Source organism: Caballeronia sp. LZ003, assembly GCF_031451465.1.
Lineage (GTDB): Bacteria > Pseudomonadota > Gammaproteobacteria > Burkholderiales > Burkholderiaceae > Caballeronia.
In genome coordinates this window covers 56,850-114,520 of the sequence record NZ_JARUXJ010000002.1, presented here as the reverse complement: position 1 = coordinate 114,520, position 57,671 = coordinate 56,850, and the positions used below count along the sequence as shown (strand labels likewise).

General features: G+C 63.1%; 52 protein-coding genes and 1 pseudogene (1 of these 53 only partly in view). 13 read left to right on the top strand and 40 right to left on the bottom strand.

Annotated elements, in window-relative coordinates; translation table 11 throughout:
• A protein-coding gene (locus QCE79_RS15185; RefSeq protein WP_309845565.1) for a TauD/TfdA family dioxygenase crosses the window boundary here: on the top strand, positions 1–169 show its end. Its footprint begins 656 nt before the window's first position; 169 of the gene's 825 nt are visible here — the last part of the coding sequence; its start codon lies beyond the left edge, outside the window; the stop codon is at positions 167–169.
• A 45-nt stretch (positions 170–214) separates the two neighbouring features.
• Here QCE79_RS15185 and QCE79_RS15180 read toward each other — a convergent pair whose 3' ends face one another.
• The 9 genes and pseudogenes from QCE79_RS15180 to QCE79_RS15140 form a co-directional block, all read right to left on the bottom strand.
• Positions 215–1,087: an SMP-30/gluconolactonase/LRE family protein gene (locus QCE79_RS15180; RefSeq protein WP_309845563.1), complete on the bottom strand. Its 873-nt coding sequence runs from the start codon at positions 1,085–1,087 to the stop codon at positions 215–217.
• A complete protein-coding gene (locus tag QCE79_RS15175; RefSeq protein WP_250468295.1) occupies positions 1,084–2,478 on the bottom strand; it encodes an MFS transporter in 1,395 nt (464 codons plus the stop codon). Before QCE79_RS15175 ends, QCE79_RS15180 begins: the two co-directional genes overlap by 4 nt.
• A 32-nt stretch (positions 2,479–2,510) precedes the next feature.
• The gene (locus QCE79_RS15170) at positions 2,511–3,959 is read right to left on the bottom strand and encodes an MFS transporter (RefSeq protein ID WP_309845560.1); all 1,449 of its coding nucleotides are present in this window, start codon (positions 3,957–3,959) and stop codon (positions 2,511–2,513) included.
• Positions 3,960–4,241: 282 nt separating this feature from the next.
• Positions 4,242–5,585, bottom strand: a complete 1,344-nt coding sequence (locus tag QCE79_RS15165) for a citrate synthase (RefSeq protein WP_250468293.1) — start codon at positions 5,583–5,585, stop codon at positions 4,242–4,244.
• A 165-nt stretch (positions 5,586–5,750) separates the two neighbouring features.
• Positions 5,751–6,683 (bottom strand): hydroxymethylglutaryl-CoA lyase, encoded by a 933-nt coding sequence (locus tag QCE79_RS15160; RefSeq protein ID WP_250494760.1) that lies wholly within the window; start codon positions 6,681–6,683, stop codon positions 5,751–5,753.
• A gap of 47 nt (positions 6,684–6,730) precedes the next feature.
• A pseudogene (locus tag QCE79_RS15155) lies at positions 6,731–7,824 on the bottom strand (CaiB/BaiF CoA transferase family protein).
• A 74-nt stretch (positions 7,825–7,898) separates the two neighbouring features.
• Complete coding sequence (locus QCE79_RS15150; RefSeq protein ID WP_309845556.1) at positions 7,899–9,182, bottom strand: CaiB/BaiF CoA-transferase family protein; 1,284 nt, start codon at positions 9,180–9,182, stop codon at positions 7,899–7,901.
• Positions 9,179–9,664, bottom strand: coding sequence for an acyl dehydratase (locus QCE79_RS15145; RefSeq protein ID WP_309845554.1), 486 nt, complete (start codon positions 9,662–9,664; stop codon positions 9,179–9,181). The genes QCE79_RS15150 and QCE79_RS15145 overlap by 4 nt, the downstream gene beginning before the upstream one ends.
• A gap of 12 nt (positions 9,665–9,676) precedes the next feature.
• Positions 9,677–10,201 (bottom strand): MaoC family dehydratase N-terminal domain-containing protein, encoded by a 525-nt coding sequence (locus QCE79_RS15140; RefSeq protein ID WP_309845552.1) that lies wholly within the window; start codon positions 10,199–10,201, stop codon positions 9,677–9,679.
• A 157-nt stretch (positions 10,202–10,358) separates the two neighbouring features.
• Between QCE79_RS15140 and QCE79_RS15135 the strand changes: the two genes are divergently transcribed.
• Both QCE79_RS15135 and QCE79_RS15130 read left to right on the top strand, forming a co-directional pair.
• Positions 10,359–11,432: an Ldh family oxidoreductase gene (locus tag QCE79_RS15135; RefSeq protein ID WP_309845550.1), complete on the top strand. Its 1,074-nt coding sequence runs from the start codon at positions 10,359–10,361 to the stop codon at positions 11,430–11,432.
• Between the two features lie 90 nt (positions 11,433–11,522).
• Positions 11,523–12,425, top strand: a complete 903-nt coding sequence (locus QCE79_RS15130; protein WP_244830394.1) for a LysR substrate-binding domain-containing protein — start codon at positions 11,523–11,525, stop codon at positions 12,423–12,425.
• Positions 12,426–12,443: 18 nt separating this feature from the next.
• On the opposite strand, the gene QCE79_RS15125 is transcribed toward QCE79_RS15130, so the two are convergent.
• The 10 genes from QCE79_RS15125 to QCE79_RS15080 all read right to left on the bottom strand — a co-directional run bounded on the left by QCE79_RS15125 (position 12,444) and on the right by QCE79_RS15080 (position 22,296).
• Positions 12,444–13,367, bottom strand: a complete 924-nt coding sequence (locus QCE79_RS15125; RefSeq protein WP_309845546.1) for an SMP-30/gluconolactonase/LRE family protein — start codon at positions 13,365–13,367, stop codon at positions 12,444–12,446.
• Positions 13,368–13,383: 16 nt separating this feature from the next.
• Positions 13,384–14,409, bottom strand: coding sequence for an ABC transporter substrate-binding protein (locus tag QCE79_RS15120; RefSeq protein ID WP_309845543.1), 1,026 nt, complete (start codon positions 14,407–14,409; stop codon positions 13,384–13,386).
• Between the two features lie 32 nt (positions 14,410–14,441).
• Positions 14,442–15,197, bottom strand: a complete 756-nt coding sequence (locus QCE79_RS15115; RefSeq protein WP_309845542.1) for an SDR family NAD(P)-dependent oxidoreductase — start codon at positions 15,195–15,197, stop codon at positions 14,442–14,444.
• Positions 15,198–15,235: 38 nt separating this feature from the next.
• Positions 15,236–16,042 carry an ABC transporter permease gene (locus QCE79_RS15110; protein WP_309845540.1) on the bottom strand — a complete coding sequence of 269 codons (807 nt, stop codon included), beginning with the start codon at positions 16,040–16,042 and terminating at the stop codon, positions 15,236–15,238.
• Complete coding sequence (locus QCE79_RS15105; RefSeq protein ID WP_309845538.1) at positions 16,023–16,895, bottom strand: ABC transporter ATP-binding protein; 873 nt, start codon at positions 16,893–16,895, stop codon at positions 16,023–16,025. Before QCE79_RS15105 ends, QCE79_RS15110 begins: the two co-directional genes overlap by 20 nt.
• On the bottom strand, positions 16,892–17,917 hold the full coding sequence (locus QCE79_RS15100) for an ABC transporter substrate-binding protein (protein ID WP_244830401.1): 1,026 nt from the start codon (positions 17,915–17,917) through the stop codon (positions 16,892–16,894). The genes QCE79_RS15105 and QCE79_RS15100 overlap by 4 nt, the downstream gene beginning before the upstream one ends.
• A 143-nt stretch (positions 17,918–18,060) precedes the next feature.
• Entirely contained in the window at positions 18,061–19,131 is a 1,071-nt protein-coding gene (leuB, locus tag QCE79_RS15095) for a 3-isopropylmalate dehydrogenase (RefSeq protein WP_309845536.1), read from the bottom strand.
• Positions 19,132–19,180: 49 nt separating this feature from the next.
• Positions 19,181–19,777: a 3-isopropylmalate dehydratase small subunit gene (gene leuD / locus QCE79_RS15090; protein ID WP_309845533.1), complete on the bottom strand. Its 597-nt coding sequence runs from the start codon at positions 19,775–19,777 to the stop codon at positions 19,181–19,183.
• A 2-nt stretch (positions 19,778–19,779) separates the two neighbouring features.
• Positions 19,780–21,210, bottom strand: a complete 1,431-nt coding sequence (gene leuC, locus QCE79_RS15085) for a 3-isopropylmalate dehydratase large subunit (protein WP_309845531.1) — start codon at positions 21,208–21,210, stop codon at positions 19,780–19,782.
• Positions 21,211–21,357: 147 nt separating this feature from the next.
• On the bottom strand, positions 21,358–22,296 hold the full coding sequence (locus QCE79_RS15080; RefSeq protein WP_309845530.1) for a LysR substrate-binding domain-containing protein: 939 nt from the start codon (positions 22,294–22,296) through the stop codon (positions 21,358–21,360).
• 209 nt (positions 22,297–22,505) lie between these two features.
• Between QCE79_RS15080 and QCE79_RS15075 the strand changes: the two genes are divergently transcribed.
• The 5 genes from QCE79_RS15075 to QCE79_RS15055 are packed head-to-tail and all read left to right on the top strand — an operon-like array spanning position 22,506 to position 27,717.
• Positions 22,506–23,183: an aspartate/glutamate racemase family protein gene (locus QCE79_RS15075; protein WP_244830408.1), complete on the top strand. Its 678-nt coding sequence runs from the start codon at positions 22,506–22,508 to the stop codon at positions 23,181–23,183.
• Positions 23,180–23,953 carry an amino acid racemase gene (locus QCE79_RS15070; RefSeq protein ID WP_309845527.1) on the top strand — a complete coding sequence of 258 codons (774 nt, stop codon included), beginning with the start codon at positions 23,180–23,182 and terminating at the stop codon, positions 23,951–23,953. The genes QCE79_RS15075 and QCE79_RS15070 overlap by 4 nt, the downstream gene beginning before the upstream one ends.
• Positions 23,935–25,461 (top strand): dihydropyrimidinase, encoded by a 1,527-nt coding sequence (gene hydA, locus QCE79_RS15065; RefSeq protein WP_309845524.1) that lies wholly within the window; start codon positions 23,935–23,937, stop codon positions 25,459–25,461. The genes QCE79_RS15070 and hydA overlap by 19 nt, the downstream gene beginning before the upstream one ends.
• Positions 25,458–26,414: an N-carbamoyl-D-amino-acid hydrolase gene (locus tag QCE79_RS15060; protein WP_309845521.1), complete on the top strand. Its 957-nt coding sequence runs from the start codon at positions 25,458–25,460 to the stop codon at positions 26,412–26,414. Before hydA ends, QCE79_RS15060 begins: the two co-directional genes overlap by 4 nt.
• Positions 26,415–26,436: 22 nt before the next feature.
• A complete protein-coding gene (locus tag QCE79_RS15055) occupies positions 26,437–27,717 on the top strand; it encodes an MFS transporter (RefSeq protein WP_309845518.1) in 1,281 nt (426 codons plus the stop codon).
• A 73-nt stretch (positions 27,718–27,790) separates the two neighbouring features.
• On the opposite strand, the gene QCE79_RS15050 is transcribed toward QCE79_RS15055, so the two are convergent.
• Both QCE79_RS15050 and QCE79_RS15045 read right to left on the bottom strand, forming a co-directional pair.
• Positions 27,791–29,200, bottom strand: coding sequence for a DEAD/DEAH box helicase (locus QCE79_RS15050; protein WP_309845515.1), 1,410 nt, complete (start codon positions 29,198–29,200; stop codon positions 27,791–27,793).
• Positions 29,201–29,365: 165 nt separating this feature from the next.
• Entirely contained in the window at positions 29,366–29,629 is a 264-nt protein-coding gene (locus QCE79_RS15045; RefSeq protein ID WP_284503499.1) for an NAD-binding protein, read from the bottom strand.
• A 437-nt stretch (positions 29,630–30,066) separates the two neighbouring features.
• Here QCE79_RS15045 and dacB point away from each other — a divergent pair, with 437 nt between their 5' ends.
• Complete coding sequence (gene dacB / locus QCE79_RS15040; protein ID WP_309845512.1) at positions 30,067–31,734, top strand: D-alanyl-D-alanine carboxypeptidase/D-alanyl-D-alanine-endopeptidase; 1,668 nt, start codon at positions 30,067–30,069, stop codon at positions 31,732–31,734.
• 65 nt (positions 31,735–31,799) lie between these two features.
• Here dacB and QCE79_RS15035 read toward each other — a convergent pair whose 3' ends face one another.
• The 3 genes from QCE79_RS15035 to QCE79_RS15025 are packed head-to-tail and all read right to left on the bottom strand — an operon-like array spanning position 31,800 to position 35,440.
• Positions 31,800–32,903 (bottom strand): porin, encoded by a 1,104-nt coding sequence (locus tag QCE79_RS15035; RefSeq protein ID WP_309845509.1) that lies wholly within the window; start codon positions 32,901–32,903, stop codon positions 31,800–31,802.
• A gap of 54 nt (positions 32,904–32,957) precedes the next feature.
• Positions 32,958–34,286: a uracil-xanthine permease family protein gene (locus QCE79_RS15030; RefSeq protein WP_309845506.1), complete on the bottom strand. Its 1,329-nt coding sequence runs from the start codon at positions 34,284–34,286 to the stop codon at positions 32,958–32,960.
• 38 nt (positions 34,287–34,324) lie between these two features.
• Positions 34,325–35,440: an aryl-sulfate sulfotransferase gene (locus QCE79_RS15025; RefSeq protein WP_309845505.1), complete on the bottom strand. Its 1,116-nt coding sequence runs from the start codon at positions 35,438–35,440 to the stop codon at positions 34,325–34,327.
• A gap of 103 nt (positions 35,441–35,543) precedes the next feature.
• Between QCE79_RS15025 and QCE79_RS15020 the strand changes: the two genes are divergently transcribed.
• Entirely contained in the window at positions 35,544–36,497 is a 954-nt protein-coding gene (locus QCE79_RS15020; RefSeq protein WP_244830425.1) for a LysR family transcriptional regulator, read from the top strand.
• An 11-nt stretch (positions 36,498–36,508) separates the two neighbouring features.
• Here QCE79_RS15020 and QCE79_RS15015 read toward each other — a convergent pair whose 3' ends face one another.
• From QCE79_RS15015 to QCE79_RS14960, 12 genes are all read right to left on the bottom strand, one after another.
• Positions 36,509–36,961, bottom strand: coding sequence for an RpiB/LacA/LacB family sugar-phosphate isomerase (locus QCE79_RS15015; RefSeq protein ID WP_309845503.1), 453 nt, complete (start codon positions 36,959–36,961; stop codon positions 36,509–36,511).
• A gap of 43 nt (positions 36,962–37,004) precedes the next feature.
• Entirely contained in the window at positions 37,005–37,766 is a 762-nt protein-coding gene (locus tag QCE79_RS15010; protein ID WP_309845501.1) for a triose-phosphate isomerase, read from the bottom strand.
• A 98-nt stretch (positions 37,767–37,864) separates the two neighbouring features.
• Entirely contained in the window at positions 37,865–38,818 is a 954-nt protein-coding gene (locus tag QCE79_RS15005; protein WP_244830431.1) for a D-ribose ABC transporter substrate-binding protein, read from the bottom strand.
• 69 nt (positions 38,819–38,887) lie between these two features.
• Entirely contained in the window at positions 38,888–39,982 is a 1,095-nt protein-coding gene (locus QCE79_RS15000) for an ABC transporter permease (protein WP_244830432.1), read from the bottom strand.
• 27 nt (positions 39,983–40,009) lie between these two features.
• Positions 40,010–41,566 carry a sugar ABC transporter ATP-binding protein gene (locus QCE79_RS14995; RefSeq protein WP_250468269.1) on the bottom strand — a complete coding sequence of 519 codons (1,557 nt, stop codon included), beginning with the start codon at positions 41,564–41,566 and terminating at the stop codon, positions 40,010–40,012.
• Positions 41,563–42,219 (bottom strand): DUF2291 family protein, encoded by a 657-nt coding sequence (locus tag QCE79_RS14990; RefSeq protein WP_250468268.1) that lies wholly within the window; start codon positions 42,217–42,219, stop codon positions 41,563–41,565. Before QCE79_RS14990 ends, QCE79_RS14995 begins: the two co-directional genes overlap by 4 nt.
• 27 nt (positions 42,220–42,246) lie before the next feature.
• Complete coding sequence (dhaL, locus tag QCE79_RS14985; RefSeq protein ID WP_309845495.1) at positions 42,247–42,900, bottom strand: dihydroxyacetone kinase subunit DhaL; 654 nt, start codon at positions 42,898–42,900, stop codon at positions 42,247–42,249.
• Positions 42,897–43,919, bottom strand: a complete 1,023-nt coding sequence (locus QCE79_RS14980) for a dihydroxyacetone kinase subunit DhaK (RefSeq protein ID WP_244830439.1) — start codon at positions 43,917–43,919, stop codon at positions 42,897–42,899. The genes dhaL and QCE79_RS14980 overlap by 4 nt, the downstream gene beginning before the upstream one ends.
• Before the next feature lie 10 nt (positions 43,920–43,929).
• Complete coding sequence (locus QCE79_RS14975) at positions 43,930–44,862, bottom strand: sugar phosphate isomerase/epimerase (RefSeq protein ID WP_250468266.1); 933 nt, start codon at positions 44,860–44,862, stop codon at positions 43,930–43,932.
• A 15-nt stretch (positions 44,863–44,877) separates the two neighbouring features.
• Positions 44,878–46,386: a glycerol-3-phosphate dehydrogenase gene (locus QCE79_RS14970; protein WP_309845490.1), complete on the bottom strand. Its 1,509-nt coding sequence runs from the start codon at positions 46,384–46,386 to the stop codon at positions 44,878–44,880.
• A gap of 21 nt (positions 46,387–46,407) precedes the next feature.
• Positions 46,408–48,012, bottom strand: a complete 1,605-nt coding sequence (locus tag QCE79_RS14965) for an FGGY-family carbohydrate kinase (RefSeq protein WP_250511219.1) — start codon at positions 48,010–48,012, stop codon at positions 46,408–46,410.
• Complete coding sequence (locus tag QCE79_RS14960) at positions 48,012–48,989, bottom strand: sugar-binding transcriptional regulator (RefSeq protein ID WP_244830446.1); 978 nt, start codon at positions 48,987–48,989, stop codon at positions 48,012–48,014. The genes QCE79_RS14965 and QCE79_RS14960 overlap by 1 nt, the downstream gene beginning before the upstream one ends.
• A 178-nt stretch (positions 48,990–49,167) precedes the next feature.
• Between QCE79_RS14960 and QCE79_RS14955 the strand changes: the two genes are divergently transcribed.
• From QCE79_RS14955 to QCE79_RS14945, 3 genes are all read left to right on the top strand, one after another.
• Positions 49,168–50,685 (top strand): FGGY-family carbohydrate kinase, encoded by a 1,518-nt coding sequence (locus QCE79_RS14955; protein ID WP_309845486.1) that lies wholly within the window; start codon positions 49,168–49,170, stop codon positions 50,683–50,685.
• Between the two features lie 15 nt (positions 50,686–50,700).
• The gene (locus tag QCE79_RS14950) at positions 50,701–52,428 is read left to right on the top strand and encodes a glycerol-3-phosphate dehydrogenase/oxidase (protein ID WP_309845483.1); all 1,728 of its coding nucleotides are present in this window, start codon (positions 50,701–50,703) and stop codon (positions 52,426–52,428) included.
• Between the two features lie 110 nt (positions 52,429–52,538).
• Positions 52,539–53,369, top strand: a complete 831-nt coding sequence (locus QCE79_RS14945; protein WP_250468261.1) for a MetQ/NlpA family ABC transporter substrate-binding protein — start codon at positions 52,539–52,541, stop codon at positions 53,367–53,369.
• Positions 53,370–53,537: 168 nt separating this feature from the next.
• Here QCE79_RS14945 and QCE79_RS14940 read toward each other — a convergent pair whose 3' ends face one another.
• The 4 genes from QCE79_RS14940 to QCE79_RS14925 form a co-directional block, all read right to left on the bottom strand.
• A complete protein-coding gene (locus QCE79_RS14940; protein WP_250468260.1) occupies positions 53,538–53,930 on the bottom strand; it encodes an EAL domain-containing protein in 393 nt (130 codons plus the stop codon).
• 121 nt (positions 53,931–54,051) lie between these two features.
• Positions 54,052–55,698 (bottom strand): PHB depolymerase family esterase, encoded by a 1,647-nt coding sequence (locus QCE79_RS14935; RefSeq protein ID WP_309845478.1) that lies wholly within the window; start codon positions 55,696–55,698, stop codon positions 54,052–54,054.
• 276 nt (positions 55,699–55,974) lie between these two features.
• Positions 55,975–56,721: a dienelactone hydrolase family protein gene (locus QCE79_RS14930; protein WP_250511215.1), complete on the bottom strand. Its 747-nt coding sequence runs from the start codon at positions 56,719–56,721 to the stop codon at positions 55,975–55,977.
• Between the two features lie 67 nt (positions 56,722–56,788).
• Complete coding sequence (locus QCE79_RS14925) at positions 56,789–57,550, bottom strand: 3-oxoacyl-ACP reductase (protein WP_250494728.1); 762 nt, start codon at positions 57,548–57,550, stop codon at positions 56,789–56,791.
• Positions 57,551–57,671 lie beyond the last annotated feature (121 nt).

Genomic DNA, 57,671 nt, shown 5'->3' with positions numbered 1-57,671 from the left:
CCTGTTTCGACATCAGGTGAAACCGGAGTTCACGTGCCGGTTCGTCTGGTCGAACAACGCGATTGCTTTCTGGGACAATCGCGCGGCTCAGCATAATCCGGTGAACGATTATCACGGGTTTCGGCGGGTGATGCAGCGGATCACGCTCAAGGGGGACGTGCCGCGATGAGGGGGTGGGGGCGACGTGGGATTGGCTCGAGTTTGTAAGGCGCGCTCAGCCAACGTATGCTGCTTCAGCGCATCCTTCAATATCGGTGCGCAAACAAAACAACGCCCCTGCAAGCGGTTGCGTCTCGAGCGCTTCCACGGACAACTTACGCGTACCGCTCGTCACAAAAAGCGTACGCATATCCGGCCCGCCGAACGTGCAGCTTGCTGGCTGCGTCACCGGCATCGGCACGACGCGGTCGATGCGTCCATCGGGCGCGTATCGCTTGACGACACCGCCGCCATATTGCGCGCTCCACAGGTAGCCATGACGATCGACGGTTGCGCCATCGGGAATTCCCGTGTCGCGGTCGAGCCGCGCGAAGAGACGTCGCTCGCCCGGCATGCCCGTCGAAATATCGAATGGAAACGCCCAGATCACGGGCTCGATGCCGTCCGCAAAGTACATCGTCCCGCCGTCCGGCGAGAAGCACAGGCTGTTGGGCACGGCTACGCGTTCGATCACGCGCGTATAACGCCCCGCTTCGAAGCGATACAGCGCGCCCACCGGCGTGCGTCCAATGTCATCCATCGAGCCGACCCAGAATCGTCCCTGTCTATCGCACTTGCCATCGTTGAAGCGCATTTGTGGCTGGCTTGCGTGCGGCGCGTCGAAACGTTCAATGGCGCCGCTCGCCGGATCGAAGAACGCGATGGCCGAGCGTAGCGCCACGATTAATCCGAGCCGCGACGCGCATGGCGCGATCGAGCCTACGAGTTCGGGCATGGTCCAGGTTTGCGTGTGGTCGTCGCCCCATTTGCGGCGGCGAATCAGATGGCTGCGGATGTCGACCCAATACAGCGCCTGTTCTTCGACCGACCAGTACGCAGACTCCCCGAGTACATCGCGCGTATTGCCGACACATTCCAGCTCGCTCAATGGGCGATCTCCTCCAGCGCGCGGCCGGTGACACGCGGACCGAGCCACGCCACCGTCGTGGCGATGATCGCCATTGCACCGCCGATGAACGCAAACACGCCAGCCTGCCCGAATTCACGCAGAAAAAAGGCGATGAAGAAGCCTGCGAATATCGAACTCAAACGGCTCCACGAGAACACGAAGCCGACCGCGCGAGCGCGCATCCAGGTTGGAAACAGTTCCGACTGGTAGGCATGCACGATGGTGGACATCCAGTTGACGACAAGCGTCTGCAGGCATCCAACCATAATGAGCCAGCCCGGCGCGTTCAGCATGGCGAAGATCGTGCCGATGATCGCCACGGATATCACACTGCACACGAGCTGCCATTTGCGCTCGAAGCGGTCTATCACGAGCATGACGAGAAGCGGCGCGACCGGATAGGTCAACACGATGAGAAACGTGTATTCGAGACTTCGCGTGACAAGAATGCCCTTCGCTATCAGAAGCGTTGGAATCCAACTCACGAAGCCGTAATAGCCGATGGTCTGGCAGAAGTTCACGATCATCAACATGATGGTGCGCGTGCGATAAACCGGCCCGAACATTTCGGCGATACGCCCTTCCGGATGTACCGTGCCAACGGCCTTTTCAGGTTCGGGCAACGCTTGGCCGTACTCCTTTTGCACCTTCGCTTCGATAACCGAAAGCACGCGGTCGGCCTCGGCGAGCCGCCCATGTTGCGCGAGCCAGCGCGGCGACTCGGGCAAGCGGCGCCGCAAGAACAGCACGAGCACCGCGCCGAACGAGCCGAAAAGAATCACCCAGCGCCAGCCATCGAAGCCGAACGGTCTCGTCGGCACGAACATCCACGCTAGAAAGGCCACGAGCGGCGCGCTGATTTGCGCCAGCCCGTAGAACAACGCGAATGCTTTGCCGCGCGCACCGCGGGGCGCGAGTTCGGAGATGTAGGTGTCGATCGTGATCATCTCGACGCCGATGCCTATACCGCCTATCAGCCGCCATATCTCGAGACCGTGCACCGAGCCCTGAAACGCCAAAATGAACGTCGTGACGCTATACCAGATCATCGAGCCGAGAAAGACCACCCGCCGCCCGAAGCGATCGGCGATATAGCTGAAACAGATCGTACCGATGAACAGCCCGAGGAACAGCGACCCGAGAAAGGCTGCAAGACCGTTGAGATCGAAGAACGATGCAGTGGTCGAAGTCAGCAGCTTGCTCTGGAACAAACCCGGCGCGATATAACCCGTGAAATAGATATCGTATTGTTCGAAGAGACCGCCCGCTGCGATCAGCATCAAGAGCGTCCACATGTGCCGGGTCATCGGCAGCCGGTCGAGCCTGCCGTTGATGGTGCCGGATACGACCTTCGGGTCTACGGAATCCATTGGCTGCTCCGCAAGGGCGTCGATGCGCGTACTCACCGCGCGATGTCGTCGAGCGCCAGCCCCGTGGTGCGCGGCCCGAAGAGCGCCACCGCCACGACGACGATCGCCATCGCGGCGAAGATGAAGGCGAATACGCCCGGCACGCCGAACTCGCGCAAAAAGAACGCGATGAAAAAGCCCACGAAGATCGACGACAGCCGGCTCCACGAATACACGAAGCCCACCGCGCCCGCTCGCATGCGCGTCGGGAACAACTCGGCCTGGTAGGTATGCACGATAGTCGACAGCCAATTGACCACGAGCGTCTGCACGATCCCCACCGCGATGAGCCAGCCCGGCGCCTTGAGCATCGAGAAGATCACGCCGATCACGGCCACCGAGATCGCACTGCACACGAGCTGCCATTTGCGCTCGAAGCGGTCAGCCACCAGCATGACGATGAATGGTGCGATTGGATAAAGCAGCACGATCAGGAAAGTGTATTCGAGGCTGCGCGTCACCATGATGCCCTTGGCGATGAGCAGCGTCGGAATCCAGCTGAGGAAGCCGTAGTAACCAATCGTTTGAGAGAAGTTCACGACCACGAGCATCAGCGTGCGGCTGCGATAGCGCGGGCTGAATGCCTCGCGCAACGTGCCTTCCTGCTCCTCGGCTTCGGGCGCGTCGGCCGGTGGCGGCAGGTCCTTGCCGTAGTCACGGCGAACGCGGGTTTCGATCATCTGCATGACGCGTTCAGCCTCGTCGAGGCGACCTTTCTGCACGAGCCAGCGCGGCGATTCCGGCAGACGCAATTGCAGATACCACACGAGCAGCGCGCCCACCGATCCGAGCGCGATCACCCAGCGCCAGCCCTCGAAACCCAGCGGGGAAATCGGCACCAGCACCCACGCAAGGAACGCGATCAGCGGCGCGCAAATCTGCGCCACGCCATATACAAGCCCGAACGCCATGCCGCGTGCGTGTCGCGGCGTCAATTCGGAGACGTAGGAATCGATCGTCACGTACTGCACGCCGACGCCGATGCCGCAAATCACACGCCACACGTTCAGTCCTAGCGCCGTATCCTGAAACGCGATGAAGACCGTCGCAATGCAATACCACAGCATGGATGCGGCGAAGACGCGGCGCCGGCCGAATCGGTCAGCGAGACTGCCGAAGCAGATCGTGCCAATGAAAAGCCCGATGAACAGCGACGCCAGAAAGCCGGCGAGACCGTTCATCGCGAAGAAAGTGGGCGTGGTCGCCGTGAGGATGCCCGAGCGGAACAAGCCCGGCGCGATATAGCCCGCGAAGTACACATCGTAGAGTTCGAAGAAGCCGCCGAGTGCGACGAGGGTGAGGAGCTTCCACAGCGTGGCGGTCATTGGCAACCGGTCGAAGCGTGCGGTCACGCCGCCTGCCGTGATGACGCGCGCCGGATAATCCGCGCTGTCGAGCGACCCGGCGACATCGGCGCCGATGGCCCTGTTCGGGGTGTTCATCCTCTTCTCCTCCTGTGCAGCCGGCTGAATGCCTAAAGCGCATCGTACCGGTCGTGAATATCGGGGATACTAACTATTCGATGAGGACGGTGTGGAATTGCTGGCTTGGTTCGCATTGTCTGTCGCTAGCTTGTCCGGGCCGCTGTCTCCTTTCGATTAGCCCAGTCTAGTGACGCATGGAGCGGCCCACAATACTTGATCGTTGAATCAACTTGATCGCGGCGCCCAAGAAAAACGGCCCTCGCGAAGGGCCGTCGGCGTCATGTCGTGCGATGCGGAGATTCAGGGCGGCAGGATCGACGTCAGCAAGCGCGTCTCGTCCGAATCGTTCTGCGGGGCGTTCGCCTTGAGGTAGTCCGCGCGTGGACGTATCAAAGCGCCGGATTCGCGCTGCTCGATGATATGCGCCACCCACCCCGCCGACCGTCCGATGATGAACAGGCAAAACGCGCTGCGCGGCGGCAGCCCCAATGCCACGGTTAGCATGGTCAGCCCAACTTCCAGGCTCGGCAGACAGCCGTAGCCCGCTGCGATCTTGAGTGCCGCGAAGAGCGGATCGACCGCGGCGTGCCGCCCTTCGAGCCGCCGCGCGAGATCGATCAGGTAGCTCGCGCGCGGGTCGCCATCCGGATACAAGGGATGATTGAAGCCCGGCAGATTCCGGTGTGCCGCATAGTGCTCCGTGAAGAGCCGTTGCGCTTCTGCAACCGTGCGGCATGCGCGCAGCAGGTCCTCGGTGGCTTCGTACGATCGCGCGGACGTGAGCCCCGTCTGCGTGAGGATGGCCGCCGCCACGCATTCGCCGATATCCGCTCCCGCCGACGCCGCGATACGCGCCACGAAGGTCGCCTGCGCGAGTTCGTGATCCGCGCACAGCACGAGCGCGGCGTCGAGCGCGGCACGATGCGCGGCAGACGCCGAACCACCGAGCACGGTCAACAGCGTCGCGGCGAGACCGTCCGCGCGTTTGCGCGTGACGCCCGCCGCAGCGCCCGGCGTTGCGCGTCGCAAATGCGCAAGGCAATGCGCCATCGTTGCGATCATGCGGCTGCATTCGATGAACTGCGCGTCGCCGGCCTGCAACGCGCGCAGATGCTCGCCGCCGAAGCGCATTGCAATATCGGCGAAGAAGCGCACGAGTTCTCGACGTGGCTGGAGACCCGCCGTGCGCGACCAGGCATCGGCGAAACGTAACGTGCGACCGCACGGCTGCCACGAAAGGATCACGTCGTCGCGTGGATTCCAGAGCGCTTTCACGACCTGTTCGAAGGTCTTTCCCTTGCGCGCGAGTTCGAGCGCCGCGACGCCGCGATAACGCGGACCTTCGGCCGTGATTTCGGTGAGCGTGCTCGATATGATCGGCTCGCCCCAGCGCATGGCGGCCGCGGCGACGGGCGCGTGGCCACTGCGGGCATCGGCGCGCGATTTCATGCGTTCGACATCCTGGCGCGCATAAAGCCGGCGCCCCTTGTCGCCTTGCGGCACGCTGCGAATCAAGCCGCGGCTGACGTAGGCGTACAACGTTTGCAGCTTGATCTGCAGCAGCGCGAGCGTTTCAGCGCGTGTCAGGTAATCGCCGGGCGCGTCGGGCGGCGCGCTGGCGGCATCATGCGGGTTCGATTGCACCTCGGTCTCCTGTCGACCCAGGACGAGCGCCGAAGCGCCCGTCCTGGTCCCATGCGAAGCTGCCAGCGCAAAAGCGCCGGACGGGGCACAGTGAACCACAAGATAATCAAACGCGTGGATGCTCACAATCGGGTCATGCCAGTACCGCGGTCGAACACGCTCCGTCTATGCATGAAGTCCAGCCGTCCGGCGGAAAGTCTTGGGAATGCCGGCCTTTGGCACCTGCCCGTACATCGGCTCGCCAGGCAGCCCTTCGTGCAGCAGTTCGCGCGCGGCGATCAGCCGTTCCAGGTCTATTCCAGTATCGAAGCCCATGCTTTCCAGCATGAAGACGAGGTCTTCCGTGACGATGTTGCCCGACGCGCCCGGCGCGAACGGACAGCCGCCAAGGCCCGCGAGCGCGGAATCGAAGGAACGGATGCCTTCTTCGAGCCCCGCCAGCGCATTGGCGAGGCCGAGTCCCATCGTGTCGTGCAGATGCAGTTTGGTCAGCTTGTCGCCGATCTCCGCGCGCACGGCCTTGACCATCTTGCGTACCTGAACGGGATTGCCGTAGCCGACGGTATCTGCGAGCGCGACGGCATCGACGCCTGCTTCGGCTAGCGCGACGGCCGTTTCGATTACCTTTTGCAAGGGAATCTCGCCGTCGATGGCGCAGCCGAAGGCCGTCGCGCAACCCGGCTCGATCGCCATTGGCCGCTCCTGCTCGCGCACCCATTCGACGATTCGCCGTACTTCGTCTACCTGCTCCATGGTGCCCTTGCGCGTGTTCGAGCGGCTGTGTCCCTCGCTCACCGAAACCGGTATGCCGACGCCATGTGCACCCGCCGCATATGCCGCCTGCGCACCGCGCAGGTTGGGCACGAGTGCCATCACGCGCAAGCCGGGTTGTAGCAGCGCCGCCTTGACGATTGCCTCGGTGTCCGCCATTTGCGGCACGAGCTTTGGCGGAACGAAACTGCCGACCTCTATTTCGCCGATACCCGCTTGCGCGATTGCCGCGATCCAGCGCGTTTTCTGCTCGGTCGGCATGATCTCGTGAGCCATTTGCAGACCGTCACGCGGCCCGACTTCGCAAACCATCACTTTTTCTTTCATGGGTCCTGCTCCTTCAAAAATGAGTCTTTGCACGAACGCGCTCGTCATCAACGCAGCACGCCCGCTTCGGTCAAGGTTTCAATTTCGTGCGCATCGAGGCCGAGCAGCTCACCGAACACGTAGTCGTTGTGTTCGCCGAGGCGCGGCGGCGGCGTGAAATCGCCGCGAAAGCCGGCGTTATCGCGCCACGGAAGCGCAATGCTGCGTGAGCCGTCCGCGAGCAGCGGGAAGAGGCCGCCATCGGCGAAATACGGGTCTTCCATCACCACGCCAATGTGTCTCGAACGCGCGGCCGGCACGCCACGCGACTGCAGCGCATCAAGTGCTTGCGCGGGCGTCTGGTCGCGCAGCCACTCTGCCAGTAAATTGTCCGCCGCTGCGCGATGCGCGGCGCGGCCGAACGCATCGGAGAAGCGGGGATCGGTAGCAAGTTCGGGCTTGCGCATGGCGTCGCAGAGCGCTCGCCATTGCCGGTCGTTGCCAATGGAAACGGCGAGCCAGGCGTCGTCGCCTGAGCAGCGGAAGCATCCGGATGGTGCGGCGTCCCATTCGCGCGCGCCCGTGGCCGTTGGCGTCTTGCTGCCGAGCGCCTCGCGAAACAGCTGTTCGGGCAATAGCGCGACGGTGCTTTCTAGCATCGACAGATCGATGTACGCGCCCTCGCCGCTCACGCGCCGGTGCCGGATGGCCGCAAGCACCGCGCAGCTTTCCCAGAGCGCAGTGATCGGATCGGTCCACGCAGGCAGAATTCCCATGGCCTCCACGCGCTCGTTCGGCGTGCCCACCACGCTGGCGCGACCGCTGTACGCCTGCAATAACGAGCCGTAGGCAAGCGCATCGCGCTGCGGGCCTTCGCGACCCGTGCCCGACGCGGACACGAAAATCAGATCGGGGCGAATCTGCGCAAGCGTCGCGTAATCGAGGCCAACTTCGCCAGCACGCCGTTGGAGAAGTTTTCGACGACCATATCGCTCTGCGCGATCAGACGCCGGATCAGTTCCGGACCTTGCGGCCGGCTCAGATTGATCGTGCAGCTCTTCTTGCCGGCGTTCACCACTGCCCACCAGGGCGGACGCTGCGTATGTTCGGGCCGCGTCGCGGATTCGATCTTGATGATCTCCGCGCCCATGCCCGCGAGCATCTTGGTAGTCATGGGTCCGGCCAGCACCCAGCTGAAATCGACGACGCGCAAGCCCGCCAATGCTTTCTGTGTCATCACACGACTCCATGCCGGCGCAAGCTTTCGACTTCATCCGGCGACAGTCCGAGGCGCTCTTCGAACACCGCGCGGTTAGCGGAGCCAAGTGCGGGCGATACGACATCGCGCGCGCGTGGCAACTCTGCGCCCGAAGTCGTGCGCATGGCAAACGGCAGGCCGGGCATCGACAGTGGCGTGCCGCCCGCGCACTGCCAGCGATCGAAAAACCCGCGCGCATTCAGCTGCGCGTTATCCAGAAGATCGCGCGCACCGCTCACCGGAAAACACGCCACGCGCGCCGCCTGCGCGCGCTCGAAGACGTCGGCGCGGCTATGCTCGCGCGTCCACTTCGACATCTCGTCTTGCAGGATCATCCAGTTTTCGTTGCGCGCCGTGCGTTCGCCGCACAGCGTCTCATCGCGCGACCACGCCGGGTTTCCGAGCAATTCGACCCAGCGTTCCCATTGATGTTGTTCGCGCGGCGAAATCATCACGAAGCCGTCCTTGCACGGCAACAGCCAGATCAGCCCGCCCGCGACCTCGGTGCCCTGCAGTTCCTCGCGCAGCCGGCTGAAGCTGCGTTCGCCGCGCCCATGATCGGCGACGGGCTCGATCAGCAGATGCGCGATCACATCCAGCTCCGCGCATTCGATACTGCGTCCCTCGCCATTCATCTGCGCTTCGAGCAAGCCCCAGAGCGCGGCGTTCGCGGCGGCCGCACCCGTGGCCAGCGCCACTTCGCGGTCGGCACAGGCGACGGGCGCTTGCTGATCGGGTGCGTGAACGGGGCGCGCCTGATGAAATGCATAGCCCGCGTGATGCGTGAGGGTGAAGTCGGTGTACGCGAACGGCGCGTCGGGTCCCGCATGCGTAGCCCAGGGCGTGACGGAAAGCGTGACGAGCGCGGGCTGAATGTGCCTGAGCGTATCGCCGTCGAGTTGCAGTTCCGCAAGGCGGCTTGTATTGGACGTAATCAGCAGATCGGCGGATTCCACAAGACGCCGCAGCAACGCAGCTCCTTGACGATGCGACGGATCGAGCGTGGCGCTTTCCTTGCCGTGATTCAGATACGCGAAGAGCGCGGCATCTTCACCATAAGGAGCATTGGGTGCGAACGGGCCGGTTCGACGCAGCGTATCGCCAGTACCGGGCGGCTCCAGCTTGAGCACCTGCGCGCCGAGGTCGCGCAGCACGCGCGCACAGAAAGCGGCGGGCATGGCGTCGCTCCATTCGATCACGCGCACGCCGGCGAGCGGCGCGGCGACCACGCGCGCTGGGGATACGAAATCAGCGGCGCTCATGCGGCCTCTTCGAGAACGGCTGGATCGAAGGGATAAGGCACGGGCGCGCCGTTGCGCAAGGGCAGAACGACCGTTGCTCTGCCGGGCGTGCTTTCCCTGCCTTCCTGATTACGCAAGCCGATTTCCAGATGCGCGAGACCGAAGCCGCCGCGCCGTTCGGTTCCGGTCACGCGGCCCCACGCCGTGAGCAGATCGCCCGGCACGTTCATGCCGCGAAACTGGAACTGGAGCTTCCATGCCCAGCCGCTTTCACCGGCCCAGTCCGTCAGCAGTTGCAGCATGATGTGCTGTTTCCACGAGCCGTTGACCATTACGTCGGGTAACTTGTCGTGTTGCGTGGCGAAGCGCCAGTCGTAATGAATGCGATGCCAGTTCTCCATGGATGCCGACCAGCGCACGATATGCGCCGTGGTCATCGGTCCCTTGACGAGCGCCGGGATCTCCATGCCTGTTTCGACATCCTCAAAATACAGTGCAGCCATGATGACCCTCGCCTAGCGCATGATCTGGGTGTTCGTGACCTTCAAAAGCTTCTCGCCCTTCTCGTTCACGTAGGTCTCTTCGATGATGACGAGCACCATCGGTCCGCTTTTGCCGTCGCGCTGCACGATGTCCTTGTAGCGCGCCTGACGCAGCACCTTCTCGCCGACGCGCGCATAACGGTAGAGCTCGTATTCGTAGCCGCCGTTCAGATCGCGTGGCAACTCCACTTCGACGGCCGGCAGGCCGCTGAAACTGCGGCTCAGGCCATCGTAGTCAGGCTTGTTCATGTCATCCAGCGGGTCGGGCGATGACGGCGGTCTGCGAAAGGCATGCACCGGAAAACCCGGCGGCGCGACCAGTGCGCCATAACGACTTGTCGCGGCCCAGTCTTCGTCCCAGTAACGACGCGCGTCATCCATGGTTGCATGATGGAAGCGGCGCACTTCGCTTGCTTCGACGGCATGCGTCGACGTGGCCCACTCGGTCTCGGCGCCGATGATGGCTTTCACCTTGCCGGTGATGTATTCGTTGCTCACGGCTCTAGTCTCCTATCGCTACATCGACGAAGCCAGTCTAGGGTAGCCGCCCTTTAGCGCACAATACTTGATCGTTGAATCAACGTCTTCTCAGGGTCGCATCGATCGACTATCGTGCCTCACGTACCGCTCGACGCATGACACCACCAAGGGAGAGATGTCGATGAGAACGACCCGCTACGACGCGAACGCGCTCTTTGAATATGCAATGGAAGTGCTTTGCCGGGCGGGGCTCGCGAGCGCTCATGCGCGGGACGTGGCACGCACTCTCGTCGATGGCGACTTGATGGGACACGACACGCACGGACTCGCGCTGTTGCCAGGCTACGTGAAGCAGCTCGAACAAGGCGCCATGACACGCGACGGCGCGCCCGCAGTCATCTCTGATCGTCCTGCCGCGTTGCTGTGGGACGGACGGCGTCTGCCCGGACCCGCGCTCGTGCATGCCGGCATCGACGTCCTTGCCCCGCGCGCCCGCGAACTCGGCGCCGCCACGCTCGTGATCCGGCGCAGTCATCACATTGCATGTCTTGCCGCGTATCTCCTGCGCGCCACCGAAATGAACCTGGTGATGATGCTGGCGAGCTCCGATCCGAGCGTGCAAAGCGTCGCGCCGTTCGGCGGCACGCGGGCCTTGTTCACGCCGAACCCGATCGCGCTCGGCATACCGACATCGACGACTCCGATGCTGATCGACATCTCGTCCTCCGTGACGACCAACGCGATGAGCGCGCGCCGCCATCAGAACGGCCAATCGTTCGACGAACCCTGGATGATGGATGCACAAGGTAACGCGACGCATGATCCCGGCGTGCTGTTTGCCGATCCACCCGGATCGATCCTGCCGCTCGGTGGACTGGCCGCCGGTCACAAGGGATTCGGCATGGCGTTGATGATCGAGGCGCTGACAGGCGGACTGGCCGGCTTTGGCCGCGCCGATCCACACGAAGGCTGGGGCGCGACCGTGTTCATGTCGCTGCACGATCCGGCAGCATTCGGCGGTATCGAAGCATTCCAGAGGCAGATGGATTGGCTCGGCGACGCCTGCCGCACCAACCCGCCTCGCACGATCAACGACCCCGTGCGCCTTCCCGGCGAGCGCGCAATGGCAAGGCGGGCCGAGCAACTGAAGAATGGCGTGCATCTGCATGCCGATCTCGACACACCGCTCAAGGCTTGCGGAGAACGCTACGAGGTGCGCTTTCCGCAGCCCATACCGGAGGCAGCATGACGCCTAAACCTTTGCGCTCACCCCAGACCCGATGCATACTTTCTCTTCGGAAGCAGCGCTGCGGCGAAAAGACCGCACCCCGGAGACTCGATGCGATTCGACCTGCAATCGTTGAAACTGTTCATCGCCGTGTGCGAGCACGGCAGCATTGCCCGCGCGGCGGAAGCGGAAAACATTGCGCCTTCCGCGCTCAGCAAGCGCATGTCCCATCTTGAAGACACGCTCAAGAACGCGCTCTTCGTGCGCAGCAACAAGGGACTCGAACTGACGACCGCCGCTGCGGCACTCCTGCAGCACGCCCGCGTGCTGTTGCGAGACATCGCCCAAATGGAGAGCGAGTTACTGGACCACGCCGAAGGCGTGCGCGGTCAGATTCGCTTACATGCGAGCCTTTCGACCATCGTTCAGTACATCGCCAACGACATACGCGTTTTTCTGGAGATGCACCCCGGGCTGCGCATCGATCTTCAGGAAAGCCTGAGCCCCGCAGTGGTCCGCGCCGTGGCGGAAAACGCGGCGGATATCGGCGTGTTCGGCGGCACGACGGTTACCACCGGCCTGCAGGTCTTCCCTTATCGCAGCGACCGGCTGGTGGTCATCATGCCGCCCGATCATCCGCTCGGCCGCGCCGAACGGGTCACGTTCCGCGAAGTCGCCGAGTATCCGCTCGTGGGGCCGCAAGTGGGCAGCTATCTGAATTCGTTGGTGCTGCGCGCGGCGGCGGATCTCGATCACCCGCTCAAGCTGTCGATTCGCGTCAACGGTTTCGAACCGGTGCGCAGCATGGTGGAAGCACGGCTTGGCATCGGGCTCGTGCCGGAGCATCACGCCGAACGGTACGTCAGTTCCGCGCCGCTGATCGCCGTGCATCTGGATGAAGCCTGGGCGGAGCGCCACTGGAAAATCTGCGTACGCGAAGCCGAGTCGCTTCCCGTGCCGGTGCAACTGTTTCTCAAGCATCTGCTTGCAAGTCAGGATGCGGCACACCATTAGGCGCCGGCAATCGGTCAATCACGAATAAGCCAGCTTCAATCCTGCTTGCGGCCATTGCAGCCTGGCCAGGCGGCCCGTGCCGGAGAGCGTCACGTAGGCCGTCTTCATGTCGGCGCCGCCGAAGCAGATGTTGGTCACCATGCCATCGGGTACCGGCACCTGTCGCAGCACTTCACCGGATGGCGCGACGACCGTGATGCAACCGGTCACGAGCGTGGCCACGCAAATGTTGCCCTCGGCGTCCAGCGCCAGGCTGTCGAAGCGCTGATAACCCGGCAAGCCGCAAACCAGACGCCCGCCATGCGGCGACGGATAAGGATGCCTGCGCGCCCGGCCGGGCGCCTCCAGATCGAATGCCCAGAGCCGCGCGGTCTCGGTCTCCGCCACATAGACGATGCTGTCGTCGGGCGACAAACCGACGCCATTGGCCGTGGTGAGCGGATACGCCACCTCGACGATGGCCGAACCATCGGCGCGAGCGTAATAGAGGCCCGCGTGATCGCGCTCGCGCAGCCGGTTCTTTCCGAAGTCGGTGAAGTAGAAGCCGCCGTCGTGGTCGAACACGATGTCGTTCGGACCGCACAGCGAATGATCGCCGCAGTGGTCATACAGCGTCGTGAGCGAGCCCGACTGCGGGTCGAAGCGCTCGATACGCCCGCTCGTATAACGCGGATGCACGCCCGGTTTCGTGCGATTCAGTCCGGCAACGGTACGAAACAGAAAACCGCCGTTATTGCAGATGTAGAAGGCGCCATCCGGCCCAAGCGCCAGACCGTTGGGGCCGCCGTCCACCGCCGCCAGCACGCTCACTCTACCGTCGGGCGAAACGCGGCTGATGGTCTCCCGCTCGATCTCGACGAGCACCACGGAGCCGTCGGGCATCGCCACCGGCCCTTCCGGGAACTTCAAGCCTTCCGCCAGGATTTGTATTGGGCTTTCCATCGCTGTCGTCCTCCCTTCAGCGCTTGTCGGCATGCTCGACGAAACGATTGTCGTAAGTCGCCTTCAGATCGATGGACGCTTTGCCGATGTCGGGATCGAACGCGGCCAGCACGTCGTGCACGGTGTGGGCCGCCGCATCGGTCATCAGGCCATCGCGCGAAATGCAGTCATGCATGTTGGCGTAGGCTTGCGCGAAGACATCCTTGTCGGCTAAAGCGTATTGCGCCGGCACGGCGGCGGCGACTTGTTCGGGCGTCGCCTGCGCCATCCAGCGTTCGGCTTCCAGAATCGCATTGGTCACCGCCTGCACCGTGTTGGGATATTTGGCCGCGAACTCCCGCGTGGTGTAGATGGAGGCTTCCGGATAATCGCCGCCAAGCGTTGCTCGGGTGCCGGCCGGGTCGCGCATCACGGCAAGCGGAAAGAGATCGCCACTCGTCTGTAGCACGGTTGCGACCGGGTCGTTGCTCATCAAGGCGTCGATCTGCCCGCTGCGCGCGGCGGCAATCGCGCCTGCCGACGAGCCCACGCCGATGATCGAAACATCGCCCGGTTTCACGCCCGCCTTGTTCAGCAGATAGTTCGCGCCCATATGAAAGCTCGACCCCGGCGAACTCACGCCGATGCGCATGCCCTTCAGATCGGCGTATGTCTTGACCTTGGCGTGACTCGCTCGCGTCACGCCGAACACCCAGCCGGGGCACGAAGCCAGCGTGACGAACGACACGAGCTTCTGGCCTTTCGCGGCCATCGTGATGGTGTTCGAATACGCGCCCGCGACGATATCGGCGCTGCCGCCCATCATCGCCTGAAGCGCTTTCGCGCCGCCGCTGAAGACGCCGATTTCGACTTCCAGCCCGGCCTGTTTGAAGTATCCGCGGCTATCCGCAATGACGAACGGCAGATACGGAAAGCCCACGCCCGCCGCGGCCAGATGAAGCCTGGGCTTTTCCGGCACGGGAGCGGCGCTGCTCGCCGACTGGCTGACCAGTGCCGCACAGATGGCGAGCGCTGGCAACGACAGGCGCCTGAGCGTTCTCACGATGATGTCTCCCTCTTCCCAGGCTGACGTTGCTAGTAAGTGGCCCGACCGCCGGACAGATCGAAAACCGCTCCGGTGGTGAATGAGTTTTCCTCGCTGGCGAGCCACGCGATCATCGCGGCGGCTTCGTCGAGTTCGAGAAAACGGCCGCGCGGAATCTTGCCGAGCATGTAGCGGATATGCTCGGGCGATTGCTCCATCGCGCCGGGCGTTCGCGCCACGGCGGGTGTCACGCAGTTCACCGCGATATCGTGGCTTGCCAGTTCCTTGCCGAGCGACTTGGTCATGGCGATGACGGCCGCCTTCGCCGAGCTATACGCGGCCGCATTCGGATTGCCTTCCTTGCCGGCGACCGAGGACAGATTGACGATGCGCCCATAGTTCTGGTCGATCATCACCGGGGCCACGGCACGGCAGCAGTGGAAAGTGCCGTTGACATCGATAACCAGCACCTGCTTCCAAATATCGATCGGATACTCGATCAGCGTGGCGTTCGGGCCCACGATAGCCGCGTTGTTGATGAGAATATCGATGCGCCCCGCGGCCTTCAGCGTGCCCGCCACGGCGGCCTGCACGCTGGCGTAATCGGCAATGTCGACACGCTCGAAGTGGACATCGTGCTCGCCCAGTTGCTCGCGCGCCTCGTCCATGCCGGCGGGGTTGATATCCCAGATGGCAAGCCGCGCGCCGGAAGCAAGCAGCCTGCGGCCGACCGCGAAGCCGATCCCCTGCGCGCCGCCCGTCACCACGGCAACGCGGCCCCTCAAATCGATTGCATTGGTCTGCAAAACGGTCTCCTCTAGTGATCTTCGATTGCGCCGGGGGTTTAAGCGCTCGTGGCCACCGTCTGTCCGGCGACAGGACGCCAGCGCAGCAAATGATCCTCGACCATCGACACGGCGGTATCGAGTATCAAGGCGAACACGGTCAGCACCAGAATGCCGGCGATCACCGAGTTGATATCGAATACGCCTTCGGCCAGCAGGATCAGGTAACCCACGCCCTTTTCCGAGCCGAGATATTCGCCCACCACGCTGCACACGAAGGCGATGCCGATTGCGTTATGCAGGCTGGAAAAGACCCAGCTCGTCGCCGATGGCAAGTACACATGCCGCAACAATTGACGTGAGTTGGCGCCCAGCATCCGCGTGTTGGACAACACCGTCGGGCTGACCTCGCGCACGCCCTGAAAGACGTTGAAGAACACGACGAAGAAGACGAGCGTCACGCCCAGCGCCACCTTGGACCAGATGCCGAGTCCGAACCAGAGCGCGAAGATCGGCGCGAAGATCAGGCGCGGCATCGAGTTCATCGCCTTGATGAACGGATCGAAGACCGTGGCGAGGAACGGGCTGAGCGCAAGCCACAGGCCGCATGCCAACCCGAGGACCGTGCCGATCACGAACGCCAGCATGGTTTCGACGAGCGTCGTGTACAGATGACGGTAGATCGAGCCCGTCACGAACCAGTCGACGATACGCACCGCCACGCCGAGCGGATCGCCGAAGAAGAACGGCGACAGCCACTTCTGATGCGTGCCGAGCCACCACAGGAACAAGACACCGAACAGGATCAAAAGCCGCGTGACCAGGACGGTGAAGCGATTGTTTGAGTCAAACTCGATTGCGCGCATAGCTTTTCAAAACCTCGCCTCTGAGCACGTCCCAGATCTGGGTGTGCAGTTGCAGGAAACGCTGCGTCATGCGGATTTCCGACATCTCGCGTGGACGTTCGAGGTCGATCTTGAACTCGGCGATAGGCCGCGTTCCAGGCCCGGCCGAGAGCACGATGACGCGGTCCGACAACGAGATGGCCTCCTCCAGATCGTGCGTCACGAACATCACGGACTTGCGGTCGTGCGACCACAGTTGCAGCAACTCGTTTTCCATCAGGTGCCGCGTCTGGATATCCAGCGCGCTGAACGGCTCGTCCATCAGAATGATGCGAGGGTTGAGCGCGAGCGCCTGCGCGAGACCGGCACGCTTGCGCATGCCGCCGGACAACTGATGCGGATACTTCTTGCCGTGTCCTTGAAGTCCCACGCGATCGAGCCAGCCGCGCGCCACGCTGAGCGCCTGTTCGCGCGGCGTTCCCCGAAAGATCAGACCCATCGCGATGTTGTCTTCGGTCGTCTTCCAGGGCATGAGCGCATCGACCTGAAAAAGATAGGCCGCCTGCGTATTCAAGCCCTGCGTCAGCTTCTTGTCGAAGACGCTGATGCTGCCCGACGAGGGCCGCGTAAGCCCGGCAGCAACGTTGAGCAAGGTGGATTTGCCGCAGCCCGTGGGACCGACGATCGACACGAACTCGCCGTCGCCGATCGACAACGTGGCCTCCGAGACGGCGGTGTAGGTCTGCGCCCTCTTGCCGTTGCCGGCGAAGGTGCAGGTCACATTGTCGAAACGCAGGGCTTCGCGCACTTCGGTTTTTTCGCTGTCGAGGGGGACGCTCGGGGTGCCCTGGATTCCATACGTTGCCGTGCTCATGGCTGGATCTCCGCCGCTTTCCTGACGAACCGGTTGTCATACGTCGATGCAAGATCGATCTTCGCCGATGCCACTGCAGGGTCGAATGCCGCCAGCACCTCGCGCACCGTCTGCGCGCCCTTCGGCGTGATCTCGCCGTTCTGCGCAATGCAACGGCGGCTGTTCGTGAAGGCCTCCGCATAGAGCGCCTTGTTCTCGCCGATATATTGCGGGGGCACGTTGTCGGCGACTTCCTGCGGCGTCGCCTTGGCGATCCACTTCTCGGCGCGCACGATCGCATTGGCGACGGCCTGCACCGTCTTGGGATTCTTGCCGATGAACTCCTGCGTCGCGAAGAGGCTCGACTCGGGGTAATCGGAACCGAACACCTTGACGTTCCCTTCAGCCGTGCGCATGTTCTCCAGCGGCTTGAGGCTGCCATCCTTCATGAGGATAGTGGCGCTCGGGTCGTTGACGATCAGCGCATCGATCTGCCCGGCCCGCACGGCCGCCACCGCGCCGGCCGCTTGTCCCACGCCGATGATCGACACATCGGAAGACTGCAGCCCCGCCTTGTGCAGAATGAAATTGAGTGCCATGTGCGTGCTGGAACCCGGCGCGCTCACGCCGATTCGCATGCCCTTCAGGTCCTTGGCCGATTTCACTTCGCCCTCGCGTTTCTGCGACACCCCGAAGATCCATCCCGGACAGATGACTTGCGCCGCGACCACCACGAGATGCTGTCCCTTGGTGGCCATGGTGATGGTGTTCGAATACGCGCCCGCCACCATGTCGGAGCTGCCGCCGAGCAGCGCTTCCAGTGTCTTCGATCCGCCGGAGAATGCGGCGATGGTCACGTCGAGCCCTTCGTCCTTGAAATAGCCGCGCTGTTTGGCGACGAGCATGGGCAGGTAGGTGATGCCCACCGAAGCCGCCGCGATGTGCAGTTCGGGCTTCTCAGGCACATCCTTGGCTGCGGCCGTCAAGGAACCGCAGGCGAGCGCGAACGCGGCACACAGCGCGATGGCGAGTTTCAGCTTCATGGTTGTCTCCTCCCTTTTTAGGGATTTTTAGGTACTTCAGGGACGACAGAGTGTCAATTGCGGACCGGCTTATGAATATCCTGGCATCTCCCGCGACTGCTGATTATCGACATAGCGGAGCCGGTCCGCGCAACGCGATCTTCTTAGGCCGCCTGTTTGCGCAGCGCCTCGACCACGGCATCGCCCATGTCGCGGGTGCCGACGCGCTGCGTGCCTTCCTGCTGGATATCCGCGGTCCGGTAACCGGCCGCGAGCACCGTGCGCACGGCCTGCTCGACCCGGCGCGCGTCGTCTTCCATTTCGAAGCTCTCGCGCAGCATCATCGCGCACGACAGAATGGCGGCAAGCGGATTGGCCATGTCCTTTCCGGCAATATCCGGCGCCGACCCGTGGACCGGCTCGTACAAGCCCTTGCGGTTATAGCCGAGCGAGGCCGAAGGCAACATGCCGATCGAGCCGGTCAGCATGGCGGCCGCGTCCGACAGAATATCGCCGAAGAGATTGCCCGTGACGATCACATCGAATTGCTTGGGGCGCCGCATCAGCATCATCGCGGCGGCGTCCACGAAGAGATGGCTCAGTTCGACGTCCGGGTATTCCCGCCCGACGCGCGTGACGACCTCGCGCCACAGCTGACTTGCTTCCAGCACGTTGGCCTTGTCCACCGAGCAGAGCTTGTGATGACGGCGCTGCGCGGCCTTGAAGGCGGCATGCGCGACGCGCTCCACTTCCGACTCCGAGTAACGCATGGTGTTGAACCCCACACGCTCGCCCGCCTGATTGGTCTCGAAGCCGCGCGGCTGGCCGAAGTAGGCGTCGCCGTTCAGCTCGCGCACGATCACGATGTCGAGTCCATCCACCACTTCCGGACGCAACGTCGAAGCGCCGATCAGCTCCGGGAACATGAAGGCCGGGCGAAAGTTGGCATAGAGCGTCAGTGCCTCGCGCAATTGCAATAACCCGGTGCCGGGACGCTCCTCGCGCGGGATATCGGCTTCGTCGGCCACGCCTACCGCGCCGAAGAGAATCGCGTCGGCCTTGCGCGCCACTTCGAGCGTGGGCGGCGGCAGCGGCACGCCGTGCGCCTGAATGCCGGCATCGCCGATGGCAGCCTCCTGCGTCTCGGCGTGCGGCGCCACGATTCGCAGCACCTTGAGCGCCTCCGCGACAACTTCGGGGCCAATACCATCGCCGGGCATGACTGCAATCTTCATCTGTAATCTCCTTGGTCGTTATTGGAAACAGCGCGCCGTGTGCGCGCCGTCAAAAGGTTTCGGCACGGTCGCGCTCGAATGCCACGATGCGGTCCAGATGCGAAAGCGTGTAGTCGATCTCGTCCATGCCGCGCAACAGGCAATCCTTGGCGAAGGGCTCCAGCTCGAACGCGTGCGAGGACCCGTCGGGCAAGGTGACGGTCTGCGCGGGCAAGTCGATGGCGATACGGCTGCCCGGACTCTCCGACAACATATCGAGCAGCGGCAGCACCACGGCCTCGGGCAACACGATCGGCAGCAGTCCGTTCTTCAGGCAGTTGATGAAAAAGATGTCGCCGAAGCTCGGTGCAATCGCCGCGCGGATGCCGTAGTCATAGAGCGCCCAGACCGCATGCTCGCGCGACGAACCGCAACCGAAGTTATGGTTGGCCACGACGATGCGCGACTCCCGCAAAGGTGCCTGGTTGAGCAGGAAGTCGGGACGTTCCGCGCCATTTGCATCGAAGCGCAGCGCACGAAACAGGAACTGGCCGAAGTCGTCGGAGCGGGGTTTTTGCAGATAGCGCGCGGGCAGAATCTGGTCGGTATCGCAGTTGATCGCGACGATCGGCGCCGCGACTGCATCGAGGTACTCCAGTCGTTCCATGTTCACACTCCCAGGAGACGGCGGACATCGGTGAGACGTCCGGTCACCGCCGCGGCGGCCGCCATCGCCGGGCTCATCAGATGCGTGCGCACGCCGGGTCCCTGACGGCCCACGAAATTCCGGTTGGATGTCGAAGCGCAGCGCTGGCCGGGTTCGGCAATATCGCCGTTGGTCGCAAGACACATCGAACAGCCGGGATAGCGCCACTGAAAACCCGCTTCCATGAAGATGCGGTCGAGCCCTTCCGCTTCCGCCTGCGCACGCACTTCATGCGAACCCGGCACGACCCACGCTTCCACGCTTGGCGCGATATGACGGCCGCGCGCCACTTCCGCCGCGCTGCGCATGTCCTCGATACGCCCGTTGGTGCACGAGCCGATGAACACCCGGTCGATCGCGACGCCTTCGAGCGACTCGTTCGCCGCGAGGCCCATGTAGTCGAGCGCACGCGACATCGCCGCGCGCAGGTCGGGATCGGGCTGCTCCATGGGGTCCGGTACGCGGCCGTCGATGGCGCAGGCGTAGCCAGGCGTGGTGCCCCATGTGACCATCGGGACGATCTCGGTCACGTCGATATGCACTTCGCGATCGAACACCGCGCCTGGGTCGGTGAACAAGCCCCGCCAAGACGCGAGCGCCCTTTGCCACCGGTCGCCCGTGGGCGCGTAGTGCCGTCCGGCAAGATAAGCGAAGGTGGTTTCGTCCGGGGCGATCATGCCGGCGCGACCGCCCGCCTCGATGGTCATGTTGCAGAGCGTCAACCGCCCTTCCATCGACAAGCCGGCGATGGCGGAGCCGGCATATTCGATCACGTGTCCCGTCGCGCCAGCCACGCCGATTCGCGCGATGACCGCGAGAATCAGGTCCTTCGCGGTGACGCCCGAACCCGGCATGCCGTCGAGCGTGATACGCATGTTGCGCGACTTGCGCTGCCACAGGCATTGCGTGGCGAGCACGTGAGCCACTTCGGTGGCGCCGATACCGAACGCCAGCGCGCCCACCGCGCCATGCGTGGACGTGTGGCTGTCGGCGCAAACGACGGTCATGCCGGGCAGACTCAGGCCCTGCTCCGGCCCGACCACGTGGACGATGCCGCGCCGCGTGTCGTTCATGTCGAACAGGGTGATGCGCGATTCGTTGGCGTCGCGCTGTAGCGACTCGATCATGGCGCGCCGTTCGAGGTCGGTCACCGCCGCGATATCGTTCGCCGTGCTGGAAACGTAGTGGTCCGGCGTGCCGAAAATGCGCTCGGGCGAACGCGGCTTGAGCCCGCGCTGGCGCAACAGGTCGAACGACTGCGCGGTGACATCGTGAATGTAATGACGATCGATGTAGAGAAGATCCTGCCCGTCGTCGCGGGACATCACGCGGTGGCTGTCCCAGATCTTGTCGTAAAGCGTGCGTGGACCCGCGCTAAGCTGTTCGAGTTGCATTGCTTCGTCTCGCTCCGTCAAATGACCGCCTCGTCAGGCGCGGTGCAGTTTTGTTGTCGGTGGCTGTTTGAGAAGCATCTTGCATCAGGCCGGCTGGCTTGGACGTGGTCATTTGGCAAGGCACCATCGCCAATGGCGATGACAAAGCTACGTCGAACGGCTGACGCCATGCGCGTTCAGCACGTCGCGCAGGATCTCGACGAAGCGCCGGGCCGCGTTCGACAGCGGCTCGACGTGCGAATAGATGAGACTCGCGGTCAGCCGATGCTCGGTTTCGGCGCGCAACGGCACGACATCGAGCAGGTCTCGCATGGCGGAATCGATGCAGAACGGATCGACCACCGCCACGCCGACGCCTTCCCTCGCGAGCGTGCAGGCGCTGATGGCCGAGCGCACGCGCACGACCGGCTCCGGCCGCCGCTCGTTTCTGAACACGTGCCCGACGATCCGCCCGAGCGGCGTGTCGTGCTCGTAATCGATCCACGGCATGGCGGCGACCTGTTTCGGGTCGAGCGCACGCCGCCGGGCCAGCGCGCCTTTTTTCGCGACACAGAGAAGCCGTCCGCTTGCAATCGGCATGGTGACGAGGTTCGGGTGCTCGACGGCGAACATCGATACGCCGATGCAGTTCTTGCCGAACAGCACGCGAGGCACGAGATGGTTGTGCGTGAGCGGTTCGAACTGAATGGGCAACTGCTGGAATTCGGCGTGGAATCGTGCAATGGCGAGCGGCACGAGATGCACGCCGAGACTCGGGCTGCATACGATGTTGAGCTTGCCGCTCGTGCCGTCGGCGAGAGAACGGACGAGATTATCGACGCGCTCGATGCCTTCATACGCGCGCATGACTTCGTCGAAGATACGTTTTGCCTCGGGCGTCGGATAGAGCCGGCCGCGCATGCGTTCGAAGAGCAAGAACCCGAGTCGGCTTTCCGTCACCTGCAAGACACGGCTCACGGAGGGCTGCGCCACATACAGCGAACGCGCGGCCTCGCTGATGGAACCCGTCATCATGATCGCGCGGAATACTTCAATCTGCCGCAGGCTCATGGTGCGCGTGTTGGGAATTTCCTCGTCGTAATTCATGGGCTTGGTCGTTGTTCATCGCGCCGTCATGTTGCCGCGCCGCCGCTTTCGGATGTAAGTGAACCGCCCGCAGTGTAGCGCGGGCACCGCCGCGCGACGAATCCATGCAGCGCGTCTATGGGATACGAAATTTGAACTATTTCACGGCGAATATCGACGTTGCTATGGTTCGTTCTAGTCGAGCCCCGCGAAGAGAGTCGATCCGAGCCATGCCCAAGCTTATCCATTTCCTGAATCCGAACGGTCTCGCCACCGTCACGCGCGAGATCGAAAAGACCGTGTGCGCGCTTCGAGGCGCGGACGACGCGCCCGTTTGCTTCGAGACGCTTTTCGCGGTCGACGGCGGCATCGAAACCCAGCGCGATGCCGACCGCGCCGCCGTCGCCGTGGCCGAGTACGTCGCGCGGCATGAAGCGTCGGCGAGTGCGTTCGTCATCGCGTGCTACAGCGATCCCGGCTTGCACGCCGCGCGCGAACTCACGCAACAGCCGGTGCTCGGCATCGGTGCCGCGGCCATGGGCGTCGCGCTTGCGCGCGGGTCGCGCATCGGCGTGATCGCGGCGAGCACGCACGGCATGCCGCGTCACTGGCGGTCTTATCATGCGGCGCGCATCGCACAGACGGTCGCGGGAGAACGCGCCGTGAATCTTGGCGTGGCCGAATCGGGCAACCGAGACGCCGCGCTCGACAAGCTCATCGCGACCGGCCGCGCGCTGTGTGACGAAGATGGCGCCGATGTCATCGTGCTCGGCTGCGCGGGCATGACGCCGCTTCGCGCCGATATCGAAGCGGCGCTCGGCGTGCCGGTAATCGATCCGTGCTCGACGGCCGCCTCGCTCGCCTTCGCCATCTGTCGCGAGCGGCAGGACCCATGGCGTCCGACATGAACGCCGCACTCATTGCGCTTCCGCGTCTCGGTGTGCTTGGCGGCATGGGGCCGCTCGCCACCGCCGACTTTCTCGTCAAGCTGATTCAGGCGACGCCCGCCGCGTCCGATCAAGAGCATATGCCGGTCATCGTGCATAACGTGCCGCAAGTACCCGATCGCAGCACGGCCTTCCTCGCGGGATCGGACGCGCCCTGGCCGCATCTGCTCGACGGCCTGCGCACGCTCGAAGCGGCCGGTTGCGCGGCCATCGCGATTCCTTGCAATACGGCGCATGTCTGGCACGAGCGGCTCGCGCAGGAGACGGCACGGCCGGTGCTGCATATCGGCGAGGCAGCGCTTCGAGCGCTTGCGGTGAAGTGCCCCGGTGCGCGGCGAGTCGGCATGCTCGCGACGACAGCGACGCTCAAAGCGCGCATCTATCACGATCAACTGGCTGCAAGCGGCATAGACGCGATCGAACCGGGTCAGATGTCGCAGACGACGCAGGTCATGGGCGCAATCGCCGCCGTGAAAGGCGGGAGAATCGACGAAGCGCGTGCGTGGCTCAAACGCGCCGCTCATGCACTGATCGATCGCGGCGCCGACGCGTTGCTCATGGCGTGCACGGAAATTCCGGTGGCGCTGGCGGGCGTTGCGCTCGACGTACCCGCAATCGACCCGACCGAAGCGCTCGCGCGTGCAAGCGTCGACTGGTGGCTCGCCGCGCGCGAGCGAACCAACACCTCTGAATTCTCAAGCGGACAAAAGACATGCAGCAATTTGATCTGACCATACGTCATGGACTCGTCGCGTCGGACGAGGCAGTCTTCGAGGCGGACGTCGGCGTGGTCGGCGACCGGATCGTCGAAGTGGCGCGCGGCCTGCCCGCAGGCAAACGCGATATCGACGCGACCGGACGCTACGTGCTGCCGGGCGGTATCGACACGCACTGTCACGTCGAGCAACGCTCGGGCATGGGAATCATGGGCGCCGACGACTGGTACTCCGCAAGCGTCGCGGCGGCCCACGGCGGCACCACCATGATCGTGCCGTTCGCCGCGCAGCATCGCGGACAATCGCTCAAACAAGTGGCCGACGACTACGCGGCGCTCGCGCGGGCAAAGTCGGTGATCGACTATAGCTATCACCTGATTGTCTCTGAGACGGACCACCGCACGCTTCAGGAAGATCTCGTCGAGCAGATTCGCCGGGGCATCACGTCGTTCAAGGTCTACATGACCTACGATCAATTGAAGATCGACGACTACCAGATGCTCGACGTGTTGGCTCTCGCCGCACGCGAACGCGCGCTCGTGATGGTACATGCCGAAAACAACGACGTGATCCGCTGGGTCTCGCAAAAGCTGCTCGAAAGCGGCCGCACCGCGCCGAAGTACCACGCGACGAGTCACGTGGCGCTGGCGGAATCCGAAGCGACGAATCGCGTGATCCAGCTCGCCAGGCTTTTCGACGCGCCCGTGCTCATCGTTCACGTGTCCGCGCAGGACGCGCTCGCGACCATCGGCGCGGCGCAGCGCATGGGCGCACAAGTGTACGGCGAAACTTGTCCGCACTATCTGCTGCTCACCGAAGACGCGATGGACCTTCCCGGCGTCGAAGGCGCGAAGTATTGCTGCAGCCCGCCGCTGCGTGACGCGAACGCTCAGCAAGCCTTGTGGACGGCGCTGAAGGCGGGCGTGTTGCAGACGGTGTCGTCGGATCATGCGCCGTATCGCTTCGACGAATCCGGCAAGCTGCCGCATGGCGAAGCCACCACGTTCAAGCAGATGGCCAACGGCATGCCCGGACTCGAAGTGCGCCTGCCGCTGCTGTTCTCCGAAGGCGTTCACAAGGGGCGCATGACGTTGCCCGAATTCGTCGCGCTGAGTTCGACGAATCATGCGCGCATGTACGGCATCGCGCCGCGCAAAGGGCTGATCGAAGCGGGCGCGGATGCGGACATGGCGGTTTGGGACCCACACCATGAAGTCGTGCTGACAGCCTCCGCATTGCACGATCGCGTGGGCTACACGCCCTACGAGGGGACGAAGGTAACGGGCTGGCCGCGCACGGTGGTGAGCGCGGGCCGCGTGATCGTCGATGACGCCGGCTTTCATGCCGAACCCGGCAGCGGCCGCTTCATTGCACGCTCGACGCCGTTGCCCTATCAGGCCACGCGCGAAGTCTCCGCGAGCGGCCGGTTTTTCCGCGCGCTTGCCGACGCCGGGACAGGCGCTCTCCACCCGTCTTTCGGATACCCCGAACATCAACACCCGGAACAAAAGAGGAAGTCATGAGCAAGTCACGCAAAATCGGCCTGGCCGTCGCGCAAATGGGACCGGTCCATCTCGCAGATGACCGTCGGGCGGTCGTCGAGCGGCTCGTCGCCATGCTGTACGAAGCGAAGGCGCGCAGTGCAAAGCTGGTCGTGTTCCCGGAGCTCGCGCTCACCACTTTTTTTCCGCGCTACTGGATGAGCGAGGAAGCGGCCATGGAACGCTTCTTCGAGCGATCGATGCCGAATCCCGACGTACAGCCGCTTTTCGACGCCGCGCGCGACGCGGGCATCGGCTTCTATCTCGGCTATGCGGAACTGACGGCGCAAGGCGAGCGCTTCAATACGTCGATCATCGTCGATGACAGCGGCAAGATCGTCGCGAAGTATCGCAAGACGCATTTGCCGGGGCATTCGGAGCACAAGCCGGACGCGCCTTTCCAGCATCTGGAGAAGAAGTTTTTCGCGGTGGGCAACTCGGGTTTTCCTGTCGTCGACACGATGGGCGCGCGCCTCGGCATGTGCATCTGCAACGACCGCCGCTGGCCGGAAACATGGCGCGCGATGTCGCTGCAAGGCGCGGAACTCGGCGTGCTCGGCTACAACACGCCGTCCGAGAACATTCATTGGCCCGAACCGGTCCATTTGCGCATGCATACCCATCTCGTCACGTTGCAGGCGAGCGCTTATCAGAATGCGATGTGGATTGCCGCCGCCGCCAAATGCGGCAAGGAAGACGGCTTTCATATGATCGGCGGCTCGGTGATTGTCGCGCCTTCGGGCGAGATCGCCGCGCAAAGCATGAGCGAAGACGACGAGGTGATCTTCGCGAACGTCGATCTCGCGCTTGGCGACACGTTCCGCGAGCACGTCTTCAACTTCGCGAAGCATCGGCGGCCGGAATATTACGGGCTGATCGTCGAGCGCACCGGCGCGGGCGCGCCGCTGCCGCACGATCCGGACGCGCTCAATTAAGGCGTCCACGGGGAGACCGCACATGAACGACGACATTACGCAAGATGTATCGGCGTCGGCACGGCCGGCGTCTTACGGCAGCTCGCCACAAAGCGCCACGGACAAATCGATATTCGGACCGCCGCACGTGCGCGCGCTCGTCGCATCGATTTCCGGCTACGCCATGTACGGCTTCGACCTGCTGATCCTCGGTTTCATGCTGAGCCTCATCTCGGCGGACCTTGGACTCAGCTCCGCGCAGGCGGGCTCGCTCGTTACGTGGACGCTCGTCGGCGGCGTCGCGGGTGGCATCGGCTTCGGGATACTCAGCGATTATCTCGGCCGCGTGCGCGTGCTCACTTACACCATTCTGCTCTTTGCGCTGTTCACCGGTCTGTGCGCTTTCGCGACCGGATACCACGACCTGCTCGCGTATCGCTTCGTGGCGGGCCTGGGACTTGGCGGCGAGTTCGGTATCGGCATGGCGCTCGCCATCGAGGCGTGGCCCGCCGAAAAGCGCGGACGCGTCTCCTCGTATGTCGGCATGGGCTGGCAGATCGGCGTGCTGATCGCCGCGCTGCTGACGCCGGTATTGTTACCGCATATCGGGTGGCGCGGCATGTTTCTCGTGGGACTCGCGCCCGCCGTGCTGTCGTTCGTCATTCGCAAGGCGATTGGCGAACCGAAGATCTTCATCGAGAAAGCAACCAGGAGGCGGCACGAATTCCCCCTCAAGACGCTGTTTCGCGATCGGGAAACGCGACGCCGCAGCATCGGCATGATCGTCATGTGTTCGGTGCAGAACTTTGGCTACTACGGTCTCATCATCTGGATGCCGGGCTATCTGACGAAGGCGTTCGGCTTCACGCTCGCCAAGTCGGCGACATGGACGGCGGCGTCGATTCTCGGCATGCTGGTCGGCATCTGGATCTTCGGGCAGCTCGCGGACAGAATCGGCAGGAAGCCTACCTTCGTGATCTATCAGTTGGGCGCGCTCGTCATGGTGTTCGTCTACTCGCGCATGACGACGCCCGAGGCGCTACTGATTGGCGGCATGGTGGTCGGCGTGTTCGTAAACGGCATGATGGGCGGCTATGGCGCACTCATGGCCGAGTTGTATCCGACCCATGCACGCGGCACCGCGCAGAATGTGCTGTGGAGCGTCGGCCGCGCGGTCGGCGGGTTCGGACCGCTCGCGATCGGCGCGGTGGCGAGCTATTACTCGTTTGGCACGGCCATTGCGGCGCTGGCTTGTATCTATATCGTCGATGTCGTCGCGACTGTCGTGCTGATTCCGGAGTTGAAGGGCGTGGAGTTGGAGTGAGCGGACGTGACAGGCGGAAAACGCTGGCCGGCGGTCGGGATGCATCGCGAGACCGATCACACCCCGACGAGGGCTAGCGTTTGCCACGCCCGCCAGCCGGCTTACCTGCAACCGCGGCTGGCTTGCTGCCGGATTTGCTACGCGGCTTCTTCACGCTAAACGGATTGACGCCGGACAATCCTGTGTCTTGTTGCGCCACAGGCTTGCGCTTGATTTCGCCACCCTGCGGGCGCGACTTCTTGCCGGGCACCGGCGCCGCGCCCGGCGTAACCTGCGGCACTTTGGGCTTTTTGAGCTTTTTAGGTTTTTTGACGATCTCGCCCGTCGCGCTGGTTTGCGGCACGCGATGCTCGGCTTCGAAACCTGGTTCTTCCCGGCGTACCAGCGTTTGCCGGATCAGCGCTTCGATCGCGGCGAGTTGCGGCGCTTCATCGGCACATACGAGCGACACCGCCACGCCGCTCGCGCCCGCGCGACCGGTGCGGCCAATGCGGTGCACATAGTCTTGCGCCACGATCGGCAGATCGACGTTGATGACCAAAGGCAAGTCGTCGATATCCAGTCCGCGCGCAGCCACATCGGTGGCGACCAGCATATGGACTTCGCCAGTCTTGAAGCGTTCGAGTGCACGCAAACGCGCGGGTTGCGGCTTGTCGCCGTGGATGGTGTCGACCGAATAACCCGCATCATCCAGCATGGCCGCCAGATAGTCGACGCCATTACGGGTTTTGACGAACACCAGCGCGTGCTCCCACTTGTTCTCGGCCACGAGGTGCATGAAGAGTTCAGGCTTGTTCCTCTTATCCACCGTCACCACCCACTGCTTGATATTGCTGGCCGTGGCATTGGGCAGGCTGACGCTGATATTCAACGGGCTGCGCAGAATGCTCGCGGCCATCGTGCGGATTTCATCGGAGAACGTGGCGGAGAACAGCAGCGTCTGACGCTTTGCGGGCAAGGCGGCGAACACGGCGTTGAGTTCGCGTGCGAAGCCCAGATCGAGCATGCGGTCGGCTTCATCCAGCACTAGCGTCTGTACTCGATCGAACTGCACCGCATTTTGGCGATTCAGATCCAGCAAACGGCCCGGTGTGGCGACCAGCACATCGACGCCTTTGCGCAAGGCCATCATCTGCGGATTGATACTCACGCCGCCATACGCGGCCAGGAATCGCAGGTCGAGGCCTTCGCCGTAATCGATAAAGCTTTGCAGCACTTGTTCAGCCAGTTCGCGCGTGGGCACGAGCACGAGAATGCGCGCGCGATTGCTGGACACCGCCGGCCCGTGTTGCACCAGCCGTTGCAGCAGCGGCAGCGCGAAACCCGCCGTCTTGCCCGTGCCGGTCTGCGCGGCGGCCATGACGTCCTGGCCACCGAGCACAGCAGGAATCGCCTTGACCTGCACCGGCGTGGGTGTCTGGTAATTGAGCTTCTGCAGGTTGCGCAGCAACGGATCGATCAGGCCAAGCGAGGCAAAAGACATGCAGGTATTCCGGGCTAAAACCGCAATTTTAGCGGTTACGGCGCTCGTTGCATGCGCCGAGCCATATCGACAGCGAGCAGCGTCGGCAGGCTCTCTTACAGGACGTCGACGGAATCCAACGGTGAGGAGCGCTCATGCAGCAGGAAGCGCCTTGAGTGACGCCCTTCACTTCTCGGTGCGTGGTTTCTCGATGGTGACTTTCGCCATGGCCGACCAGTCTCGCTCGCCCAATCCCGCCGCGACGGTTTCAGTCATGCGTTCGTAGACGGCGGCGAGCATCGGCAACGCGGCGCCCAGCTCTTGCGCGGCTTCAGACGCGAGTCGCAGATCCTTCAGTCCGAGCGATGCCTTGAACCCCGGTTCGTAGTGTCCATCCGCGATATTCGCCGAATAGACTTGATACGACCGGCTGCCGAACGACGTATTCAGATCGTCAGGTTTGCCGCTGCCGGCATTAGGGCGCTCGTCGCGACAAGTCCGGACGCTGTGCCGAAACTCGCTGCGAAACCATCAGCGGCGAAGCGTTCGAAGCGCGTGGAGCAGTCGGGTTCAGCATGACGGGAGCCTGGCGGAACGATCATGCAAGGTGTCGGGGCACGTGCAACGCCTGACCGCGACGCGAACGTGTTGGCTATCCAGTCGTTTCCATTCCCGCAGAACATTCGGACGGCCGCGTCTCTGTTCGTCATCGCACAGTTCGTGTATGGGAGTACGTAGTCAGTCTCGCCTTCCTAACTTATATTTGCATCGGCACCGCAAAAAAAAACGTCCCCGCCCTGATCACCCGCGACCGATGTCCGGTCAAATGCTTCCTCCAAGCGGCGACTCTCAACGCATTGCGCTACAACCAAAAAGGATACGACGCAATGATGTCTTTCCGCTCGGCGATCAAGCCTTTGATGGAACCGACCTTCACGCGCTGCATGGCGCTGGCGTCCGCCGTGTTGCTGGCATCGTGCGGCGGCTCGGACCATACCGATACCACGGTGCCCGACACCATCATGCAGGTGATGAAAAAGCCTGCGTACAGCGGCGCGACGTGGACCATGCAGGTCGTCGATCTGGATTCCGGACATGTCATCTACGATCTCGACTCGGGCTCACAGGTGTTCATCGCGTCCGTGCGTAAGCTCTTCTCCACAGCCAATGCGCTCGACGTCATCGGTGCGCAGCATCGACTGGTGACGCCGGTCTACAAGCAAGGCACCGTCGATGCAAACGGCACGCTCACCGGCAATCTCGTACTCGTCGCGAGCGGCGATCTCACCATGGGCGGTCGCGCGAATCCGGACGGAACGATCGCGCTCACCGCGTTCGATCACAACGAAGCCAATAGTGTCGGCAACGCGCAACTGACCACGCCCGATCCGCTCGCCGGTTACAACGCGCTGGCCGCGCAGGTCGCCGCCTCGGGCATCAAGACGGTCAATGGCGATGTGGTGATCGACGATCGTCTGTTCGACGCGTTCGACTTCCGCGATGAATTCAACGTGACGCCGATCCTGGTCAACGACGATCTCGTGGATGTCGCCTTCAGCGCAAGCGCGCAAGGTGCGCTGCTGCCGTTCGTGTACCGGCCCCAGTCGGCGGCGTTCACGGTGCAATCGACGCTCATCACGGGTGCGCCGACGTCGGACTTTGCCGTCGTGCTCAATCAGGCATTCCCGGATGAGCCGCTCAACTGTATCGGCCAGGCTACCTGTGTCGGCGAAATGAGCGGCACGGTGCCGGCAGGGGTTCCGCCCGCGCTGACCGGCGCGTATCCGCTGGTGCAGACGTTTCGCATCACCGATCCCTCCACGTATGCGCGCACGGTGCTGATCGAAGCGCTCGCACGCGCGGGCGTGACCGTGACGGCCGCGCCCGTCAAGGCGAATCCGGTTGCATCCTTGCCGGCGCAAGGTTCTTATTCGAGCGCGCAACGGGTCGCCCAACTCACCGCCGCTCCGTATGCGCAGGATCTGCGTTTCGTGAACAAGGTGAGCTACAACATCGGCGCGGACATTACGCTGATGCAATACGGACTGGCGAAGAACGGCTCGCGCACCATGGCCACGGCGCTTACGACCGAAAAAGGCGAACTGTCTTCGACCTTCGGCATTTCGCCGGACCAATATCACTTCATCGACGGCAGCGGCGGCGGCGATACCACCGCGAACGCGAAGGCTGTCATCACGCTGCTGCGCGCCATGCGGCTCAAGCCCGACTATGCGACATACGTCGATACTTTGCCGGTACTCGGCGTCGATGGCTCGCTCACGACCGTCACCGGCTTCGAGGCCGATCCGACGCTAGCCGGTGCCAAGGGTCGTGTCTACGCCAAGACCGGCACGTATGGCGGTTTGAGCAACACCACACCGCCCGTGCCGCTTCTCAAGTCACAGGCGCTTGCGGGGTATATCGATGCAAAGAGCGGCCGGCGGCTTGCCTTCTTCCTGACCGTGAATAACGTGCCGTTCGTGGGTCTGGAAACCATCCTCGATGCTTTCCAGGACGAAGGCGAGATCGCGGCGCAAATCTGGAAACTGCAATGATGCGGCGCAAGCCGTGGGTCGCTGACTTCGTCGGCGGCCTCACGCTGCCGAATGATCGATCATTGTCAGAACAGATGATGAATCCCGGCGAGACACACCACCTGCTTCCCACCCGAAGCCGTCCCGATGCCAAGCGTATTGGCCACCGCGCCGCCGCCCGCCGTTTCGAACATCACATCGGCATAAAGCTGGGTTGTCTTCGATAGCGAATACACATTGGCCGCCGTGAATTGCGTCCAGCGACGCGCGCCGAGCGTCGCTGTCCATGCGCCCACGCCGATTTCCTCCGCGGGTGTCACGCGCAGATTCGCGCCGCCGTCGATGCTGCGAAAATGTTCGCTGCCGCCCTTGGACGCGATGCGCATATCGGTTGCGAGCGCATGCAGCGTGACGCGCTCGAACCGGTACGAGCCACCAATACCCATCTCCCGCACCTGGCTCGCATTGAACGTGGCGCCGAGCGCGAGCGTCTGACCTTCGAACGAAGTCAGCCCGAGCCCGCTGGATAGCGGCAGCAGCCGGTCGCGGTACTCCGAATACACCGCCACCAGTTTGAGCGGACCATTGGCATAGTTCCCACCGAAACTGATCGTCCGCCCGTTGGTATTGCTGGCCGATGCGCCCGGGAATCCATAAAGCGCGCCGACGCTCAGGCCGCGATAAGCAGCGCTCTTCCACTTGACCGTGCTCGATAACTGCACGGGAAGCGTGCTGCCGAGACCATCGAGATTGCCTGGATGAAACGCGGAAAAGTCGCCGAGCAACTGCGCTGTCGAAACCGAGCCGAGCCAGTCGAAGTTCCAGTCGGTTTGACGCCCGAGCGTGACCGTGCCGAGCGTCGCGTCGGACATTCCGACATAGGCTTGTCGATTGAAGAACGTCGTGCTGCTGGCGGATGCACCCGTCGTCGTGACAAAACCGCTTTCGAGCCTGAACAGCACCGAGCGCCCCGCGCCGATTTCCTCGACACCCTGAAAGCCGAAGCGGTCCGCCTGCAAGGTCCCTTGCTGCGCGATATAAGCCGACGAGCCGCGCAAATTGCTCACGTATCCAATACCCGAATCGATGCTGCCGTATAACGTGACGCTGCTTTGCGCGAATGCCAGCGGCGAAACGACGAGCGTGGTCAAACCCGCGACGAGTGTCGCGCGATGAGTTTTTGTTGTCATGCTGTCTGGGAGGAGCGTTAGAAGGAGAACTGCCTGAGCGCGAAAGTCCGGAAATCAGGTTGACTGAACCTTCTCCACCGGCGCGAGACGCCACGCGCCGAATATGAGATTGACGATGATCGCCGTCAGCGTGCCCGCCGCCATGCCGTTACCCATCACGATCTGCAGCGAGCCGGGAAGCGCTGCATAGACGTTGGGCACGAGTATCGGTAACAGACCCATGACGAGCGCCGCAGCCAGCGTGTACTGATTGCCGCGCGCTTGCAGATCGACCTTGCCGAGCAGGTTGATCCCCATCACCCCGATCATCGCGAAGACGATCAGCGCGGTGCCGCCGACCACGGGCGCCGGAATCGCGTAGGCAAGGCGTCCGAGCGGCACGAACAGCGCGATGAGCATCAGCATCACGCCCGCCGTCGCGGTGACGTAGCGAGACCGCACACGCGTGGTCTGCACGACGCCGATATTCTCCGCGCTCGTGATGATGAGCGACGTGCCGAGCAACGAGCCGATCAGCGACGCGAGCGCATCGCCGCGAATCGTGCGCGGTACGTCGCGGCGAACGTCGATCTTCCTGCCCGTGATCTCGCCGACGGCAACCGTCTGTCCAGTGGCTTCGGCCATCGAAATGACACTGAAGATCAGCATGGGAAGCGCGGCCAGCACGTCGAAGAGCGGCATGCCGAAGGGCAATAGCATCGGCCACGTGAAGAGTGGGCCGCTCCAGAGGCCGCTTAGGGACATCGAACCCATTGCCCAGGCGGCGAACGTGCCGATGACAAGACCCAGCAGCACCGCGAGCCTGCCCAGCGTGCCCTTGAAGAGACGCGCGACCGCGAGCGTGGCCACGATGGTCAGCAGCGCAAGTCCGAGCGCCTCGGGCCGCGCAAAGCCCGGCGTCCCCGGCTGCCCGACGACGATTCCGGCGTAAATCCGGATGAGACTGACCGAGACGAGCAGCAGCATGGCACCCACGACCACGCGCGGAAAGAAGCGCAGACAGCGCGCGAATACCGGCAGCACGATCCAGTAGAAGAGACTGGTGAGGATCGCCGCGCCCGTCGCGGTACGCAGATCCGTTTGCATCGCGATGACGGCGAAGAGCATCGCGGGCGCGCCGCCCGGCACCATCACGAATGGCAGCCGCGCGCCCACCGGCCCCGCGCCGAGCGACTGTAAGATCGTGCCGGCGCCGCACACGAAGAACGTCGCGCCGATCAGATGCACGGTCATCTCGGCTGGCAGCGACAACATGCGCGACATCAGAAAGACCGCCGTAACGGGCGATGCGGCCATGGACAGCACATGTTGCAAACCGAACAGCGCGAGTTGCCATGCGGGCAAACGCGCGTCGACATCATGCGTGGCGGATTCAGCTTTCACGAGACCCCCATGGTTTCGAAGCGCGTGGCGCACGGCGCTCAAGCAGGCAACCACGGCAATTGCTCGCGGCGGTAGCGGAAGGTTTGAAAGACGCTGTTCAATTGCCCCGGACCTGTCTTGCGGGCCGCTTCGTCCGGGTATTCGGCGAACCACGGAATCACGTATTCCCATACCACTTCGCCTGCGGGCGTGACTTCGAAAAGACGCCCCGTCGCCGATTCGGTGATATGCGTGTTGCCGTTCGCGAGCCGCTGCGCGTTGCCCATGAACGCGCTGTAGAACATGTTGACCATGTCGTCGGCGTAAGACCATACGATTTCGTGCGTCGACGGATCGATCTCCAGCACACGCGAGAACGCCACGTGCGCGCCCGCGCGAAAGTTGCCGTTGTCGAACGTGAGGATGTTGCCGTTGGCGAGCGCGACCGGCGCATGCTGATGCGAAACCACGTCCGGTGGGATATGCATGGTCACGTGGCCCGTTCGACGGTCGACCGCGATAATGCCCGACGTGGTGCGCAAGCTCATCAGCACCTCGCCTTGCGCATTCACACCGAGCCCGTTCACGAGCGGCCAGTGATAACGGCCGAAGCCCGGCGCGATAGGAAAGTCTTTCGGATCGAGATGCTCCCAGGCTTTCCATTCCCACACGAGTTCGCCCGCGCGATTCACTTCGCGGATCACGTCCGCGAACATGGGCTCGTCCGGACCATGCGCCGTGCCGCCCGGCACGCGATCGGCGAAACCCGCGGGCACCGGCGCGCACGCGGCGTACAGCAGGTTTCCGTTCGGCAGCCACTGCGCGTCGTGATGATGCGCCGGGTCCTGGTACCGCCACACTACCTCGCCCTCCGGCGATACTTCGTAGAAATCGCCGCCGTGCCACATCGACCAAGGCGCATATCGATCTTCTGAATCCGCATGATTGCCGTTGTAACCGAGATTGCCGTTCGGGAGAATCACCGCATGACGGCCGGGGCGCACCGGCATCTGCCATTCATGCACGACTTCGCCGCGCATATCGACGAGAAACACGCGCCCGCCTGCCGTTTGCGGCGCGATCAGTGTATAGCCGCCAGCGGACAGGTTCGGGTCGTGCGCTATGAGCCCGACGCCGCGGCGACGCTGGGTGATTTGATCGACGGTGGTAGTCACGGTTTGCTCCGTTAAGATGATGGAGCAAAATTTAGGCTATTCCACGCGTCAGTAAAACCTGATTGTTTTAAACGGGTCGTCAGAAAAATCCATACGGTAAGCCATGCGTCCAATATCACAGACCTTCCGTTGCTTCGACGAAGTCGTCAGGCGCGGTTCCATCCGCAAGGCGGCCGAATCGCTGCATCTGACCGCGGCTGCGGTGCATCAGCAGATCCTCAATCTGGAAGAACAGGTCGGCTCGCCGCTCTTCGACCGCTTGCCGCGCGGCATGCAGCTCACCACGGCGGGCGAGATCATCATCGCGGCCGTGCGGCGCGGTCAGCGCGATTTCGACAACGCGATGACTCAGGTCGAGGACTTGCGCTCGCTGCGGCGCGGACACGTCAATCTGGCCGTGTCGCCTTCGTCGGCGGAGTATCTGGTGCCCGGCGCGATTCAGGCCGCGATGACGCGCTATCCGGGCGTCACCTACAGCGTGCGTTCGGGTAACGGCGAAAACATCTTGAAGTGGGTGGAGACCGGTGAGGCCGACATTGGCTACGGCCTGCGTCGCAAGCCGCCGCCCGGCGTCGTGGAAGTGCGCGCATATGTGCAGCATCTCGGCGTGGTCACGCCACCGGGACATCCGCTCACGAAACTCCAGCGACGTCCGCGACTACGCGACTGCCTTGGCTATCCGCTCATCCTGATGTCGCCGGATACCGAATTGCGCGCGATGGTCGATCAGATCGATCACCGCGACCGGCGCAATGCGCGACCGCTCGTCGAAACCAGTTCGGTCGCCATGGTGCGCCGGCTGGTGGCGGATGGCATCGGCATCGGCTTTCTGATTGCGGAGAATGTCGCGGAAGACGTCGCCGGGGGCAAGCTCGCATGGACGCCGCTCGCCGATGCGGGCGCACAATCGTCCAGTTGCCTGTATCAACGCTCCGATCTGACGACCACGGTCGCGATGGGCATGTTCCTGCAATTTCTCGGACAGGCTATCGAGCAAACCGAGGACCGCTTTCACACGTCGACGCGCCCCGTGCGCAAGCGCGGCGCACGGGTCTAGCGAGCACTATCCTAGCGATGATACTTGTCGTCGAGCTCGTTGATCGCGTTCACATTGCCCGCGCTGCGTCCATTCTCGTCGAAGGTATTGGCGAGAAACGAATCGGCGATGGTCTTCGCGACTTCAGGTCCGATCACGCGCGAGCCCATCGTGATGATCTGCGCGTTGTTGGAAAGCGCCGCGCGTTCCGCCGAATAAGTATCGTGGCACAGCGCGGCGCGAATGCCCGGCACCTTGTTCGCCGAGATGCTTACACCAATGCCCGTCCCGCACACGAGAATCGCGCGATCGTATTCGCCGCTGATCACACCGGAGGCCACGCGGTCCGAGAGATTGGCGTAAAACTCGTTCGGGCTCGCCTCATTGTGCGACACCTCGAATACCTCGAAGCGGTCCTTCAAATAGTCCGCCAGCACGCGTGCAAGTCCCACTCCGGCGCTGTCTCCACCAATTGCTAGCTTCATGAGTATCTCCGTCGATTGTTCGATGCAAGTCGAGCATGCCAAGTCAAAGCACCGCGCCGACGCGTTTCAAAATATCCAGATAGCCGCTCACGTTCCACGCCGAACGGCCGATGAAAAGTCCATCGATGTGCGGGCACGCGGCCAGTTCCGCGCAGTTGCCCGGATTGACGGAGCCGCCGTACAAACAGGGAATGCTTCGCCCGAGCGTTTCCTCCGCCACTTTGCTGATCTCGGCTTGACGCGCATCCGCATATTCGGGACTAGCCGGAATGCCGCTCTCGCCGATAGCCCATACAGGCTCGTACGCGAGCAGAATCGGCGCCGTTCGTTGTTCAGGAGAAAGACGCGCCAACGCGCCGCGCACCTCGGTGGCCAACACGTCCGCAGCGCGTCCGCTCTCTTTGTCGGCGAGCGTTTCGCCAATGCAGATCAGCGGCGTCAATCCGTGACGCACGGCGGCCTCGACCTTGCGTCCGACGGTGTCGTCGGTTTCGCCGAAGTGCTCGCGCCGTTCGGAATGGCCGAGTTCGACGAGATCCACGCCGCAATCGACCAGCATCGGCGGGGAAATCTCGCCGGTCCACGCGCCCTCTTCGGCCCAATGCATGTTTTGCGCGCCGACCTTGACATTGGTTTCGGCAAGAATCGACTTCACTTCGCGAATCGCGGTGAACGGCGGAATCACGAAGCACTGGATTCGCGGGTCGTCAGGGCTCGCGAGCAAACCCTCGGCGAAAGCGATCGCTTGCGCCAGGGTCTTGTTCATCTTCCAGCTCGTGCCGACCCAGAACGGGGTATCAGACATGGTTAGGTTGTCGGACAGTGTGTCTTGCAAATGAGGCCGCGTCATGCGCCGGACGTGCCTCATGCCCGCCCGGCGCGCGGATGAAAACGCCTGCTAGGTCACTTCGAAAGCACGAACGGCGCGGTGTATTTCGACACGTTCGCCTTCGTGATCAGCACGCAGTCGAACAACTGCTTTTCGCTGGCGGCGCCCGTCTTGCCGGTCTTCAGGAACTGATCGGCTTCCTGCACGGCCTTGGCGGAAAACTCCGCGACCGGTTGCAGCACGGTGTACTGCAACTCGCCCGCTTTCACTGCCTCGACCGCGGCCGGCGAGCCATCGAAACCACCGACTTTCACGTTCTTCAGCTTGCCCGATTGCTTGAGCGCCGCAATCGCGCCGAGCGCCATTTCATCGTTGCCGCTGATCACGCCGATCACATCCGGGTGCGCCTGCAGCAGGCTCTGCGTCGCATTGAAGCCTTGCGTACGATCCCAGTTGGCCACTTGCGAGCCGACCATCTTCAGATCCGGATACTGCGAGAGCACCGACTTGTAGCCGTTGGAACGCGTCGCGGCGTTGTTGTCCGAAGGCGAGCCGAGTAATTCGACATAGTTGCCCTTCGACCCGACATCCTTCGTCCATTGCTGAGCACCGAGCGCCGCGCCTTGCGCGTTGTTCGACACGAGCTGCGCCTTCGCGAGCCCCGGCTGGTTGATTTCCGCGTTGACGAGGAACACCGGAATGTTCGCGGCGATCGCCTTCTTCACGGCGCCGACGGAGCCGCTCGCATTGGCCGGATCGAGAATGATCGCAACCGACTTGTTGGTGATGGCCGTGTCGATCTGCTGGCTTTCGGTGTTCGTGTCGCCTTTCGATGCCGACACGTTCGCGCTATAGCCCAGCTTCTTGGCTTCCGCCGCCGCGATGTTGCCTTCGGCGAGCCAGTACGGATTGGCGGGATCGTTGACGATAATGCTGATCAGCCCGCCCGCCGCCTGAGCCTGGCTCGCAAACAAGGGCGCAGCCACGGCGAGGGCCGCAAGGATCAAGGTCTTTCTCTTCATAGTCATGGCGTGTCTCTTTCTTGGGTTGGTGTTGGCGCAGGACTTCGATATTCTTCTCGCGTGCCGGAGGTCGGGCTATGCCTTGCCGCCGCCTTGCGGAGAAGCCAGTGGGCCGCCGGTCGGCGTCGGACGCTTGACCTTGCGGCGATATTGAATGGCGTTGAGCAACACCGCGAGCACGATGACCGCGCCGGTGAATACCGTTTGCCAGTAAGACGAGATGCCGATGATCACGAGCCCGTCGGACAGAAAGCCGATCACGAACGCGCCGAGCAACGTGCCGCGAATGTTGCCGGTGCCGCCCATCAGCGATGCCCCGCCAATCACGACCGCCGCGATGGCCGTGAGTTCGTAGGTCGTGCCCGCGGTCGGCCCGGCGGACGTGAGCTGCGACGAAAGAATCAGTCCCGCGATAGCCGCGCACATTCCCGACAACATGTACACGCTGATCAGCACGCGCTTCACGGGCACGCCCGACAATTCCGCCGCGCGGTCGTTGCCGCCGGACGCATAGAGCCAGCGCCCGAAGGCCGAGCGATTGAGCGCGATACTGCCGAGAATCGCGATGATCGCGAGAATCAGCACGCCCACCGGCACGTTGAACAAGCGGTCGAAGCCCAGGTAGTCGAAGCCGGTATTGCCCAGGTCCGCCTGACCGCCCAGGTTGTTGTACGTGAGGCCATTGGTCATGAGAAGGGCGAAACCGCGCACCACGTACATCACGCCGAGCGTGGCGACGAAAGCCGGCACCTTGAAGCGCGCAATGAGAATGCCGTTCACGAGCCCGATGAACGCGCCGAGCGCGCAGCACAGCACCACCACGACCCAAACGGACGGGTACATGACGACCCCGAACATGTTGAGCGTCACGCCTTGCATGAAAAAACCCGCGACGACGCCCGACAGCCCGAGCGTCGAACCCACCGACAAATCAATGCCGCCGTTGATGATCACGAGCAGCATGCCGATCGCGAGAATCCCGTAGATAGCCACGTGTGAGGCCATCGTAAGGAAGTTTTCTACTGCGAAATAATTCGGCGAGAGAAACGAAAAGATGATGATTATGGCGATCAGCGCGAAGAACGCGCGTCCTTCGAGCAGCACTTTGCCGAGGTCGAACCCTTCGCCGGACGATCCGGAGCGAGTCGATGTTTTGGCGGCGTCGTTCATGTTCAATGTCTCCAGGCATGTTCTGATTCAGGCGACCACGGCTTCGCCGGAGGCGGCCATGATGTCGTCCTTGTTGGCGTCGGGGCCGAATTCCGCGGAAATCTTTCCGCGCCGCATGACGATGATGCGATGCGCAACGCTCAGGCATTCGCCCACTTCCGACGTCGAATACACGACGGCCAAACCCTTCTTCGCGTTCTCGGCGAGCAGACGAAAGACTTCCGACTTCGCACCGATGTCGATGCCGCGACTGGGTTCATCGAGCAGAATGACGCGCGGTCCGGTTGCCAGCATCTTGCCGATCACCACCTTCTGCTGATTTCCGCCCGACAGCGAACGGATCGAAGCGCCCGGGCCCGAGGTCTTTACGTGCACGTTGCGGATCGACTGGCCGACGAGTTCACGCTCGACCGGCGGCGACATCAAGATGCCCTTCACGAAAGAGCGGATGCTCGCGAGCGACAAGTTCGAGCCGACGCTCATCGTCGGCACGAGGCCGTCGCGCTGACGATCTTCCGGCACCAGCACGAGCCCACGGCCAATGCGCTGCGCGATACTCAGCCCCGCCATGCTCTCGCCCTCGAGCCGAATGGTCCCGCCCGTCACCGGCAGCCGCGTGCGTCCCGCGACCGCTTCGAGCAGTTCCGTGCGGCCCGCGCCCATCAGTCCGTAGATGCAGACGATCTCTCCCGCGCGCACCTTGAGCGACAGACGATCGACCACGGACACGCCTGAGCCGGATTCATCGGCGATGCTGACATCGTCGATATCGAGCGCGACTTCGCCGAACTCGTAGCCGGTCGGCGGCGAGCCGAGGTCGAAGTTCTCGCCCACCATGTTGCGCACGATCCATCCGAGGTCGATGTCCTTGCGCTCCGCCGTCGCGGTGATGCGGCCATCGCGCAGCACCACGGCATAGTCCGTGACCTGCAATGCTTCTTCCAGATGATGCGAGATGTAGACGATCGATACGCCCCGGCTCGTCAAGTCGCGAATCACCTTGAACAGCACCTCCACTTCGGATGCGCTCAGCGCCGAAGTCGGTTCGTCCATGATCAGAATGCGCGAATCGACCGACAACGCCCGCGCGATCTCGACGACCTGCTGCTGACCGAGGCGCAGATCGCGCACCAGCGTCATGGGGTCGACGTCTTCTTCGAGTTCCTCCATCAGCGCGCGCGTCTGCCGCGCTTCTTCGGCGAAGTTGACGCCGGTCGGCGTGCGCAGCTCGCGGCCCATGAAGACGTTGTCGCGCACGCTCAGGTTCGGCGCGAGACTCAGTTCCTGATGAATGATGGAGATGCCGTGATTGCGCGCATCCGTCGATGACGTGAACGCCACGCGTTCGCCATCCAGCTCGATTTCTCCGGAGGTCGGCTTTTCCACGCCGGAGAGGATTTTCATGAGCGTCGACTTGCCCGCGCCGTTTTCGCCGAAGAGCGTCGTGACCTTGCCGCGATGAATCTCGAAGTTCACGCCCTTGAGCGCATGCACGCCGCCATACGACTTGACGACATCGCGCGCGGACAGCAGCACGCCATCCTTCGCCGCGCCCTGTTCGTTGGTTGGATCGATGGTGCTCATTTCGCGTCCAGCTTCACAGGAGTGACGAGCCAGCCATTCGGATTGATCAGCTGGAACACGCCGACGACATCGACTGTCTTGCCCGTCAACTTGGCGGTATCGACCTTCGACAGAACCTGTTTCTTCATCTCCGTGTTGATGGCGTAACCGGCGTTCTGGTAATCGATCTGATTCGTGAACTGGCCGAAGCTGATGTCGCCCGTGGCATCGCGCAAGTCGGTGCCGTTGATCGCCGGTCCCGTCTGCACGCGTATGACGAGCGAATCGGGCAGGCCCGGCACCTTGACTTCGTACACGCCGGAGTCTTCCTTGCCCGCGACACCCGAGAACTTCACCGACATCTCAGGACCGATGCCGCCGCCCGCGATGCCATATTGCTTGCCCGCCGCGTCCTGATCCTTGGCGATGGCGGCGGCCAGCGTCGCCGCATCGACGGCGCGCTTTTCTATCGCGGCCTGCGTCTTCGGAAACTGCTTCTTGCCGTAGGCTTCCGGCTCGAATTCCTTGGTCTGCGTATCGGCGCCGGAACCGATCTTCACGATTTTGGTACTCATGGCCATCGCGATCAGCAAAATGGCCAGCAACACGATGCCGATCACAACGCGCATGCCGCGCTTGCCCTGATGCTTGATCGACGGAGTCATTGCGCTCATTGGCTCACCTCGCGGCTGTCCATTCGTTCAGTGCGTGTCATGTCTTCCCCAGTTTTCTGCAATCACGTTGATGACCATCGCGGCGGAGGCCGCGCCCGGATCGATGTGACCGATGCTGCGTTCACCGAGGCGCGCCGATCTTCCCTTGGTCGCCACCATCGCCTTCGTGGATTCCGCGCCCGCGTTCGCCGCTTCGCGAACGCGCGTCAGGATGTCGCTCACGGACAAGCCGTCCGCCATGCCTTCTTCGGCTGCCGAGGCGGCGGGCGCCCACGCATCGACCATGGTTTTTTCGCCGACGTCCGCCTTGCCGCGCGACCGGATGCCTTCGGCCATCGCGACGATCAACCCCGGCGCTTCGTTCAGCGGCAATGCCTGACGCGCACCCGCCGCCTTCGCCGCGCGCATGAACGCCGTTGCGTAAAGCGGCCCCGACGATGCGCCGACCGCGTTTAGAAAACCCTTGGCCGCGGCGTTCCACTGATCCGCGAACGTGCAGTCGGACGGCAACGCGTCGATGGCCCTGGACGCGGCAGAAAAGCCCTGCTCCATCGCGATGCCGTGGTCCGCGTCGCCGATCACGCCGTCGAGCCGGCACAGTTCGTCGCGCGCCGCCGCAATGGTGCTCGCGAGTTCGCGGAACAATTGCGCGTTGTCGGCGGTGGAAAACGCGGACATCATGCGGCCCTCTGCTGAAACATCGCGCACTCGCACGGATGATCGATGAGGCGCTGCAATTCATCGTCGAGATGCATGACGGTGATCGACGCGCCCGCCATTTCCAGCGATGTGCACAGCGGCCCCACGAGCGTGCGATGCACGACGAGTCCCGCCTCCTGCAAGCGCTGCGAAACGCGCCGGTTGAGAATGTAAAGCTCCATGAGCGGCGTCGAGCCGAGCGAATTCACGAGTACCGCCACGCGGTCGCCCTTGGCCGCGCCCATCTCGGCGAGGATCGCATCCATGATTTCGTCGGTGATGTCGTCGGCCGTGCGCAAGGCTTCCCGGCGCATGCCCGGTTCGCCATGAATGCCCATCCCGATTTCCATGTCGCCGGCGGCAATCTCGAAGTTCGGTTGACGCGTCTGCGGCAGCGAGCAAGGCGCGAGCGCCACGCCGAGCGTGTACGTGCGCGCATTGGCATGGCGCGCGACGCGCTCCACCTCGCCGAGCGGCATCATCAGGTCCGCCGCGGCGCCCGCTGCCTTGAAGATGAACACGTTGCCCGCCACGCCGCGCCGCGTCTCGCGCTTGTCGCGCGGCGCGGAGGCGATGTCGTCGGTGGTCAGCACGGTGCGCGCCTCGACGCCGTCGAGTTCGAGCAGTTCGGTCGCCATGTCGAAGTTCATGACATCGCCCGCGTAATTGCCGTACATGAACAGCACGCCCGCGTTGCCATGCGCGGCGAGCGCGGCATCGACGGCCGGTTGCGGCGGCGGCGAAGCGAAGACGTTGCCGATCACGGCGGCATCGGCGAGACCGCGGCCAACGAAGCCCAGAAACGTCGGCTCGTGTCCCGATCCTCCGCCGATGATCAACGCCACCTTGCCCTCACGCGGCCCGTTGCGCGCGATGATCGCCCGGGGCGCGCTGTCGCTGCGCGTCAGCAGATCGCCGTGCGCGGCCATGACGCCCTCGAGCATCTCGTCGACGGCGGCGTCGCCATCGTTGATCAGCTTTTGTGTCATCGTGCCTGGCATGTCTGACTCCTCAGATGTTGAGATCGGCGATGCCGGTGTCGAAATGCGGCGCCCAGAACGCCACCGATTCGGCGATCTGCGCGACGACCTGCCGATCCGTGGGCTCGCGTTCCTTGAACGAGAGTTCCAGGCAAATTTCGTTGTCGCGCCCGCCGCCCGCGTGCAGCGCCTCGATGAGCGGTTCTGGCTGAATGCGGCCGCGCGCGTTGTACTCCGCGGTGAACGGGCGATGCCCGCCCTTGTCCATCAACGACTGCTTGATATGGATGATCGGCGACACGCGCGGCACGGCGCGCGCCCACGCATAGGGATCGAAGTCGTCGGGGTTGGAACTGGTGACGTCGCCGTGGTCGATGTCGGCCATCATCCACATGGGAATGGCCATGTTCGCGGCGCTCAGGCGGTCTTGCAGCGCCATGCACGCGGCGATGGTCTCGCCGAATTCGCGGCCAATGGACATCGGTTCCCAGAACACGTATTTCAAGCCGGCCGCTTTGGCATGCTCGGCGACTTCGGCCCAGCAATCGATCGCGGTTTGAAGCAGCGCGTCACGCCGTTGCGGATCGTCGAAATCCCTGTAAGTGAAGATCGCGAACTGCGTGCCGATGGAGTCGCCGCCCAGATCGGCGGTGATATCCGCAAACGACTTGAACCAGTCGATGTAGTAGCGGCGCACGTCTGCATCCGGATGACCGAAGTGATTCAGACGGCCATACGGCCCGGTCATGCCCGAGGTGATCCGCACGCCGGTGCGCGTCATCGCCGCGCGCATCTCGCGCGTGAGCCGCCGCGTGGTTGCCGCCGGCCACGACGGATTGATGAACTCGTGCGTCAACTGCACGTCGCGGATTTTCATGTCGTGCGCGATGGTGTCGATCAGGTCGCCCGGTTCGGCGAAGCGGTTCACCAGCGGATTCGTGTTCAGTGCAAGCGTGAATGCCATGTTCGTCTCGTGTCTTTAAGTGGATTTACGCACGAGGCCGTCGAGCCAGGCTTCGAACGCGGACTTCTGCGCGGCGCTCATGTGCAAGCCGTGCTTGGTGCGCCGCGTGAGCATGTCGTCCGCCGACTCGGCCCATTCGTGCGACATCAGGTAGCGCGCTTCCGCTTCGTGGAAGTTCGGTCCGAACTGCTGGCCGAGACCGGCGAGCGAGGTCGCGCCGTCGATCACCTGCGAGGTCAGCGTGCCGTAGGTTTGCGTGTAATAGCGCAGCAGATTGCGCGGCAGCCACTCGTAGCGGCTTTGCAGACTCGCCATGAAGCGCGGCACGTCGGCGCCTTCCATGTCGCCGCCCGGCAGCGTCGCCGATGAAGTCCAGTCGGGGCCCATCTTCGGGAAGGTCGGCTGCAGCTTTTGCAGCGCATGTTCGGCGAGCTTGCGAAACGTCGTGATCTTGCCGCCGAAGACATTCAGCAAGGGCGCGCCGCCGCTGGCGTCGAGATCGAACACGTAGTCGCGCGTGACCGCCGACGGATTGCCCTTGCCGTCGTCGTAGAGAGGACGCACGCCCGAGAACGTCTGCACGATGTCTTGCTTGCGTAACGGATGCTTGAAGTAGCGGTTCACCGCCGTCAGCAGATAGTCGATTTCCTCGTTCGATATCTGCACGGTTTCCGGCGCGCCGTCCCACGGCACATCGGTCGTGCCGATGAGCGCCTTGTCGCCCTCATAGGCGTTGATGAAGATCACGCGCTTGTCGTGGTTCTGCACGAGATACGAGTGCGGACCGTCCCAGAACTTCGGCGTAACGATATGACTGCCCTTCACGAGCCGCACCTTGCGCGTCGACTTCGCGCCCGCGCGCCCGATGACATCCGATACCCACGGTCCCGCCGCATTGACGAGCGCGCGTGCGTTCACGACGCGCGTCGATCCCGTGCGCGTGTCGCGCAGTTCGACGCGCCACGCATTGCCCTCGCGCCGCGCGCCGATGCATGCGGTGCGCGTGAGCACTTCGGCGCCGCGCTTGGCGGCATCGACGGCACTCAGCACGACGAGACGCGCGTCGTCGACCCAGCAATCGGAATACTCGAAGCCACGCCGGTACTCGTCCTTGATCGGCGCGCCTTCCGGATTGCGCCACAAGTCGAGCGAACGCGTGCCCGGCAGCTTCTTGCGGCCGCCCAGATGGTCGTACATGAAGAGGCCCGTGCGCACGAGCCATGCGGGACGATCACCCGGACTATGCGGCAGCACGAAGCGCAGCGGCCAGATGATATGCGGCGCGGCATTGAGCAGCACTTCGCGCTCGATCAGCGCCTCGCGCACGAGCCGGAATTCGTAGTATTCGAGGTAACGCAGCCCGCCATGCACGAGCTTGCCGGAACGCGACGACGTGCCCTGCGCGAGATCGTCCTTCTCGCACAGAATCACCGAGAGTCCGCGGCCCGCCGCATCGCGCGCAATACCCGCGCCGTTGATGCCGCCGCCGATGACACACAGGTCCACCCTATCCTTCTCGCTCATCTCAGCGTTCCATGTTCGACGTTAGTTGAGGCCCGCGGCTAGCGCGTTCGGCCGATGCCGCGATTTCAGCAACCGCGCCGTTTCATCCCAGGTCGGTACGAGCGCCTCGCGCGCCTTCCGATACGCGGGAAAAAGCTGCGCATACAACTGCGTCAGTTCCGCATCGGGCGCTTCCACTTGTCCGAGCAGCGGCGTCACCCATTGCGCGATGCACGTGTTCATGTCGGGATACACACCGAGCGCGACCGCCGCCATCATCGCCGCGCCCGCCGCGCCCGCTTCCTCGCGCAGCGAGATACGCACCGGCGCGCCGACCACCGCGCCGAGCACGCCGCGCAACGCGCGCGAACGCGTCGCGCCGCCGGTGAGGCGCAGTTCATCGGGCATTGGAATGCCCATCGACGTATAGCAATCGCGCGCGGCCATGCCGAGCCCTTCGACCACCGCGCGAAACAGATCCGGGTAGCGGCTCTCGCTCGTGAGTCCGATGAAATCCGCGCGTGCGTTCGGGTCCACGAAAGGACCGCGCTCGCCGGCATCGGAGATATAGGGGTGATACAGAAGCGCACCGGGACGTCCCGACTGCAGCCATCCGTCGATACACTTCATCCGGTCGCCGTGCGAAAGGCTCGTGCCGAACTGCGCGAGCAGATCGCACGCGAGATTCAACACCCAGTCCACGTTCAGCGTCGCCGCCATGTTCGACTGCACTTGCGCCGACATGCCCGGCACCGGCAACGCGATCACGTAACCCGTGCCTTCCGCGTTTAGATGGATGTCGGCGTTGTGCATCGCGCGCATGTGCATGCCCGTGGAGCCGACGATCGAGCAACTCGCGCCCGTCGCGCCTTCCGTGTGAATGCCCGCGCCGAGCGCCGTCAGCACGATATCGACGAAGCCCAGACACACGGGCGTGCCTTCGAGCAGGCCGGTCGCGGCGGCGGCGTCTGACGTCAGCGGATGCATGATCTCCGTGCCGTCGATGATTTCCGGCAACAGGTCGCGCCACGCGGTGAGGCCGAGCGCTTCGATCACCGTGTCGTCGTATTGGCGCGTGCGAAAGTCGCCGTAGGTGAAGCTCGCCTCGGACGGATCGGTGGCGCGCACACCGGTGAGATTGAGATACAGCCAGTCCTTGCAATGCAGTGCCACTTCGGTGCGTTCGAGCACTTCGGGCGTCGTCGCGGCCATATGCGCGATCTGCGCGCCCTGACTGCACGCGGCGAGTCCCGTGCCGGTCGCCTGGAACCGCGCGCGGCTCGCCGGTCCTTCTTGCAACAGCCGCACCGTGTTCGCGGCGCGCGCGTCGAGCCATAGCCATGCGTCGCTCGCCGGCTTGTTGCCTGCGCCGACGAGCCATGTGCCGTCGCCTTGACCCGTCACCGCCAGCGCGCGCGTGCGTTGCGCGAGACCTTCGATCTTCGCGCCCAGATCCCGCAAGGTCTTCGCGCAGTCGCCCCAAGTTTGATCGAGCGATTGAGTCGCCGCGCCATCGGGGCTCGTGGTGTAGCGGTTCGGCACCGAGGCGACGGCAATCTGCCGTCCCGTCAGGTCGAAGGCCACGGCCTTGATGACCGAGGTCCCCGCGTCGATGCCGATGAGAAGGTCGCGTGCGTTCTCGCTCATCACGCCGCCTCCGTCGCGACAGGTTCCATCTTCAGCGCCAGCGCCGAGGCTTCGTCGGTGATCAATCCGCTCAGAAGGCCGCTATTGAGCACCGCGCGAATCGCCGCGATCTTCGACGCGCCGCCCGCAATCGCGATGATGCGCCGGCCCTTGAGGTCGTCGAGTTCGGGCGCGACCGTGCGCGCCGCCAGCGATGTTTCGACGGATTGGCCGGTATCGCTGAAAAAATGTCCGAGCAATTCGCCTTGACCGCCCTTGTCGCGCACTTCCTGAATTTCGTCGGGCTCGATCATTTGCGATGCGACGAGTTGCGCGTCCGCATTCACCGATCCGATACCGACGACCATCAGATCCGCATGCGCCGCCATGTCGAACACTTCGCGCACGCCACGCTGCGCCAGCAACACTTCGCGATCCTCGGCCTTGTTGGCGAAAAACGGCAGCGGCAGCACATACGACACCGCGCCCGTTTGCTCGGCGAGCCGGTGAATCACGTCATACGGATTTGCCGTGTATTTGCGCGTGACGCCGCCAAGCAAGGACACGAAGCGCACCGTGCCCGCGTCCAGGCGCGGAATGTTCTCCACGACGGCCGCGAGCGTTCGCCCATGTCCTATGCCGATCACGCCGCCTTGCCGCGTCGCGATCTCGCGCTGCATGAAGTGCGCGCCAGCGACGCCAAGGGCACGCAGCGGCAGATCGCCTTCGTTCAGATCGGGGACCACTTCGCAATAGCTAAGACCGAAGCGCTGCGCGAGCTCCGCTTCGAGCACGACGCATTCGGCGACATCGCCGTCGATGGTGAACTTGACCGCGCCGCTCTGATTCGCTCGCATGATCAGCCGATGCGCCTTGACACTGCTCACGCCGAGACGAGCCGCGACGTCGGCCTGCGTCTGACCGGCGGCGTAGTGCAGCCACGCCGCGCGAATCGCAAGACTGTCCTCGGCGTCACGCCTGTCGGCGGATTTCGTCATGTCGTCTCCGTGCGCACGTTGAAGTGATATTTTTTCTACGTGCTGAAATTTTTTTCACTGTAAGCACAATAGGCAACCCGATCCTCGATTACCATCCGCTATAACCCTAGATAAGCATCGCGCAATCCGAAGGCGAAATGTCGGCTTGACGCGATGCAACAAAAAATTCGGAGACACGATGGAGACGTATCTGCTCGGCGTCGACAGCGGTTCGACAGCCACGAAAGCGGTTGTTTTCGACACGGCCGGGCGCACCGTCGCGGTGGGCAGCCGGCGCGTCGAACAGCGGCAGCCGCGTGCGCGCCATGTCGAACGGGACATGCGAGAAACCTGGGATGCGGCCTGTGGCGCCATTCGCGATGCGTTGAGCGAGATCGCGCCTGGTTCCATTGCGGCCGTCGGCGTGACCGGACACGGCGACGGGCTCTATCTCGTGGATTGCGCGGGCGCGCCGCTCGGCGCCGTCATTCTCTCTCTCGACAGCAGAGCATTAGACGTCCGGGAACGCTGGCTCGATGAAGGCGTGCTGGAACGGGCGCTGTCATTGACCGGACAGCAGCCTTATCCGTACGCCGCCGTCAGCCTGCTGAAATGGATTCAGCTCAACGAGCCAGCGCGCTTCGCGCGGATCGGCCATGTCTTGTTTTGCAAGGACTGGCTGCGGCTCTGTCTCACGGGCGTCCCCGCCACCGATCCAACCGAAGCCAGTTCGTCCTTCACCGATGTGAACACGCAGCAGTACAGCGCCGAGGTCATGGCGCTGTACGGCCTGGGGACTATCGGCCAGGCGCTCGCACCCATCGTCGCGTCCACGGCGCAGGCCGGCCGCGTGACGGCGCTTGCCGCATCGCAAACCGGCTTGAAGGAAGGCACGCCCGTCGCAACCGGGCTGCACGACGTCACGTCGAGCGCCCTCGGCATGGGCAACGCCGAACCGGGCGTGTTGTCGGTGACGGCGGGAACGTTCAGCATCAACGAAATACTGTCGGATCGGCCGCAACTCGATCCGCGCTGGTCGTGCCGTAACGGCACACGGCCCGGCCAGTGGATGAACATGTCGATTTCGCCCGCTTCGTCGAGCAATGTCGATTGGGCTTTGCGCGAACTCTTTCAGCACGAAACGCAGGAAGCGGCGCGGCGCGGATGCTCGCTGTTCGATCTCATCAGCGACGAAGTGCAGGCGGTGTCGGCCGAACCGAGTTCGGTCATGTTTCATCCCTTCCTGTTCGGTTCTCCGTTCGAGCAGCCGGCGAGCGCGTCGTTCTTCGGCTTGCGCTCGTGGCACCGGCGCGCGCATCTGGCGCGTGCGGTGCTCGAAGGCATGGTGTTCAATCACCGCTGGCACATCGAAGCGTTGACGAGCGCTTTTCCGGCGCATCGTGCGGGGTTGACGGGCGGTGGATCGTCGAGTCCGTTGCTTGCTCAGTCGTTCGCGGATGTGCTTGGCATCGCAATCGACATACCCGAAAGTCAGGAGGCGAGCGCGCTCGGCGCGGCGCTTTGCGCAGGCGTCAGCGTGGGCGTTTTCGATTCGCTTGCCGATGCCGTGGCGCGCGCCTGCCGCGTTGCGCGCACGCATGCGCCGGACCCGCAACGCCACGCGAAGCTCGACGACGCGTACGCGCTCTGGTCGCAACTCATCGCCGCAGTTCAGCCCTTGTGGCCCGCGCTCGACCGCGCGGCCACCTCGCATTGAAGCCGGAGAATTTCGATGACAGAACGAAACCGCAATTTCTTTCTCGACCAGTTGAAGCAGAGCCCGAAGATCGGCGTGTTGATCGTGGGCGGCGGCATCAACGGCGCGGGTGTGTTTCGCGATTTATCGCTGCAAGGTGTCGACTGCCTGTTGATCGACAAGACCGACTTTGCCGCCGGTGCGAGTAGCGCGCCATCGCGGCTCATACACGGCGGCGTGAAGTATCTGGAGACGGGCGAATTTCGCCTCGTCGCCGAATCGACGTTGGAGCGCAACCTGTTGCTGAAGAACGCGCCGCATTACGTGCTGCCGCTCGAAACCGTGCTGCCGATTCACTCGTACTTCGGCGGCATGGTGGCGTCCGCTCGACGCTTCTTCGGCATGAAGGCCAAGCTTGCGGATCGCGGCGCGATCATCTCGAAGATCGGCCTTGTCATGTACGACTTCTTGGGACGGCACGACCGCACGATGCCGCGTCATCATCTCGCGACGCGAGCGCAATCGCTTGAAGACCTGCCGCTGCTCGATCCGGCAATCAAGGCGACCGCCACGTATTACGACGCCAAGGTGACGCAAGCCGAACGCCTGAATTTCGAGCTCGTCGCGGACGGGCTTGCCGCGTGCAAGCAATCGGCGGCGGCCAATTACACGAGCGTGGAGCGCGTCGAGGGCGGCGTCGTGTGGTTGCGCGACCTCGTAACGGACGAGCTCGTCGCGGTGCGGCCCGAGGTCGTCGTCAACGCGGGCGGTGCGTGGATCGACAGCGTGAATGCTTCGCTCGGCATAAAAAGCAAGTACATCGGCGGGACGAAGGGTTCGCATCTGATCGTCGATCACCCCGAGCTCCATGCGCAACTGCGCGGCCGCATGGTGTACTACGGCTCGAAGGACGGGCGCATCTCGCTCATCTATCCCTTCATGGACAAGTTGCTGATCGGCTCGACCGATATCCGCACAAGCGAGCCCGACGCCGTGCGCTGCGAGGACGATGAAGTCGCCTACATGCTCGGCGCGCTGCGGGAAGTTTTTCCACGCGTGGTGTTGAACGAATCGAACATTGCGTTCCGATACAGCGGCGTGCGCCCGCTGCCCTATTCCAATGCCGCCGATCCCGGCGATGTAAGCCGCGATCACGCGATGCATGTGGATCGTCTTGCCGGCACGCAAGTCCCGGTTTTATCGCTCGTCGGCGGCAAGTGGACGACGTTTCGCGGATTCGCCGAAACGGTCACCGACGACACGCTCGCCCGCCTCGGACGCTCACGCGCGGTCCGCACGCGTCACACGGCGATCGGCGGAGGCCGCGATTTTCCGCGCGATGCGTATGCACGGGCCGAATGGATCGGCGATGTCGTTCGACAGTATGGGGTGTCGGCCGAGCGTGCCGACGGCTTGCTCACGCGCTATGGCACGACTGCTTCGGCCGTCGCGGCCTTTTGCGCGGGCGCACCGGATCGGCCCTTTGGCAGCGCATCGGACTTCACGGTGCGCGAGATCGAGTACTTGTGCGCGCATGACATGGTCACGCGTCTTGCGGACCTGTTCTTCCGTCGCACGACGATCGCGATCTCCGGACATCTGACGAACGCGCTGTTGCTCGAAGGCGCGGAGATCGCGGCACAGGTGCTGGGTTGGGACGAACTTCGCAAGCAGAAGGAAATCGATACGACGCGTCAAGCGGCTCGCGAGCGGCATGGCATTGCGCTGCCCAGAGTCGAACTCGCGCGACAGACGATCGATTGATGCGAAGCCTCGGTTATCGCATTGCGGACTAAGGTTAGCTCGATCAATCTGTTCCGCCCGCATGGGTTGCGTTGATACGATTTCTGCTTTCGTTCAGCCCACTCATTCCCATGATTGCACCGGTAAAACTCAGGCCGTTCCTGCTCGCGCTGACGTTGAGCCAAGCCGTCTTCATCTCGCCCGGCTTCGCCGCGGACAATGCCACGCACACACTGCGAGTAGGCTTCGTGCCCGGCCCTTACGCGGACGAGTTTCGTCAGGGCGTCGAACCGCAACTCTCGAAGAAGGGCTACACCGTGCGCTACGTCGAGTTCAGCACCGGCCTGGAAGCGAACCAGGCGGTGTATCGCGGCGAGATAGCGGCCGACGTGATGCAGCACAGCGTGTATCTGAAGTCCTATAACGACCGCAACGGCACCGATCTCGTCGGCGTGGTGCAAGTGCCCACGCCACCGATGGGCCTCTTCTCCACGAAGCACCATGCGCTTGCCGAGGTCCGGAAAGGCGCTACGGTTGCCGTGCCCAACGATCCCGTCAATCTGGAACGCGCGCTCAAGATCCTTCAGCGTATCGGCTGGATTCGCATCCGTCCGAATCCGAATCCTGTCGATGTAACCGAGCGCGACGTGACCGATAATCCTGCCGGCATCAAGCTCGTGCTGCTCGAATCGGCACAGGCGCCGCGCGCGCTGGAAGACGTGGATTTTGCGGCGATTCAGGGCAACTTCGCGGTATCGAGCGGACACGCCCTGACCACGGCGCTGGCGCTCGAGGAGATGACTTCGCCCTACGTGAATCAGGTCGTGGTGAAAGCCGCGAACCAGCATTCGCAGACCACCGACGATATCGTCGAAGCGTATCGTTCGGATGCGTTCAGGCAAGCCATCGTCGGCAATCACGCGTATGACGGCTTTCGGCTGCCCGACTATTTTCCTCGATGACTTCGAGCGGCGCCCCCTTCACTGCTGTGCGCGACTGCTCGAAGCGAGCAATCGTTTGATCGAAGCAAGCCGACGTCCGTGCGCTGGCGGCATGGATGTCCATGCATCGGCTTGCATCGGAAATGTCGTCGAACGAGAAAAACGGATGAACGTGACCTGCGGATGAGTTCACGCGAAACGCAGATTGTTCTCCTCGACCCAACCCGCGAGCCAGAGTTCGAGCTTGGCCGGCGGCAGCGGGCGGCTCAAATGAAATCCCTGCGCAAGATCGCATTGCAACTCCCGCGGGCGCGTCATCATTTGTTCGCTCTCGACATCTTCCGCCACGACCTTCAGTCCCATGTTGTGCCCGAGATCGATGGTCGAGCGCACGATGGTCTCGTCGTCTTTATGATCCGTGATGCCCATGACGAAGGATCGATCGATCTTGATCTCGTTCCCGGGCATGCGCTTCAGGTACGACAAAGAAGAGTATCCCGTGCCGAAGTCGTCGACAGACAGGCGAATGCCGAGCGCATGCAGACGGTCGAGGGTTTCGATAGCATGGTTCGGGTCGTCCATGCGTTGGACTTCGATCCTGTGGTCAATGCCGCGCACCAAGCAGCAGCCAGCGAGCGGGCACCGACGCGATTGCGGAATAACGGCGCATGAGTATGAAGCGCCGTTTTCCCACATCGATAAATCAGGCAGCCAGATTCACAGGCAAGTCCACGACATGCCAGTACGACGCATATTCTGGCCCTCGCGGCGCACTCGATAACTTTCTGGTGAAGCGTACATAAACCTTCAGCGCAGTGCCCGTGTAAGTGTCCGCGAGAGCGATCCTCAGATAGACCTGCTTGCCATCGAGGACATTCGGCGTCGCAAGCGAGTTATTGACGTTCGGGCCGCCGCCGTTCGTCAAGTTCACCGTGCTCGGTCGGGCAATGGGCGCCGGGCTCGCTTGATTCGTCAAGACGATGCTCGTAACCTGCCCCGCCATCACGGCCCATTCCACGGTCCAGGTCGCGTTGAAGGAGGCGAAGTCGTCCCCGTACGCACCGGTGTAGCCCTGAATGGTCATGCATAGCAATTGGCCGGACTTGAGACCCGCGGTCGCCGTCGTCGCGCTGTCATAGGTGGTCTGCGTTTCGTCGCCGATACGAAAGCGTCCGATCACATAGCCGCCGCTGCTCGTTCCGTTCACCGTGGGAACAGCAAGCCGGGTCTTGATGGTGTCCCAGGTCGGATTGTCCTGTGGCTCGGTCCACGTTGCGTACGGTACGTCGGTAGCCCAAGTTGGCACATCCGGTAATACCGAGCGGCCCGCCCACTGATACGCGGAGAAGGGGCTGACCTCGGTAAGCACGGGGCCATCGAAGCCCACACCCTTCTTCTGCGTGAGGAGCCAGTCCTGCCACGGATAAACACTCGTAACGGGCGTGGCCGGGAAATACTGCGTGCCCGACAGCGCGTGCGTTCCCGTCACCACGTCCAGCTTGATGTTGCGTTTGCCGAGAGCGGACAAGTCGTTGTAGACCCGGTACGCTTCGTTCACTGGAATGTACTGATCCTGCGCCCCGTGCGCGATATAGAGGTTGACGTCCTTTAGCTTGGTCAGGTCTGCTTCGTTGCCCCAGGTCGTATGGACGACCGTTCCTGAATTGATGAAGAGTGCCGCGAACAGATCGGGTTGCAACGATGCCGCTTCGTAGGACCAACCCGCGCCCTGCGAGATGCCTGTTGCGTATATGCGCGTCGAGTCGACATTGCCTACGCGCGTCGAGATGGCCTTCATCAACTCGCCGATGGCGTTCATATAGACCATCTCGGCGTCGTAGTTGACGCATGCTTCCCAAGGCACGGTCACCGTCACGATGTATGACGGATACTTCGCCTGCAAGGCCGCGTTTGCGAAATCCGCCGCGCCGTTGGAGGCATAAAAGTTGGCCGTCATGTTGGCGTCGTTGCCCAACCCGCCCAGCACGGCCACCAGCGGATATGTCGTCGATGCCACCGTTTTTGGCGTGTAAAGCCGCACGTACATCTGGCCGACGCCGTCGTTTGCTGTCCCGACTGCATCCAGCGTTTTGTCGATGGGAAACGTCCACTTGTACCATTCGAAGTCGGTGTAAGTGTCTGGATTCGCGGCTTTGGCCGTTGGATCGAGCGCCAACGTCCCTGAAGAATTGGATGAATCGTCTCCGCCCCCGCCGCACCCGACGAGCAACGCGAGCGGCGCGGCGCCGAGTAATCTGGCAAAGTCTCGCCGACTCATGCCTTCGCGACGCGCATCGCTCGCTTTTACGCCGTGCTTCTGGCTCGCGTCATCGTCCGGTTTCCTGAACATCGTCTCTCTCCTCGTTTGAATGCATGGATCGAACGCATGAGCTAACGTGCCTTCGGTCGATCGCGCCAGCCGTTTTGTTTTTGTAAATGTACTGACTAGTTCGCATGCGGATCAGTAGGAGAACACCTTACGATCGTTTTTTCTCTTTATGGTCTAGTGGGATGCGACGAAGGTAATTAGTGCTGTGACGCGCCGCACCAACGTAACGGCGGATAGGGACTTCGTAAGCGGAGCTTCGCGACGATCGCGCGACGACATGATCATCGCACGAAGATTTCAGACCGGACCTTTGAGCGTTCGATCGAAGAATTCGATCATCGTGGACCATCCGCGCTCGGCGGCCTCTTGGTCGTACACCGGAAAATCCGGCTTCATCCAGCCGTGCGCGGCGCCGGTATAGGTCTCAGCGACATACCGAACGCCGGCCTGCTTCAATGCGTCTTCGAAGCGCTGCGCCATGGATGACGGGTAACTTCCATCGGCGTCGGCCGCTGCGATATAGAGTTCGGCCTTTAGTCGTGGCGCTGAGAGATGCGGGCTGTCAGGGGCATCGGTTGCGAGATTGCCGCCGTGAAAGCTTGCCACCGCCGCGAAGCGATCGGGATATTGGCCAGCGGCGGTGATAGCCATGCCGCCGCCCATGCAAAAACCGACCGCGCCGATACGTTCGGGTTCAACGTCCGTGCGCGTGTCGATGTAGGCAAGCAATGCTTCTGTATCTTCGGCCGCCTTCGCGTTACCCGTGGTGACCATCAGCGGCCCGAGGATCGCTCGCACATCGCCCTTGAATACTTCCACGGGATCGAAAGGCCCATACGAACCGTAGCGATAAAAAAGGTCTGGCAGCAGGACGACATAGCCCGCGTTCGCCAGCCGTTGCGCCATATCTGATACAGCTGGACGTATGCCGCCCGCATCCATGTAGAAGACGATGGCCGGCGAAGGCGTTGCCGTATCGGCGGTGAAAACGTGAACGGGACACATCCCGTCGCGAGTGGAAACGCTCACCTTTTCATAAGCCATGATGTCGTGCCTTGAGTCGAGAGCCGTGCTTGGGAATTGTCGAGAGATCATGTGTGAGCAAGACGCTTCAGTCCTTGACCAAACCGCCATCGACGACGAGGTTCTGTCCCGTCACCGCTCGCGCCCACGGTGAGAGAAAGAACAGCACTGCGTCGGCGAATTCTTCCGGCGTCGTGACACGGCGCAACGGCGTGAATCCGGCGACCATATCGAACACGGCTTCGGGCGTCGCGCTGCTGGCGTCGGTCGTGCGCAAGAGTCCGCCGGACACCATGTTCACCGTGATGCCGTCCGGTCCGAGATCGTTCGATGCAGTTCTCGTCAACGCGAGCAATGCCGCCTTGGCCGCCGTGTAGTCGTGATAAGGCACGACGGGGTTCTGAAAAAGGTTGGTGCCGACATTCACGATACGGCCAAAGCCAGCGGCACGCATTGCAGGCAACGCGGCTTGAATCGTATTGAGCGCGCCCTTGAGGGCGCCTTCGATCTGCTGCTGAAAGCGCGTCCATTCGATATCGCCGATCTTCGGTCGCGCGTCGCCATCGAAGCTGAATTCGGCAAGCGCGTTGTTCACGACGGCATGTATCGGCCGGCCGCTTTTAGCGAGCGCTTCGTCGAACAGACGCGCGACGGATGCCTGATCCGTGATGTCGGCCTGAACCGCCACGACGCGCGGTCCAAGCCGCTCGACCAGCGCGTTCGCTTGCGCTTCGCTACGACGATAGTTGATGACGACACTGGCGCCTTCACGCGCGAGGGCTTCAGTGATCGCCGCGCCCAGTCCGCGCGCGCCGCCGGTGACGAGTACGTTTTGTTCAGACAGCAGCATCGACATCTCCAAGGTTTGTTCTGGAATAGCCGATGCATTATGCAGCATGGGGTTAAGCGGCGCGTAAGTACACACGCGCTTCAGGCGCGCCGCAGCCTTCGTTTAAGGCGCACGCAGTTCC

Excerpts from the sequence above, each read along its gene's own strand:
- leuB (WP_309845536.1), bottom strand. The coding sequence starts at position 19,131 with ATGAAGATTGCAGTCATGCCCGGCGATGGTATTGGCCCCGAAGTTGTC.
- QCE79_RS15170 (WP_309845560.1), bottom strand. The coding sequence starts at position 3,959 with ATGAACACCCCGAACAGGGCCATCGGCGCCGATGTCGCCGGGTCGCTC.
- QCE79_RS14960 (WP_244830446.1), bottom strand. The coding sequence starts at position 48,989 with ATGACGAAATCCGCCGACAGGCGTGACGCCGAGGACAGTCTTGCGATT.
- QCE79_RS15160 (WP_250494760.1), bottom strand. The coding sequence starts at position 6,683 with ATGAAAGAAAAAGTGATGGTTTGCGAAGTCGGGCCGCGTGACGGTCTG.
- QCE79_RS14950 (WP_309845483.1), top strand. The coding sequence starts at position 50,701 with ATGACAGAACGAAACCGCAATTTCTTTCTCGACCAGTTGAAGCAGAGC.
- QCE79_RS15050 (WP_309845515.1), bottom strand. The coding sequence starts at position 29,200 with ATGTCTTTTGCCTCGCTTGGCCTGATCGATCCGTTGCTGCGCAACCTG.
- QCE79_RS14930 (WP_250511215.1), bottom strand. The coding sequence starts at position 56,721 with ATGGCTTATGAAAAGGTGAGCGTTTCCACTCGCGACGGGATGTGTCCC.
- dhaL (WP_309845495.1), bottom strand. The coding sequence starts at position 42,900 with ATGATGTCCGCGTTTTCCACCGCCGACAACGCGCAATTGTTCCGCGAA.
- QCE79_RS15070 (WP_309845527.1), top strand. The coding sequence starts at position 23,180 with ATGAACGCCGCACTCATTGCGCTTCCGCGTCTCGGTGTGCTTGGCGGC.
- QCE79_RS15060 (WP_309845521.1), top strand. The coding sequence starts at position 25,458 with ATGAGCAAGTCACGCAAAATCGGCCTGGCCGTCGCGCAAATGGGACCG.
- QCE79_RS14925 (WP_250494728.1), bottom strand. The coding sequence starts at position 57,550 with ATGCTGCTGTCTGAACAAAACGTACTCGTCACCGGCGGCGCGCGCGGA.
- QCE79_RS14975 (WP_250468266.1), bottom strand. The coding sequence starts at position 44,862 with ATGGCATTCACGCTTGCACTGAACACGAATCCGCTGGTGAACCGCTTC.
- QCE79_RS15125 (WP_309845546.1), bottom strand. The coding sequence starts at position 13,367 with ATGGAAAGCCCAATACAAATCCTGGCGGAAGGCTTGAAGTTCCCGGAA.
- QCE79_RS14955 (WP_309845486.1), top strand. The coding sequence starts at position 49,168 with ATGGAGACGTATCTGCTCGGCGTCGACAGCGGTTCGACAGCCACGAAA.
- QCE79_RS15080 (WP_309845530.1), bottom strand. The coding sequence starts at position 22,296 with ATGAATTACGACGAGGAAATTCCCAACACGCGCACCATGAGCCTGCGG.
- QCE79_RS15145 (WP_309845554.1), bottom strand. The coding sequence starts at position 9,664 with ATGGCTGCACTGTATTTTGAGGATGTCGAAACAGGCATGGAGATCCCG.
- QCE79_RS15005 (WP_244830431.1), bottom strand. The coding sequence starts at position 38,818 with ATGACTATGAAGAGAAAGACCTTGATCCTTGCGGCCCTCGCCGTGGCT.
- QCE79_RS14995 (WP_250468269.1), bottom strand. The coding sequence starts at position 41,566 with ATGAGCACCATCGATCCAACCAACGAACAGGGCGCGGCGAAGGATGGC.
- QCE79_RS14965 (WP_250511219.1), bottom strand. The coding sequence starts at position 48,012 with ATGAGCGAGAACGCACGCGACCTTCTCATCGGCATCGACGCGGGGACC.
- QCE79_RS15000 (WP_244830432.1), bottom strand. The coding sequence starts at position 39,982 with ATGAACGACGCCGCCAAAACATCGACTCGCTCCGGATCGTCCGGCGAA.
- QCE79_RS15010 (WP_309845501.1), bottom strand. The coding sequence starts at position 37,766 with ATGTCTGATACCCCGTTCTGGGTCGGCACGAGCTGGAAGATGAACAAG.
- leuD (WP_309845533.1), bottom strand. The coding sequence starts at position 19,777 with ATGGAACGACTGGAGTACCTCGATGCAGTCGCGGCGCCGATCGTCGCG.
- QCE79_RS15015 (WP_309845503.1), bottom strand. The coding sequence starts at position 36,961 with ATGAAGCTAGCAATTGGTGGAGACAGCGCCGGAGTGGGACTTGCACGC.
- QCE79_RS14935 (WP_309845478.1), bottom strand. The coding sequence starts at position 55,698 with ATGTTCAGGAAACCGGACGATGACGCGAGCCAGAAGCACGGCGTAAAA.
- QCE79_RS15055 (WP_309845518.1), top strand. The coding sequence starts at position 26,437 with ATGAACGACGACATTACGCAAGATGTATCGGCGTCGGCACGGCCGGCG.
- QCE79_RS14990 (WP_250468268.1), bottom strand. The coding sequence starts at position 42,219 with ATGAGCGCAATGACTCCGTCGATCAAGCATCAGGGCAAGCGCGGCATG.
- dacB (WP_309845512.1), top strand. The coding sequence starts at position 30,067 with ATGATGTCTTTCCGCTCGGCGATCAAGCCTTTGATGGAACCGACCTTC.
- leuC (WP_309845531.1), bottom strand. The coding sequence starts at position 21,210 with ATGCAACTCGAACAGCTTAGCGCGGGTCCACGCACGCTTTACGACAAG.
- QCE79_RS15135 (WP_309845550.1), top strand. The coding sequence starts at position 10,359 with ATGTCGATGAGAACGACCCGCTACGACGCGAACGCGCTCTTTGAATAT.
- QCE79_RS14980 (WP_244830439.1), bottom strand. The coding sequence starts at position 43,919 with ATGCCAGGCACGATGACACAAAAGCTGATCAACGATGGCGACGCCGCC.
- QCE79_RS14940 (WP_250468260.1), bottom strand. The coding sequence starts at position 53,930 with ATGGACGACCCGAACCATGCTATCGAAACCCTCGACCGTCTGCATGCG.
- QCE79_RS15020 (WP_244830425.1), top strand. The coding sequence starts at position 35,544 with ATGCGTCCAATATCACAGACCTTCCGTTGCTTCGACGAAGTCGTCAGG.
- QCE79_RS15110 (WP_309845540.1), bottom strand. The coding sequence starts at position 16,042 with ATGCGCGCAATCGAGTTTGACTCAAACAATCGCTTCACCGTCCTGGTC.
- QCE79_RS15130 (WP_244830394.1), top strand. The coding sequence starts at position 11,523 with ATGCGATTCGACCTGCAATCGTTGAAACTGTTCATCGCCGTGTGCGAG.
- QCE79_RS15150 (WP_309845556.1), bottom strand. The coding sequence starts at position 9,182 with ATGAGCGCCGCTGATTTCGTATCCCCAGCGCGCGTGGTCGCCGCGCCG.
- QCE79_RS15035 (WP_309845509.1), bottom strand. The coding sequence starts at position 32,903 with ATGACAACAAAAACTCATCGCGCGACACTCGTCGCGGGTTTGACCACG.
- QCE79_RS15075 (WP_244830408.1), top strand. The coding sequence starts at position 22,506 with ATGCCCAAGCTTATCCATTTCCTGAATCCGAACGGTCTCGCCACCGTC.
- QCE79_RS14945 (WP_250468261.1), top strand. The coding sequence starts at position 52,539 with ATGATTGCACCGGTAAAACTCAGGCCGTTCCTGCTCGCGCTGACGTTG.
- QCE79_RS15175 (WP_250468295.1), bottom strand. The coding sequence starts at position 2,478 with ATGGATTCCGTAGACCCGAAGGTCGTATCCGGCACCATCAACGGCAGG.
- hydA (WP_309845524.1), top strand. The coding sequence starts at position 23,935 with ATGCAGCAATTTGATCTGACCATACGTCATGGACTCGTCGCGTCGGAC.
- QCE79_RS15105 (WP_309845538.1), bottom strand. The coding sequence starts at position 16,895 with ATGAGCACGGCAACGTATGGAATCCAGGGCACCCCGAGCGTCCCCCTC.
- QCE79_RS15100 (WP_244830401.1), bottom strand. The coding sequence starts at position 17,917 with ATGAAGCTGAAACTCGCCATCGCGCTGTGTGCCGCGTTCGCGCTCGCC.
- QCE79_RS14970 (WP_309845490.1), bottom strand. The coding sequence starts at position 46,386 with ATGAGCGAGAAGGATAGGGTGGACCTGTGTGTCATCGGCGGCGGCATC.